Source organism: Streptomyces inhibens (assembly GCF_022221585.1).
Taxonomy (GTDB): Bacteria; Actinomycetota; Actinomycetes; order Streptomycetales; family Streptomycetaceae; genus Streptomyces; species Streptomyces inhibens.
This window is the reverse complement of the sequence record NZ_CP084681.1, coordinates 7,287,563-7,345,233: the sequence shown is the minus strand read 5'-3', so window position 1 is coordinate 7,345,233 and position 57,671 is coordinate 7,287,563. Positions and strand designations below refer to the sequence as shown.

Genomic DNA, 57,671 nt, shown 5'->3' with positions numbered 1-57,671 from the left:
GGGCGGATCGTGCCGCCGGGCTCGTATCTGTCGGCCATCGAGATTCTGCGCCGCCAGTACACCGCGCACCTCCTCGACCTCGCGGCGCGCGGCCGGCTGCTGCGCGAGGACGGCAGGCCGCTGGCCGCCCTGTCGCGCAGGGTCGACGAACTCTTCGGCCCCTCCGGCTACCTCGCCGACCTCACCGACGCCGCCCTCGCCCACGGCGAGGAACTCGTTGCGGGCTTCCTCGCGCTCTTCCCCACCGGCGTGAGCGACGCCGCCCGGGAAGAGCTGACGAAGTACGCGGTCCGCGGCATCCGCAGCGCCATCGAGAAGGCCGAGCGAGAGTGGGAGCGGGAGAACCAGAAGCTGCGCACCCGTATCCATACGATCCGCTCCGCGATCGACGAGCTCAAGGAAGGCGACGACGAACAGGCCCGTACGAAGGCCGAGCTGGAGGCCGAACTGGGCGCCGTCTCCAAGCAGGGCGCCACGCGCCAGCGCCGGCCCGCCCAGACCGTGCTGTGCGACCTCGGCCTACTGCCCAACTACGCCCTCATCGACGCCACGACCACCCTCGACGCCACAGTCTTCTGGCCGGAGGGCACCACGCCCGAGGGGCGGGTCCGTTACACGTCGAAGTCGTTCTCCTACGGGCGGCCACGCGGCTTCGCCCTGTCCGAACTCGCTCCCGGCAACACCTTCTACGCCGAGGGCTACAAGCACCGGATCACCGGCATCGACATCGTCACCGGCCGGGACCAGGACTGGCGCCAATGGCGCTTCTGCCCCTCGTGCGGTTACGTCCGCACCGAGAACGCCGAGACGGACGTCACGCCCTGCCCGCGGTGCGGGGATGCGGGGATCGCCGACTCCGGCAGTCTGCGGCAGATCGTCCAGCCCAGTGTCGTCACGGCCCGCGACAAGCGGGAGGATGCCAGGATCGGCGACGAGAGCGACGACCGCGACCGGCGCTTCTACACGGTCATCGACATGGTGGACATCGACCCCAAGGACTTCGCGGTGGGCAAGTCCTGGCGCCACACCAAGGAGATCTTCGGCGTCGACTACACCCGCCGCGCCGTCATCCGCCGCGTGAACGCCGGTCCGCTGAGCATCGGCGCCCAGGACAACGACCAGCTCGCCGGGAAGCCTGTACGCATCGCCCCTTTCCACGTGTGCACCGCGTGCGGAGCCGCGAGCGCCGACGGCCGGCCCGTCTTTGACGACGACCAGGACGCCGTCGACAACTCCGCCAACCGCCAGCGCGAACTCAAGCACCACACCCCCTGGTGCCCACTACGGCGTGGCAAGAAGGGTGTGGATCAGGAACCAGTCCTGCTCGCCCACGAATTGGAGACCGAAGCACTGCGGGTCCTGCTGCCCGCCGCGACCGTCCTCGTCGAAGAGAAGGTCCACTCCTTCCAGGCAGCGCTGCGCCTGGGCGTGGACGGCGCCTTCGGCGGCGACCCACACCACCTCGCCACCACCCTCGCCACCATGCCGGACCGCGACACCGCGGAGAAACGGCACTTCCTGGTCCTGTACGACCGCCTCCCGCACGGCACCGGCTACCTCGACCGCCTGACCGACCCCCTGAACTTCCGGCAGGTGCTGGAGGGTGCGCGCCGGCTGCTCGTGGGGTGCCCCTGCAACGGGGAGGGCCGACAGGCCTGCCACCGCTGTCTGTACCTGTACGCCGACGAACAGCACATCGAGCGCGTCTCCCGCCAGGCCGCCCTGGAGATCCTCGACGAACTCCTGGGTACCGACACCGACGCCTGGGACACCAAGGCGGTCGGTAACACCGACCAGATCGGTCTTGACGGACAGGTCGAGTCCGACCTGGAGGCACGCTTCCTCAAGACCCTGCGCGGGTGGGTCGGACAGCGCGCCGACGCCGTGTTGGAGGAGAGCGGCGACAACAGCGCCTATCTGCGGCTCGACGAGTTCGGCACCGTGCACGGCTGGCGACTGACCGCTCAGCGCAACGAGGGTTTCACCCGTACCGACTTCACCTTCGAGCGCATCGACGGCCCCAAGCGGAAGATCACCGTCTACCTCGACGGACACCGCTTCCACGCCACCCGCCGTCACAACCGGCTCGCTGGTGACGCCGACAAGCGCAACCGGCTCCGGGCCGAGGGCCGCGTCGTCTTCCAGCTCACCTGGGACGACCTCGACGCCTTCGAGCGGCAGACGAACACGGCGGAGTCCTCCGCGGGGCGGGAGGCATCCGAGCCGGTGTGGCCGCCGTATCCGCGCAGCGCCCAGGACGTCGCCAAGCGGCTCCACGCCGAACACGGTAGCGACGATCTCACCGACACCGCCTTCACCGACCCCATGACCATGCTCCTCGCGTACCTGCGCAGTCCGGACGACGCGGCCTGGGGACGACGGGCATCGGCGGTGGTCGGCGGACTCCTCGGGACCGGCAAGGAGATCCTCGTCGGCAACGGCGCCCCCGAGCAGACCCGCCAGACGCTCGACCGTCTCCTCGACGCCTGGGGCCGCACCGACGGCATGGACACGGCGCCCGTCCAGGGCACTGGCACGCTCAACCTGTTCCAGACATGCGACGAGTCCCATCTGCCCGTCGCCTTCCTCGTCGACGGGGCCACCGGCCGCTGGTCCGCCCTGACCTGCCTCGACGACACCGCACCCGACCAGCTCGGCACGCCCGAGCACAAGGCGCGCTGGCGCTCCTGGCTCCAGTGGTCCAACATTCTTCAGTTCCTCGCCCACGACGGCGGCGACGGTGTCCAACTGACGACCACCACCGCGAACCGCTTCGACACCGCGCTCCTCAAGGCCTTCGGCGGCCTCGGCGAACTCGAATCCCTCGTCGTGCGGTACGGCACCGGCGTAACCGCGACGCGACCCGAGCCCGCGGAGACGTCTGCCGAGACTCCTCTCGAAGCGGCGGTCCGGGATCTGCTGTGGGACCGGGAGATCCTCGAATACCTCGACGAGGACGAACCCGACGCCCCCCTCACCCGCCTCGCCCACATCCTGGCCGACGGCGGCAAGAAGGCCCCCGCCTACGGCTACGAGCTCGGCGAACGCGGCTGGCTCGCCGACTTCGCCTGGGACCACGGCGAACAGCGAATCGCCGTCATGGCCGAACCGCACGACCAGGCGAACGAGGAGAGCGACAAAACCTGGAGCGCCTACCGCGACGCCGGGTACACCATCCGCTCGGCCGACGACTGGCTCACCGGCCTCGACGCTCTGCTGACCATGCTCCCCGACGCCACCGCCCGTCCCGACTCCGAAGAACAGAGTGCCGCACGATGACCGCACGCCTGAGCCTCTACCAGAAGGCCGAGAACGAGCTCTACAAGATGGACTCGTCGGTCAAGACGAAGTTCTACGACTTCTGCCACCAGTTCCGTCTCGACCCGGATCACCCCAGCCTCGACCTCAAGCCTCTCAAGGGCGACGGCCGGATCTTCCGCGCCAAGATCGACCGTTCGTACCGGGCGCTCCTCGCCCGGGCGGGTGTCGGCGCCGATGGCATCCAGCAGTGGCTGATCGTCGCCGTCCGCCACCGCAAGGACGTCTACGACCAGCTCAGCATCGCCGTCAACCGGGTGACCGGCGAGATCGAGTTCGTCGACCTCGGCGTCGTCGGACAGAGTGTCCTTCAGCGCGCGGGACTCCAGCTCACTCCGGCCACGGACGATCACGACGCACCGGCCCCGGACGAGCAGACCGTACCGGCCGAACCCACGCCCGCGCCCGTCGTGACGGAGCAACCGGCCGCACCCGCCGAACCATTCCTCACCGGCTGCGCCCCCGAGGACCTGCGCCGTCTCGGTGTCGCCGATGCCCTGATCGACGTCGTCCTCACGGTCACGACCGAAGAGGAACTCGACCAGCTCATCGCCGGCGCCCCGCGGCTGACCGCCGAGGTCCTCACCGGCCTCGGCTCCGGCATGTCCGTCGACGAGGTCGAGCGCGAGATCACCCAGCCCGCCTCCGCCGAACTCGAACCGGGCTTCGAGGACGACATGGCGGCGGCCCTCACACGTACCACGGTCACCACAGTCGACGACGACATCCGCAACGTCCTGGCCGAGGGCGACTTCCGCGCCTGGAAGGTCTACCTCCACCCCACCCAGCGCAAGACCGTCGAACGGAACTACAGCGGCCCCGCCCGGGTCAGCGGCGGCCCCGGCACCGGCAAGACCATCGTCGCCCTGCACCGCGTCGCCCGCCTCGCCGCCGCCCTACCGCCCGGTCACGGCAAGCCGATCCTGCTGACCACGTACACCAAGAACCTCACCGCCGACCTGCGCTCCCGGCTCACCTCGCTCATGGATCCGGCGCTGCTCGGCCGCATCGACATCAAGCACATCGACCAGCTCGCCCAGAACGTCCTGAACGAGAACACCGCACCCGGCGCGCAGCGCGGCCTGATCACCGACGACCGGGCACTGGACGTGCTGCGCGAGGTCCTCTTCGAGCACGACGAGCAGCGCTGGGACGCCGAGTTCCTCTTCGACGAATGGGAGCAGATCGTCCTCGGACAGTCCCTCGCCACCCGCCAGGACTACTTCAAGGCCCGCCGTGCCGGTATGGGCCGTGCCCTCAACCGCCCCGAACGCGCCGCCGTCTGGAAACTGCTCGACCAGTTCACCCTGCGCCTGGGGGGCATGGGCCGTGAGACCTGGGCGCAGGCCGCCGAACGCGCGGCGCGCTACGAGATGGAGCGCGCGCGCAAGATCCATCATCGGGCCGGACACAAGGCCGAGATCGGCGGCGGCGACCTGGCCCACCTCGACGACAACAGCTCCGCGATGCGCTACCTGCGCCACCGCTACCGCCATATCGTCGTCGACGAGGCCCAGGACCTCAGTCCCGCCCACTGGAAGATGCTGCGCGCCATGGTCGCGTCCGGCCCGGACGACCTGTTCATCGCCAGTGACACCCACCAGCGGATCTACGACCGGCAGGTCACCCTCTCCACCGTCGGCGTCAACATCCGCGGGAGGTCCTCAAAGCTGACGCTCAGCTATCGCACCACACAGGAGATCCTCGACCAGGCCGCCAGGGTCGTCCGCGGGGCCACCTATGACGACCTCGACGACGGCACCGACACCCTCGACGGCTACCACTCCCTGCTGCATGGCCCGGCGCCGGAGTACGTCGCCTGTGCCGACTGGACCGACGAGATCACTCGGCTCGCCGAGGCCCTCAAGCAGTGGCGCGAGGACATCGCCCAGCCCGCCGAGGACGGCACCGTTCGCGACCCGAGCGGCACCATGGCCGTATGCGTCACCGACGGAGAGATGGCCGGCCGTGTCGCCACCGACCTGGAGATGAAACACGGCATCACCACGGCGACCCTCACCAAGGACGGCCCGCAGGGGGGCGGAGAGGTCCACATCGGCACGATGCACCGCTTCAAGGGCCTCGAATACCAGAAGCTTGCGGTCGTCGGCGCGAGCGACGGCGTCCTTCCACGCACCGCCCTCATCGAAAAATACGCGACGACCGACCCCAAGCGCTACGAACGCGAACTCAAGAAGAGCCGCAATCAGCTCTTTGTCGCCGCGACGCGAGCCCGCGACACGCTGCGATTTTCCTGGCACGGCAAGCCCAGCCCATTCCTGCCCCTGTAGTCCGGATCGATTCGCCAGAGAAGGGGGTCGCATAGCGCACCCGGTCTCATTCCTCCGCCCTGTCTTTGAGGGACAGGGCGGAGGGGGCACTTGTGTGGCGATGACGAGCCGAGCGTCAAGGCGCTTCCATGTGTCGAGGACAGCCTTGTGGGCACCCGGTTACAGGTGTGCATAGCGCTGAATGGTGTGGAAATTCTCGTGGCCGAGAGGTGCTGGACCTCGGAGAGCGAGACTCCCTTCTGGACGAGCCACGAGGCGCAGGTGTGGCGCATCGAGTGCGGTGGGTAGTGCGACGCCAGTTCCGGTTGTCGAGTCGTCGTCCGGCCCTTCCCATGGTGATCGTGTTCGTGGTGAACACCACTGCCTCCCGATCGAGCCGGTGGATGTCGGCTCAACTGCCTCCAGGACGTGGAAGGGAGCGGCACTTCCCTGTGACTCCAGTTCTCGCCGGAGGCCGCCCCTTCGGCTCGGCAACCAGGTCTTCTCCCCTTCCAGATAGCCGGGTTGTTACGGGTCGAGGACCATCGGACCATGGCGCAGTCCGAGGATGCGGCAGCGACCAGCACTCCCGTCGAGCGAAAGATGCATCGCGTTCGGGGCTCGCCTTCAACCTCGCCGTAGGCGCATAGACCTCGCGATCCACACGGACGACAACTGGACCGAATCACGTCGACCCCGATGGAGCCAATCCCGCTGATTGGCGCCGGATACCAGGCAACCACGGGCCCCTATTAGCTGAGCCACTTGGCCACGTCGAACCCCACCCGCCCAATGTGATGGGCCTTCAGAACCAGCGTCATGCGAGCGTCAAGAACATGACGAAGGTGCAGCCACGGCTTGTGCCACCGTCGTCGATCCCCGATGAATCCGCAGGTCAGGCGCGTATGGCCGACCAGCCCCGCGTTTCAGCTGTTGTACGGACGGAAACAGGTGAAGCGGACCAGGGACGCCACAAAACCGCAGGTCAGGCGCCCTTGTTCGCCTTCTCCAGCACCACCACGCACTCCACATGATGCGTCATAGGAATCATGTCGGCCGAGATGTAGCCGGGAAAGCTTGCAGTTCAGAAGGGTTTTCTTGACCCTATGACCGGCGCCGCGGGTGCCTGGAGCGTCACGCCCGACCAACCCTGATTCATATCAACCGAGCTGCTGCCTCCTCGACGGTCACATGGGGAACCCGTCAGTCACCTATGCGAAGGGGCATTGACGGGGCCAGGGCCTGAGGTCCTGGCCCCGCTGAGCAAGCAGGGACCAGCTTGAGAAAGCGACACGAAGGAAGCGGATGCGCACCGAACGCGCCAGCCATACTCACCGCCACCTCGGGGCCAGCGCTCAGCCGATACCCGCCGTTGATTCAGGAGGAAGGCGGCAGCCATCGTGCCGCCTGTTCGCGACTGACGCGATCGGAATCCACATACCACTGGCGTCGTTCTTTGTCCCAGCGTGCACCGAGCAACCGCTTCGCCTCGTCCTTCTCGGCGTACGGGACGTGCAAGTACAGTCTTGCTCCCGCTTGAGCTGCGACTCCGCGGGCCGAAGCCCGCGGAGTCCTCGGGTTCCACGCCGCCCGCTCTTTACGTGCCCGCTCGATCACACGGCCGACACGCTCACACGCGGCGGGGTCGGTGAGCCGCATCATCAGATCAGTCGGACCCAAGTTGGCCAGCAGATTGAGAGATCCGTGCCAGAGCACTGAGCCGTCGAGGACGAGGACCTTCTCGTGCATGCGCTCACGGAACTCAATCCGGCAGCCGCCCGCCCGCAGCTCTTCTACCAACCCTTGGACCGTTCGACCGCCGCGTCTGTGGTCTGCTCCTCCGGGGCACGTGTGCGGACGATGACGTTGACGCCGTCGGCTGTCCGCTTGGCAAGCTGCGCCGACCAGGTGCGTACGGGCCGCGGATCGAGAAACGGGCAGTAGATCTCGATGCTCCGGGTGGCGCGGTCGATGTCCCACTCCACCGCTCTGGCCACTTCGTCGGCCGGGAAGAAGGCCGGCCGCGACAGTTCCTCGTCCGTGAGCGAGGAGAGCTGGGCAGCTTCGCGGACGGGGATGAGCTGGTCGACGGATATGCATTGGGCGTACGCCTCAAGGTGGTCCAGCATGCGGCTCGCTTCGCTCCCTGCGGGCAGGTGCTCCCGTAGATGCTCAACATCGGCCACGACGACGAGGTGGTCCTGGGCACGGCTGAGAGCAACGTTGAGCAAGCGGCAGGTGTGTGAGGACAATCCGGTGCCCTGAAAGAAGAACCCCGGCTTCGCTCCGGCACCGGCTGTGGTGTCGAGGATGACGATGGGGCGCTGGCTTCCCTGGAAGCGGTGCACCGTGTCCACCAGTCCCTCGAACTGTTCACCGAAGCGGTAAGCGAGGCTGCCCTTCAACGCTTTCACCTGTGCCCGGTACGGAGCAATCACGGCGAGGCGGTCGGTGGCACGCTCCCCCGCAGACGCCTCCTCCCACTTCCAGCCGGGCAGCACACCTTCGTACTGCAGACCGCGGACCAGTTCATGTACGGCAACCTCGTGCACGGTGTTCGTGAGGTGATCCCGGCCGGAGATACGTTGATGTGAGGTGTCGACGAGGATCACCGGCGCATCGGCCAGAGCGTTGAAGGGGATACGGGACTCGTCTCCACGGCCGGTCCTCAGCGGCGCATCAGGATAGGCGACGGTGTTCACAAGATCGCAGATAGCACTGCGCATGCGGTACTGCGTGTCCAGCGCCACAAGCCGGGCGTTGCGGGCCACGGACCCGCCGGCAGTGACCAGCCCTGCCGTGTGGAACACGTCCTGCGCAGTCCACTGACGGGCGTGGTCGTGCTCCGCCGGGGTCGCCTTGCGATCACCGTCCCCCTTCGTGACGGCGGGCAGTTGCCGGAAATCGCCCGCCACCACGAGCCGCTTACCGGCCAGACCGGCCGCGTACCAAGCAGATGGCAGATCGACCATTCCTGCTTCGTCGATAACGACGACATCGACGCCGTCGAGCAGCTTCCGGGACTGCACGGCCTTGGCGACCGTCGCACCGAGCACTCGGCACTTCGAACGGACGGTCTCCTCGATCTGCCGGCGCTGCTCCTCCAGCGCGCTGATCTGCTGCTGAAGGTGCTCGGCCTGAGTGGCAAGGGCGTGGCGGCCGGGCAGTCCGGTGAGTTTCGGCAGCTCGGACGAGAGCGCGTCCCGGAGTCGCGTGATCTCGGCAGTGGCTCTGCGCAGATCACGGTCGGCTGCAGCCAGGTTCGTGGCCGCCTGCTGGATCTGGAACCTTGCCTGACGAACAGCCGCCTGCGCACTCTCGAGTTGGGCTTGTTTCCGGGCGGTGAACATGCCGCTCGGCATCCCGATCTTCGCGATCACTGCCTCTTGGACAAATATGGAGGAGCGTGCCGCGCTCTGCGCCTCGGCGTGTGCTGGCCGAGCCCCTTCCCGCATCAGCATGGTTCTGCTGCGCTGAGGCGAGGTCCGAGCGCAACCCCTCCACCTTGTCGTGTACGGCGATGCACACTCGCGCAGTGCGCAGTGCGCAGAGCAGCCGCGAGCGGCGCAAGGGAATCGTCAAGGCGAGCCGTCAGTCGCGCCGCGATCCGCTCCCTGTCGATCTGGTCTCCGTACTTCTCACGGAGCGAGGCCACAGTGATGTCCCCGGCGCGCTGCACGAGCCCGCCGTCGAAACCCTCTTCCTTCGCGAGCAGGTCACAGATTCGTTCGAGTGCCTGGTCCACAGCGACCTTGGTGGGCGCGAGGAAAAGCACCGAGAGGCCCTGGCGGTAGCTGCCTTCGATGATGTGACCCACGACGTCGGTCTTGCCCGTCCCCGGTGGCCCCCAGAGGAACAGCACCTCGCTGGTGAGTGCTTGCACAATGGCCTGGCGTTGACGCGAATTGAGCCGGAGGGATGCCCAGTTCGCCACCCATTGCTCAGAATTCGCCGAACTGCCGAGGCTCGGGGTACCTCGCCCGAGCGTCCATCCCGCGCTCTCCACGCGCACCGGGTGTTTCGGCTGTCCCACCGTCTCCAGCCGCTCCGCCAGGGCGCGCCAGGATGCGGCGTCGTCCTCCCGGATCTGGACATGAGGAGGGGCTCCGCCGAGGTCCGATGCGGTGACGACCCGTACCTTGTTGTCGGGCATCCGTGACACCTCGGCCTGGGCCCACTCACCGGTGGAGCGGGACGCACGGACCAGAGCGGGCTTGCCGTCCAGCGTCTCCAGCCATTTCCTGCAGTCGAACAGGTACTCATGTCTGTCCTCGGCGGCTGAGATCCTGCGCCCTGCGGACAGGGAGACCTTCGCGCCATCCTTGCCGTCGCTGCGCAGCTCCGCGGCAATTTCCAGACGCACCGCCGCGAGCAACTCCTCCACCGGATACGGCGGCGCCGTCCCCTCGGTCATTCCCGCCCCCTAAGGGGTGTCCCGTAATCAATCCTCAGGTATGCCGAGGCATGCCAGGCAGCCAGGGCGGCGGTCCGTCTACGCGGCCTGGAGGAGGTTGTGCAGGCGGGCGATGCCGAGCATGGCGTGGTGGACGCCGTCACCCTTGAGCCGGCAGTCGCGCAGGATCTTCCACGTCTTCATTCGCGCGAAGACGTGCTCGACCCGTGCTCGGACGCGCTTGTGGGAGCGGTTGTGCTCCTTCTTCCAATCACAAAGGTCACCTTCAGCGGAGCGTCGATGCGGGATCACGAGACCGGTGCCCGGGTAACCGCCATCGGCGATTGTTGTCGTCTTCCCGACAGCCGCCTTTGCTCCGGACTCGGCCCATGCCTTGCAGTCGTTCCGGTTGCCCGGCACCGGCCGTCCGATCGCGACGACCAGACGGGTGTCGGCGTCGATGACGACCTGGTGATTGGTGGAGTACCTGTAGTTCTTCGACTTCTCAGCGATGCTGTGGTCACGGGTAGGAACTAGGGTGCCGTCCACGATGAGCACCGTGTCCTTGCGGAACCGCTGCCGCTGCTTGAGTGCGAGCAGTGGGCCGGTGCGGGCAACGATCCGGTCGGCTGCGGACTTCGAGACGCCGAACAGCGGGGCGAGCTGCCGCAGTGTCAGGTTGGTTCGCCAGTAGGCGGCGACGAGCAACACCCGGTCCTCCAGCGGCAACGACCATGGGCGCCCCGGCCGCAGCACCTCGGCTCCTTCGCGGCGCAGCATCGTGATCAGCTTGCGGAAGGCGCGCGGGTCCAGCCCTGTAAACGGGGCTATCCAAGACAGCTCCGACGCCGTGATCACTGCTGTCACATCAAGATCGTCCCACCGCCCGGAGGCCAGACTCGCGAGGATCGTCACCTGCCAGGATTTTGCTGGGCGGTCTCGCCATCGGCCGGTACGGTGCGATGCAGGACAGAGATGGGGGTGGGCCGGTGCGCCCAGTGTTGATCGTGGATGTGGACGGACCGCTCAATCCGTTTGCCGCGAAGCCGCATCGGCGGCCCGAGGGTTACCAGACACACCAGCTTCTGACGCCCCGCTGGGAGGCCGCCGAGCGACGCCGGCTGGCTGAGTGGGGGCTGACGAACAAGCGGGTGAAACCACTGCGGGTGTGGCTCAATCCGACTCACGGACCGGCATTGGACGCGCTTCCCTTCGACCTGGTGTGGGCAACGACGTGGGAGGAAGAAGCCAACGCTTTCGTCGCACCGGTCCTGGGACTGCCCGAGCTACCCTTCATTTCCTGGCCCTCGCCGCGGACCGGGCCCGGAGGCGGTGTGTTCTGGAAGACGCCGGAGATCGTCTCGTGGGCGAAAGGCCAGGCGTTCGCCTGGATCGATGACGAGATCACCGAGGCGGATCGCGCCTGGGTGAAGGAGCATCACAGCGGTCCTGCTCTACTGCACCGGATCGACCCCCGATGCGGCCTTACCAGCGACGACTTCGCCGCGCTCACGGCATGGGCGACCGGCCTGTGCTGACCCACGACCAGTCGGCAGCCGCCTGCAACACCGTTCCGCACGATCATTGCGGGACAGCCCTTAGTTGTTCTGCAGCCACGGCACCCTGTGATGCTTGCGCCGAGTAGCGCGACTGTAAGCAAGGGGAACAGCAGGGCGAGGCTTTCCAGCCAGCGTGCTGGTGAGCATGGCCGGAAGCGCGAACGGCACAGGTCGTCGCACCGGACCTGGCCCCCGCACCAGATGTGTCGTCGAACGGCGGGGCGGCCCCGGAAGGCGTGCGCCCGGCAGGTGAGGTGGAGCTGGACTATGTCGGTTCCCTCGACAATGCCGCCAAGCTCATCGCCGCGCTGCACCGGGGTGAGAAGCGGCTGGTTTTCTGTGATTCCCGGCGGCAGGTCGAACAGCTGGGGGCGGCGCTGCGCGAGCGTGAGGTGACGGTGTTCCTGTCGCACGCATCGCTGTCGGCGGAGGAGAGAGCCAGGTCCGAGCAGGCTTTCGCCGAGGCTCGGGACTGCGTGATCGTGTCCACTTCCACCCTGGAACTGGGCATCGAAGTCGGTGACTTGGACCGCGTCATCCAGATCGACTCTCCCAGCACTGTCGCCTCGTTCCTGCAACGCATCGGGCGTACGGGGCGGCGCCCAGGGAGCACACGCAACTGTCTGTTCCTGGCGACCCGCAAAGACAGCCTCCTCCAGGCAGCGGCGATGCTCCTGCTCTGGGGAAGGGGCTGGGTCGAGCCGGTGACCGCACCGCCCGAGCCGCGCCACCTGGTGGCGCAACAGCTCCTGGCCGCCACCCTCCAGCAGCAGCGGATCGGTGACCAGCTGTGGCACCAACAGTGGAACGGGCTGGCTCCCTTCGACCGCTCGGCGGCACCTGTCGTGCGCCACCTGGTAGCGCAGGGTTTCCTCCACGAGGACGATGGCCCGCTCTTCATCGGTCCCGAAGCCGAACGACGCTTCGGTCGTCGGCACTTCATCGAGCTGACGGCGTCCTTCACTGCGCCCCCGCAGTTCACGGTCCTGTCCGGGCGCACCGAGATCGGGCAGATAGACCCCTCCGTACTCACGGAGGAACGTCCGGGTCCTCGTCGTCTCCTCCTCGGCGGGCGCAGCTGGCAGGTGACGTTCATCGACTGGGCTCGCAAACGGGCCTTCGTCGAGCCGGCCGACGGCGGTGGCGTCGCCAAGTGGACCAGTGGGTCGCTCGCCGGACTCTCCCACGCCCTCACGCGCGCGATGCGAGAAATCCTCCTGGGAGCCGAGCCCTCCGTGTCGCTCACACGGCGTGCTGAGGTATGCCTCGCCGCGTGGCGGGAGGAAGAAGCTCCTGACATCGTGCATACGGGTGGCATGCTGGTGGCACGGCAGGGCAGCGACGTGCGCTGGTGGACCTGGGCCGGTTACCGCGCGAATGCGACACTCGCGGCAACGCTGCAGTCGATCGCCGATCCCGTGCAGCGGCCGATGAGAGAAGTCCCGCTTCGGCACCCAGGCCGGTAGTCGCCGACGTTCCTCGAAGAGCTGCCGGAAGGTAGGCCATGCGCGCCAGCGACCGAGCGCGACGGGCCCGGAATCGGGCAGCGGAACCCATAAGCGGGAAGCAAGCAGCAAGTCGAGCAGAACCGGCGCGGGACCTCATCGAGTAATGTTCGGCGTCACCTACCGCAACTGTCTGATCCTGTGCGGGGTGTGGACAGTGGCCGCCGCCCTCGCGCCGGTCCTGAACACCCCCATTGGTCACCGAGTTCGCGATGTCGCAGTACGCGCCGTTTTTCATCGCGGGCATCGCCTTCTACCTGATGCGCCGCCACCGGCCCAACGCGATCCTGTGGGCGATCGTGATCCTGCAACTGCTGCTCGCCCAGCGCTACATCGACAATCGCCTGGCCACCAACCTCGGCAAGGCCGCCGTGGACGCCCTGCCCACTTGGCCCGCCCGCTTCATCATCATCGCCGCATTCGCCCTGATCGGCGCGCTCGCGCTCGGCGCCTGCGACCGGATCCAGTGGAAGTGGCTCACCACCACGGGAGCGCTCACCTACCCGCTCTACCTCATCCACCTGAACATCGGCATGCCCTCATCCACCACTACCGGGACCAGATCCCCACCCCGGTCCTGGTGGCCTCGGTGACCGCATGCTGGTCACCGCCTGGCTCATCCACCGCCTCATCGAACACCCCCTCGGAAAGTGGCTCCGCACCACCACGCGCCCAGGCATCGACGATGTCCGCCAGCACGTCACACCTCGCCGCAGACACGCCCGGCGCCCCGCACCACAACACCCACCGGGCCCCGCACGGCGGAAGACGACCGGACTACGGCGCACGCCCGCACATTCGAGTCGGTCTAGCTACTTTCCCCCTGAACAAGTCGGGGCTGCTGTGGGGTTGGCGTTTGGGAGAGCTGGTGTGGGCTGCCGGTGGCCTGGGCAGTTGCGATGAGTCGGCGGCGGCCAGGGGTGGTGGCAGAGTTGCGGGCCGCGGGGTCGGTGCGCTCACGCGGCCGGAACGTGTGACACCTCAAGGAGGCCGGCCAGGGCTTCTCCATCCCCGTACGGGACGGATGGAGGCCCAGGAAATTGTCCGGGGGTGAACTCGCCTACCTGGACCCGTCCGAGCGGGTGGGCCTGAGGGGCAATGTCGTCGAGTTCGCGTGGCCCGATCCTCTCCGCCTCTGGCATGAACCCAAAGACGCCCAGACACATCGGGACAATCGGGGCTATGGGCGGGTGAGGATGGACCCCACGAGTCCAGGGGACAGCCCGCGGGGTATGGGGAGTTCACATTCCGGTGATGTGCGGGACTACTGGGCAGCGAAGTTGGCCTTCGCCGGCGCCGACGGGACCGAGTACGTGGTCTACCTGTCCCCGCCGGACGCGCAATGGCACGAATACCGGCCGGTCTTCGACACCGCCGTCCACGGAATCCGCCTTCGCGAGTAACCTCCGGCACCCCGCTCAGGAGCAGTTGTGCCCTCCGCATGCCTCGTCTCGCGGATTTCTGTGGCAGGTCTCCAGCCCCCGGAAGCAAGCGTTTCACCAGATCAGAGGGAAGGTAAGCGCCAACAGCGCGCTGTGCGGAGGCCCCTGCTCCGGCTGCCGCGCCCGGGCTGCGGCCGCTCCATGTTCTCAGGCGGCGGTGGCCCCGCCCTTGGCCAGCCGCCCCGTCACTTCGGCCAGCGCGGCGGCCAGCCGAGCGCGCCCGGTCCGGGAGTCGCGGACACTGCGGCTGTTCTCAATGTGCAAGAAGGGGACGCCACTCGCCGCCGCCATGCCTGCCTGCACGTTGGTGGTGCCTTCCAGCCGACCGCAGTCCTGGTCCCACGCCCGGCACACCGTGAACCCGGCGGAGGACAGCGGGCGCGCCGCCTCGCGCACCCAGTGGCTCGCCTCGCCCGGCCCCGCTGACACCACCACGTCGTTGCCCGGCGAACTGTCGTCGGCGAAGCCGTGCACCTGAATACCGGGGATCCGACGGGCAGCCAGCGCCGCGCACACGGCGTTGAAGACCGAGTCCTGGCGGTGCGCCACATCTGCCGAGTTGCCGCGGCCCGAATCGCGGGTGGCGCCCGCCAGCACCAGGACCCCGCCGGGGGACCGGGAGAACAGCTCCGCGCCGAGCAGCTCGGTGTGCTGGTCCGAAACCGGGTGCGGCACCTGCGCACTCCATTGCACACGCCGGCTCAGATCGACGAATACCTCGCCCCAGCCGCGCGGTTGCGCTCGCTGCCCGGTGGCCTCGGCGACCTGGGCGACCATCCGGTGCGAGCCCGCCAGACGCACGGTGCGCACCGTGTAACCGACCTCGGACAGTGGTTCACGCGCCGCGTCGAGTCTGCCGTCGACGATGTCCGCGATCCCCTCGCTCACCCGCGCGCGTTCGGCGGCGTCGGGGATCCGGTACTCGTGATCGGAGGGGAAGTGCCGGATGTACCCACGGATGTGCTCCTCCAGGTCGACCGTCGGCGCGGCGGCCGGGGGCCCGTGCGTGGCTCGGAGCGCGAGGGTGATGAGCGTCGCCGTCACGCTGAGGACGAGTAGTGCGACGACCGCGAGGAAGCGCCGGCTCCGCAGCCTGCTCACGGCCCGCTTCACGGCAGTGACAAGGATCACCGTTTCACCTGTCCTCTGGTCTCAACACCCGGATAAATACCGCCATCTGTAAGGGAGTAAGGAACGCCTAGGAAGGTTGATCGCCTATGTCGGCAGCTTCAAGGGCTGCTCCGCATCCACCACATCGGGTGCGGCGAAAGCGCGCAGATATGCCCCTTCTCGGGGGCGTCCGACCACCCATAGCCGCAATATCGGCGCTGCTTCTCGCCGTTTCCGGGATCACCGCCATGACCGTGGGCCGCTCCAGCGACAGCGCGGTTTCGCAGGCCGTCGTCGAGTCCCAGCAGCTCATGGCCGCCGACGCCGCCGGATCGCTCAGCTCCTCGCTGGAGCAGAGCTCCCACGATCTGCGCAATGCCACCGACCTGCTCGGCCTCGGCGCTGCCAACTCCCCCGACACGGCGCTACGCAGGCTCTCCGGCTCCTACGGCAAGTGGCGCGGCCTCGCTGCCGTGGACCCCGCCAGCGGCAAGCTACTGGCCGCACGCGGGGAGAACGTACCGTTGGACCGGCTCTCCCAGCGGGGCGGCGCGGACGCTCTGCAGCCCCGCCTGGTCACCCTCGATTCGCTCCAGCCCCGGCTGCTGTCCTTCGCGCTGCTGGACACAGCGGGCGGGAAACGGCAGTTGCTGATCGCCTCCGGCTCCCTGCGCCTGCCGGAGCAGAAAGAGGGGCGCACCACCTTCGTCATGGACTCCGGCGGCCGGATCCTGGCCGCCGCCGGCGACCAGGCCGACGACTCGGCCCTTCGCAAGCTCGCCAGCCAGTCAGGGCAGGCCAGGAGCGGCGCCAACGGGAGCCGCACCGAGCGCCGCGACAACGCCCACCACGACGTCGTCGGCTACGCGCCGGTGCCCGCGGGCCCGGACGGCCAGAACTTCGGCCTGACCCTGGTCACCAGCATCCGCGTCCCTGAAGGCACCGCCGTCGCCGGCGACCGGTTCCTGGGCCTGTGTGCAGCGGCCGCGCTGCTCGCCATCTGCCTCGCCGTCACCTGGGTGCTGTGGCGCTGGATCCAACGCCCTCTGCTGCGACTGCACATGGCTGCCCGCCGCCTCGCCCACGGCGATCTGCAGCGCCCGGTGCCGGCGTACGGAACCGGCGAGGCGGCCCGTATCAGCCGTTCCCTGGAGTCCCTGAGGCTGCAGTTGACGGGCGCGATCGGGTGCGACGACGTGCCGAAGGCACCGGCCCGCCGCCGTACGATGCGCAACACGACCCTGTGCTGCGCCGCGCTCGTCACGGCGTGGTCGTGTGCGCTGCCGCTGATGACCCTGGGCGAAGGCCGGGTGCCGGTGCCCGCCCCCGTCGTACACGGCCAGCAGGAACGTACCGCCGCCGCCTCCGACCGCGTGCGGCGCATGCTCGGCGAGGGTGTCGCCGGCCTGTCCTCGGTGGCCCGCCTGACGGACGGTACGCCGGAGCAGATCGGCAAGGCCCTGGACACGGCGCTGACCCGGCACAACACATGGCGCTCCCTGTACCTCGTCGACCGTGACGGGCGCATTCCCGAGTACGCCGGCGACGCCCCGTACGGCATGGGCCACAAGCCCCTTCTGGCAAAGGTGAAGAACGGCACACCGGCGATCGTGCAGCTCAACCACGACGGCAAGGTCCCGTTGTCCGCGGCCGTGATCCCGGTGGGCGCGGGAGGCGGCGAGGCGCTGGTCGCCGAATTCCGCCCCGAGGCGCTGAGCGGCGCACTTACCCGCCCCGGCATTGGCAGCGCCTGGCTCGTCGACGCCGACAGCAAGATCATCGGATCCAACCAGAGCTTCTTCGCCTTCGACTCGCTGCCCAGCCAGGACTCCGGCGATGGACCGGCGCTCACCGCGGCGGCCGAGGTACGCGGAACCCACGCCGCCAAGGGCCTCGGATGGCGCGTCGTCACCCGCAAACCGATGTCCAGGCTGCCGCTCGCCTCCTACGAGACCCGGCGGCAGACAGAACTGGCCGCACTGCTCGCCTTCAGCGCGGCGGTGCTGTGCCTGGGCTGGCTGCACCTGACGGTACTGCGGCCGTTGCGCGCCCTGGAGCGCACGGCCGCGGCCCTCTCCGCCGGCGACACCTCCACCGTGCTCTACCCCCGCCACCACGACGAGGTCGGGTCAATCGTCCGCAGCCTGGAGCTGATCCGGCAGCGCGTGGCGGCAGCACAGGCGGACGCCGACGCACCGCGCGTCGCCGCGTCGCCGCGCTCCTGAACCCCGCCGGAACCCCCCACTCCGTCCCCCCACAACTGACAAGCGAAAGACATGCTCTTCCTCTACAGCGTCTTCCTCGTCTGCTCGCTCGGGCTGCTCGTCGCCGGGATCATCGAGCAACGCAGACACTTCGCGAACCTGACCCAGATACCCACCCGTGTGCTCGTCAACGGCATCCGTGGCAAAAGCTCCATCACCCGGCTGTGCGCCGGTGCACTCCGCGGCGGAGGGCTGGTCACGGTCGCCAAGACCACCGGCACCGCCGCCCGCTTCATCCACCCGGACGCCACCGAGGAGCCCGTCTACCGGAAGTTCGGCATCGCCAACGTTGTTGAACAGATCGGTATCGTGCGACGGGCCGCGGCCTACCGGCCGCAGGCCCTGGTAATGGAGTGCATGGCCGTGATGCCCGCCCTCCAGGAGGTCAACCAGACCAAGCTGATCCGCTCGACCATCGGCGTGCTGTGCAACGTCCGCGAGGACCACCTCGCCGAGATGGGCCCCACGCTCGACGACGTCGCCCGCTCGCTGTCCCGCTCGATGCCGGTCGGCGGAGTCTGCATCACCGCCGAACGGGACCGGTTGCCCATCCTGCGCGAGGAAGCCGCCGCCCGTGACTGCGAGTTGATCGCTGTCGACCCCGAATCCGTCACCGACGAGGAGCTGCGCGGCTTCAACTGGTTCACCTTCAAGGAGAACGTCGCCATCGCCCTCGCCGTGGCCGAGCTGCTCGGCGTGGACCGCCGGACCGCACTGCAGGGCATGTGGGACGCGCCGCCCGACCCCGGCGTGCTGTCGGTGCAGAAGTACCGCACACCACGAGGCGGGCAGCTGAACTTCGCCAACGTCTTCGCCGCCAACGACCCGGAGTCGACGCTGATGAACGTCGGCCAGCTGCTGAGCCTCGGGGCCATCAACCACCCTCTGCACGTCGTCATCAACTGCCGCCCCGACCGGGTCGAACGCAACGGCCAGATGGGCGCGATCGTGCCCAGCCTGGACCCGCAGACCGTCTTCCTGATCGGCCACCCCACCAAGAGCGCAAGCGAGGGCATACCCGGTCACTGGACGGGACGGGTCGTCGACCTCGGCGGCGACCACCGCGACCCCGACGAGCTGCTGGACGCCCTGCTCGACGCGATCGACGGTGACGCCTCGCTCGTCGCCATCGGCAACATCCACGGACAGGGCGAACACCTGCTGAAGCGGCTGGAGCGGCTCCCCGCCGCCGAGGCACTGCCGACCGAGACCGACCCCACTGGAGCCACCCTGTGACACCCGTCGCCCTCGCCCCGGAGATGGCCGCCGTCGGCATCGCCCTCGGCCTGCTGTTCTCCCTGATCTGCTATCTGACGACCAACCTCTCACCCGGCGGCATGATCACCCCGGGCTGGCTCGCCCTCACCCTCGTCGAGGACGTGCGGCTGGCCGGGATGGTCGCGTGCGTCACTCTGCTGACGTACCTGTGCACCAGGGTGATGCAGAACACGATGATCCTTTACGGCAAGCGGCTCTTCGCGGCGGTCGTGATGTGCGGCGTCCTGCTGCAGGCAACGCTGTACTTGGTGCTCCAGAACCAGTTCCCGACGCTGTTCGCCCACCAGACCCTGGGCTTCATCGTGCCCGGCCTCATCGCCTACCAGCTGGTCCGGCAGCCGCCGAAGGCCACGCTGATGTCCACCGCCACCGTCACCCTCGGCGCCTACGTGATCCTCGCCGCCGGGATGCTGCTCGGCGCCCTGCCCAGCACCTGACGAGAGAGAACGCCCGCACCCATGACCGTACGTTCCCCCCGGACCAAACATCTGTCCCTGGCCGCCCTGGCCGTCCTCACCCTCACCAGCACGGCGCTCACCTACCAGCTCCATCACACCGAGAAGGACGCCGACCCCACGGCGGTGTCCGCACCACTCCCGAGCCACCCCGGTCCCGGCGCCAGTTCCTACACCTACGACCGCCTGGCCGGCCCGGCCAGGACCGTGGTGCGCGACGCGAAGGGAGGTGTGGCCGCCACTTTGACCGACGGCGCGCGCACCGCCGTGCTGACCGGGCCCAGCCGCACCTTCACCGAGCCGCACACCACCAAGGCGAAAATCGTCACCGACAGCTGGGTGCGGCTGATGCCCAAACCCTGGAAAGCGGGCACGGAGAAACAGAAGTGGTTCACCGACTGGTTCGCCGCATTCCACCGCAGCGCACGGCCTGATCTGCTCGCCGTCTCCCAGCAGTACGTCAAAGGAGCGCCGCAGAAGAAGGACCGGCAGGGGCTGCGCTACGCCGGCCCCGCTACCGCTGGCCCACCCACTCCACCCGGCTCACCAGCAGGCGGCCCGCACCGCAGGCCGTCGGACTTCTACCACTACCTGGGCAAGCCCTGGACGTTCCCCGACCGCAAGAACGCCCTCCCCGACAAGTCCCGTTACGGCGCGGTGGATTCCTCCGGCTACGTACGGCTGGTCTACGGCTACCGCGGCGGCTATGCCCTCCTGGGCACCGACCGCAAGGGCCCCGGACTGCCGCGCACGACCAACGGGATCGCCTCGGTAGGCCCCGGCGTCCCGGTGATCCCCAACCGCGACGCACGCCCCTCGGAGCTGGACACCCTGCAACCCGGCGACCTCGTCTTCTTCGACACCGATCGGCGCAACGGGCCCCGCCTGGACCACATGGGCATCTACCTCGGGCTCGACACCGACGGCCACCCCCGGTTCATCTCCAGCCGGGAGAAGAACAACGGCCCCACGTTCGGCGACATCGGCGGCAGCGCGCGCATCGACGGCGCCGGCACCTATGCCGTCAGCCTGCGCGCGGCCCAACGCCTGTGACGACCGGTCGACTGAGACCACCAGGGGCCGGGCACACCCCGGCCCCTGGGTCGCCGCCGCGGGTCGCCGCCGCGGGTCGCCGTCCTGGTCTGCAACTCAACGGCCACACTTGCGGTCAGATGGCGGCGCTGCCCACTGACGGCGAACGGGAAGACCATCCTGACCGCCGACGGCAAGAAGCTCCTGGCGGTGCCCTCAGCGGGCAGGCACAATGGAAAACCCTGCGAACCCGGTGAGACCGCGCTGTTCGACCTGTACGCGCCAAGCAGACCACTCGCCCCTACGCGGCGGGCGGGCACCCGCGTGACACCCCTTCGTTCCCGCACCGCCACCGCCAACGGCATCACCGCTCCGCCCTATGGGCACCGCACATCGCAGCTGCTCCGTCACCACGATGGGCGCAGGACACCTCCGTGCCAGTTTCCTGCCAGATCCAGCGGTAAACCACGGTCAACAGGGGTGCCACGCCACCCAACCCACCTGCCACCCAGGTTCACGAATCAAGGCGATGCCTGCCTCGATCGCCGCGGGAAGCCACAGGCCCCTTCTGCGAGCTATCTGGGAGCCGGCCTACGCCCGAAAACCCTTCGACGCCACCCGAGACCAATCGGCACCACGCCTCTGACCTGGGCAAATATTATCCGTGCAGGCAAGATCAGTCTCCGGACCTCATTCGGGAGGAAGAGGTCGTGGGTTCACGGCTCCCGACTTCGGAAGCCCGGGTCAAGGGCCTGATCTGCATCGCCGCTCGGGCCCTTCCCACGATTCACGTGATCATTTGAGAGTCCCTTGGAGGGGCTTTCGGTCGAGGTTGGCAGGATCCCCCAGCCACAACCAGCTCCTGCTGCGCAGCGAGCTCGCCGAAAACGCTCCAAGAATCGACGTACCCTTCAAACCGGTCGAGGCGGTACGGACAGGGATGGTCTACGACGGCCTCGTCATCCGGTGCACCACAGCTGAGGAGCACGCCCGCATCCTCGCGGAGACCGGCAGGGTCGGCCGCAGCGACCGTGTCCACATCTTGGAGACCTCAGATGGCCGTGCCAACTACGTGGTCTCCGCTGCCGTGGGCTGGGCCTACGACGACGAAGACGTTCGTGCACCGAGCCGTCTCGCCTTCTTCCCACCGGCCAGCGCCCCGGTGCGGATCCTGCCTTTGGCAGCCAAGTCGTAACCGTCTTCCCTCGAAGGTTGCCGTGACGACTGGTCAGCTTCCCGCGTCCATGCAGCTCAGAGCCCTATTGCTACGGCTCCCACCAGGCGCCTTCTCAACACTTGGGCCCAACTTCGAATCCTGCCGGGACGCTCTTGCCGTACCGTGTCCAGCCCTCCCTCACCGAGGGCTTTTTGCAGGGCAGGGGGAATCGAGCAGGGCGGCGTAGCAGTGGCATAAGTAATGGAGCCGACTCTTAGCGGCGGGGCGGCCGCCACCCTGCGCGCTCAAGAGCCCTCTGTGCGCCCAGAACCCCTATCCGGCCCGTCTCCTCCGACGGCCTCGACGGATGAATCCGTAGAGCCGGCGCAGGGGACCGGCGCATGGAAGGGGGCGAACGGGCCCTGAACGCAGAAAAGCCCCGCACCATAAGGTGCGGGGCTTTCCCACAATGATTGTTCGGCGGCGTCCTACTCTCCCACAGGGTCCCCCCTGCAGTACCATCGGCGCTGAAAGGCTTAGCTTCCGGGTTCGGAATGTAACCGGGCGTTTCCCTAACGCTATGACCACCGAAACACTATGAAGTTAACCAACCCGGCAAAGACACAGGTCATTACTTCAGAACCTACACAGTGGACGCGAGCAACTGAGGACAAGCCCTCGGCCTATTAGTACCAGTCAACTCCACACCTTACGGCGCTTCCATATCTGGCCTATCAACCCAGTCGTCTACTGGGAGCCTTAACCCCTCAAGGGGGTGGGAGCCCTCATCTCGAAGCAGGCTTCCCGCTTAGATGCTTTCAGCGGTTATCCTTTCCGAACGTAGCCAACCAGCCATGCCCTTGGCAGGACAACTGGCACACCAGAGGTTCGTCCGTCCCGGTCCTCTCGTACTAGGGACAGCCCTTCTCAAGACTCCTACGCGCACAGCGGATAGGGACCGAACTGTCTCACGACGTTCTAAACCCAGCTCGCGTACCGCTTTAATGGGCGAACAGCCCAACCCTTGGGACCGACTCCAGCCCCAGGATGCGACGAGCCGACATCGAGGTGCCAAACCATCCCGTCGATATGGACTCTTGGGGAAGATCAGCCTGTTATCCCCGGGGTACCTTTTATCCGTTGAGCGACGGCGCTTCCACAAGCCACCGCCGGATCACTAGTCCCTACTTTCGTACCTGCTCGACCCGTCAGTCTCACAGTCAAGCTCCCTTGTGCACTTACACTCAACACCTGATTGCCAACCAGGCTGAGGGAACCTTTGGGCGCCTCCGTTACTCTTTAGGAGGCAACCGCCCCAGTTAAACTACCCACCAGACACTGTCCCTGATCCGGATCACGGACCCAGGTTAGACATCCAGCACGACCAGAGTGGTATTTCAACAATGACTCCCCCTGAACTGGCGTCCAGAGTTCACAGTCTCCCACCTATCCTACACAAGCCGAACCGAACACCAATATCAAGCTATAGTAAAGGTCCCGGGGTCTTTCCGTCCTGCTGCGCGAAACGAGCATCTTTACTCGTAATGCAATTTCACCGGGCCTATGGTTGAGACAGTCGAGAAGTCGTTACGCCATTCGTGCAGGTCGGAACTTACCCGACAAGGAATTTCGCTACCTTAGGATGGTTATAGTTACCACCGCCGTTTACTGGCGCTTAAGTTCTCAGCTTCGCCAACCCGAAGATTGACTAACCGGTCCCCTTAACGTTCCAGCACCGGGCAGGCGTCAGTCCGTATACATCGCCTTACGGCTTCGCACGGACCTGTGTTTTTAGTAAACAGTCGCTTCTCGCTGGTCTCTGCGGCCACCCCCAGCTCAGAGAGCAAGTCTCATCACCGGAAATGGCCCCCCTTCTCCCGAAGTTACGGGGGCATTTTGCCGAGTTCCTTAACCATAGTTCACCCGAACGCCTCGGTATTCTCTACCTGACCACCTGAGTCGGTTTAGGGTACGGGCCGCCATGAAACTCGCTAGAGGCTTTTCTCGACAGCATAGGATCATCCACTTCACCACAATCGGCTCGGCATCAGGTCTCACCCTTAACGAGAGACGGATTTGCCTATCTCTCGGGCTACACCCTTACCCCGGGACAACCACCGCCCGGGCTGGACTACCTTCCTGCGTCACCCCATCGCTTACCTACTACAGATCCGGGTCACCGGCTCCACCACGTCCCTTTGTCCGAAGACTCCAGGCCGGCTTCACGGGCTTAGCATCGTCTGATTCGATATTGGGCGTTTCAAAGCGGGTACCGGAATATCAACCGGTTGTCCATCGACTACGCCTGTCGGCCTCGCCTTAGGTCCCGACTTACCCTGGGCAGATCAGCTTGACCCAGGAACCCTTAGTCAATCGGCGCACACGTTTCCCACGTGTGTATCGCTACTCATGCCTGCATTCTCACTCGTGAACCGTCCACAACTCGTTTCCACGGCTGCTTCACCCGGCACACGACGCTCCCCTACCCATCACAGCCTCCGTTAGGAGTATTGCTGCAATGACACGACTTCGGCGGTGTGCTTGAGCCCCGCTACATTGTCGGCGCGGAATCACTTGACCAGTGAGCTATTACGCACTCTTTCAAGGGTGGCTGCTTCTAAGCCAACCTCCTGGTTGTCTCTGCGACTCCACATCCTTTCCCACTTAGCACACGCTTAGGGGCCTTAGTCGATGCTCTGGGCTGTTTCCCTCTCGACCATGGAGCTTATCCCCCACAGTCTCACTGCCGCGCTCTCACTTACCGGCATTCGGAGTTTGGCTAAGGTCAGTAACCCGGTAGGGCCCATCGCCTATCCAGTGCTCTACCTCCGGCAAGAAACACACGACGCTGCACCTAAATGCATTTCGGGGAGAACCAGCTATCACGGAGTTTGATTGGCCTTTCACCCCTAACCACAGGTCATCCCCCAGGTTTTCAACCCTGGTGGGTTCGGTCCTCCACGAAGTCTTACCTCCGCTTCAACCTGCCCATGGCTAGATCACTCCGCTTCGGGTCTTGGGCACGCTACTCAACGCCCTATTCGGACTCGCTTTCGCTACGGCTTCCCCACACGGGTTAACCTCGCAACATACCGCAAACTCGCAGGCTCATTCTTCAAAAGGCACGCAGTCACGACGCACCGAGTAAACTCGATGCGCGACGCTCCCACGGCTTGTAGGCACACGGTTTCAGGTACTATTTCACTCCGCTCCCGCGGTACTTTTCACCATTCCCTCACGGTACTATCCGCTATCGGTCACCAGGGAATATTTAGGCTTAACGGGTGGTCCCGCCAGATTCACACGGGATTTCTCGGGCCCCGTGCTACTTGGGTGATTCTCAAACGAGCCGTCAATGTTTCAGCTACGGGGGTCTTACCCTCTACGCCGGACCTTTCGCATGTCCTTCGCCTACATCAACGGTTTCTGACTCGTCTCATCGCCGGCAGACGATGAAAGAGAACTCCCACGACCCCGCACTGGCAACCCCTGCCGGGTATCACACCAATACGGTTTAGCCTCATCCGGTTTCGCTCGCCACTACTCCCGGAATCACGGTTGTTTTCTCTTCCTGCGGGTACTGAGATGTTTCACTTCCCCGCGTTCCCTCCACACTGCCTATGTGTTCAGCAGCGGGTGACAGCCCATGACGACTGCCGGGTTTCCCCATTCGGACACCCCCGGATCAAAGCTTGGTTGACAGCTCCCCGGGGCCTATCGTGGCCTCCCACGTCCTTCATCGGTTCCTGGTGCCAAGGCATCCACCGTGCGCCCTTAAAAACTTGGCCACAGATGCTCGCGTCCACTGTGCAGTTCTCAAGCAACGACCAGCCACCCGTCACAACCCACCGAAGCAGATTTTCACCGGGGCCGGCATCGCGAAGGTTCAGACTCGAAAGCCCGCACCCTCAGATACCCAACAGCGTGCCCGACCCACTCCATCAATCCCCACGTTCCACGCCGAAGCAGTACTAGTGACAACCAACCAAGTGCGCCGAATAGTCAACGTTCCACCCATGAGCTAACCACCGCAGAACATTCGCCTGCGTTATGGCTCTGGACAACCTTGCGGCTGCCTAGATGCTCCTTAGAAAGGAGGTGATCCAGCCGCACCTTCCGGTACGGCTACCTTGTTACGACTTCGTCCCAATCGCCAGTCCCACCTTCGACGATTCCCTCCCACAAGGGGTTGGGCCACCGGCTTCGGGTGTTACCGACTTTCGTGACGTGACGGGCGGTGTGTACAAGGCCCGGGAACGTATTCACCGCAGCAATGCTGATCTGCGATTACTAGCAACTCCGACTTCATGGGGTCGAGTTGCAGACCCCAATCCGAACTGAGACCGGCTTTTTGAGATTCGCTCCACCTCGCGGTATCGCAGCTCATTGTACCGGCCATTGTAGCACGTGTGCAGCCCAAGACATAAGGGGCATGATGACTTGACGTCGTCCCCACCTTCCTCCGAGTTGACCCCGGCAGTCTCCTGTGAGTCCCCATCACCCCGAAGGGCATGCTGGCAACACAGAACAAGGGTTGCGCTCGTTGCGGGACTTAACCCAACATCTCACGACACGAGCTGACGACAGCCATGCACCACCTGTACACCGACCACAAGGGGGACCCTGTCTCCAGGGTTTTCCGGTGTATGTCAAGCCTTGGTAAGGTTCTTCGCGTTGCGTCGAATTAAGCCACATGCTCCGCTGCTTGTGCGGGCCCCCGTCAATTCCTTTGAGTTTTAGCCTTGCGGCCGTACTCCCCAGGCGGGGAACTTAATGCGTTAGCTGCGGCACGGACGACGTGGAATGTCGCCCACACCTAGTTCCCAACGTTTACGGCGTGGACTACCAGGGTATCTAATCCTGTTCGCTCCCCACGCTTTCGCTCCTCAGCGTCAGTATCGGCCCAGAGATCCGCCTTCGCCACCGGTGTTCCTCCTGATATCTGCGCATTTCACCGCTACACCAGGAATTCCGATCTCCCCTACCGAACTCTAGCCTGCCCGTATCGAATGCAGACCCGGGGTTAAGCCCCGGGCTTTCACATCCGACGTGACAAGCCGCCTACGAGCTCTTTACGCCCAATAATTCCGGACAACGCTTGCGCCCTACGTATTACCGCGGCTGCTGGCACGTAGTTAGCCGGCGCTTCTTCTGCAGGTACCGTCACTCTCGCTTCTTCCCTGCTGAAAGAGGTTTACAACCCGAAGGCCGTCATCCCTCACGCGGCGTCGCTGCATCAGGCTTTCGCCCATTGTGCAATATTCCCCACTGCTGCCTCCCGTAGGAGTCTGGGCCGTGTCTCAGTCCCAGTGTGGCCGGTCGCCCTCTCAGGCCGGCTACCCGTCGTCGCCTTGGTAGGCCATCACCCCACCAACAAGCTGATAGGCCGCGGGCTCATCCTTCACCGCCGGAGCTTTCCACACACAGACCATGCGGTCGTGTGTCATATCCGGTATTAGACCCCGTTTCCAGGGCTTGTCCCAGAGTGAAGGGCAGATTGCCCACGTGTTACTCACCCGTTCGCCACTAATCCACCCCGAAAGGCTTCATCGTTCGACTTGCATGTGTTAAGCACGCCGCCAGCGTTCGTCCTGAGCCAGGATCAAACTCTCCGTGAATGTTTACCCGTAATCGGGTGACACTCGCGTTGAGCGGAACGAGTGGGCGGAATAAGCCCTCTCGTTCACAGCGTCCTCGCTGTGTGTTGCCTACCGGCACATAGTGTCGATAGGACTTTCAAAGGAACCTCATCCGCCGGATGCTTCCGGCTGGACGGGGTATCAACATATCTGGCGTTGACTTTTGGCACGCTGTTGAGTTCTCAAGGAACGGACGCTTCCTTTGTGCCTGTCTCACCAGGCTCTCCGGGCGCTTCCCTTCGGTCTTGCGTTTCCGACTCTATCAGATCCTTGCGGTTCCGATTTTCGCCGGTGCGATTCGGCCTTTCGGCTTCTTCGCGGTTCCAACCTTACCAGATCCGTTTCCGTCTCCGGCCCCCTGTTGGAGCGGGGTTGGCCGTTCGGCTTTCGCTTTTCGGCCTTTCCGACTGTATCAGATCCGATTTCGTTCCGTTGCCGGTCCGAATTCTTTTCCGATTCCCCTTCGGAGGGGGTTCCGCCGTGGTGCGGCAATTCAATCTGCCGCGCCTTTCGGCGTGATCACTACTTTAGCGGAATTCCTCGTTGACGCATAATCGCACCGCGGTCCGAATTCCGGCATGCCGAAATTGTTCCCGGTGAGGGGCCGTGCAGTAGTGGTGTGCCGCTGAAGCGGCGGGATGGCTGCCGTGGAACCTGTCGGCTCTGTGGCAACTCGAAGAACTTACACGATCCTATGGGTGCGGCACGACTTGGGGGGTACGTCCGCGGTGGTTCGAGCTGTCCCGGACCGCCAGGTCGCCGGACCACCTGGTCACCGGGGCACCCACAAGGCAGGCGTATCCGATGATCTGTCCCGGGTCAGCACAGTCGCAGTGGTAGGCCGCCTGCGAGGGGGACGTGATGGACCGCGTTGAGCGTTGCTGCTGCCCTCCCCCCCCCCACTCCGCTGACGGATTCGCCGCTGTCCAGGAGGTGCGCCGAGCGCCGCCGTTGCTCCGAGCGCCGCCGTTGCTCCGAGCGCCGCCGTTGCTCCGAGCGCCGCCGTTGCTCCGAGCGCCGCCGTTGCTCCGAGCGCCGCCGTTGCTCCGAGCGCCGCCGTTGCTCCGAGCGCCGCCGTTGCTCCGAGCGCCGCCGTCGCGGCGGCGCTCGGCGGCGGCCAACAGCGCCTCGACGGTCTCGGCGGCCCCGTCGGAAGAGCTGGAGCAGGCAGACGAGGGCACCGCCTGAGACGCCACAAGGGCCGTTCCTCATAGGACCAGAGGGCTCCCCAGCCCATGCACCACACCTCCAAAACCGGAGATGCAAGCGCCTGGTGCCTGGCACCGGAGTGCCAGGAGTCCAGGCGCCGAGGGTTGCTCCGTGCATCCAACCGACCGCGGAACTACGCCGAACGACGGCTTGCGGCGTGCTCACCACGGCGGCGGCTGCTGGCGGCGCTCTGCCGGGTCCGTGAAGCCAGACCCCGGGAACCGGACCATCCGCCGTGCGTGACCTGCACGAGCAGCGATGGGACGAACCATCGGGCCATCAGAACGAGCGTCAAATGAGCGTCGCGAGCGTCATTTCAGCGTCAGATATCGTCCGTAACGCCCACGCCGCACATAAGGTGCACGCTTAAAACCGCAGGTCAGGCGCTCTTGGTCGCCCGCTCCAGGATCACGACGCACTCCACATGATGCGTCATCGGAAACAGATCGAACGCCCGCATCCGGCGCGGCACATACCCCGCCTCCGCGAAGTACTTGAGGTCGCGGGCGAGGGCGGCCGGGTCGCAGGCGACGTAGGCGAGGCGGCGGGGGGTGAGGGCGGCGAGGTGTTCGACGGTCTTTTTGCCGGCGCCGGCTCGGGGCGGGTCGAGGACGATGAGGTCGACGTCGGTGATGCCGGTGCGGGGGAGGATCGCCTCGACCTTGCCGTGTTCGATGCGGACGCGGTCGAGGTCGGCGAGGTTGTGGCGGGCGTCCTCGACGGCGCGCTTGCCGGATTCGATGCCGAGGACCGCGCCCTTGTCGCCGACGCGTTCGGCGAGGGCGCCGGCGAACAGGCCGACGCCGCAGTAGAGGTCGAGGGCCATGTCGCCCTTCTTGGGCATCAGGCCCTGCATGACGGCCTCGACGAGGAGTTCGGCGGCCTTCGGGTGGATCTGCCAGAAGCCGCCGTTGCCGACCCGCCAGGTGCGGCCGACGGCGCGTTCGCGGACGAAGGGGCGGCCGTGGACGCGGTGGACCCCGCCGTCCTTCTCGTCGACGCGGAGTACGGAGACGGGCTTGTCGAGTTCGACGATGGGGAGGCGGCCGCCGGGGCGCGGGGTGAGGATGACCTGGCGGTCGTTGGAGCCGGTGGCGGCGATCGCCTCGACGGTGGCGATCTGCGGCCACTCGCGCTGCTCGATGCCCAGTTCGGAGACGCCGGGGGCGGCGATCATGCAGTGGTCGATCGGCTCGACGTCGTGGGAGCGGTGCTTGCGCAGGCCCGCGCGGCCGTCGGCGTCGACGGCGTACTGGACGCGGGTGCGCCAGGCCGGTACCTCGCCCTTGGCGACCTTGTCGCCGGGGGCGGGCTCGACGGTGCCGTCCCAGTGGGCGTCTTCGGGCGACAGCCCGGCCAGCCGCTCCAGCTGCTCGGCGATGACCGAGGCCTTCAGGCGGCGCTGGGCGCCGGGGGCGGCGTGCTGCCAGTCGCAGCCGCCGCAGCGGCCGGGGCCGGAGAAGGGGCAGGGGGCCTCGACGCGGTCCTTGGAGGCGGTGAGGATCTCCACGGCGTCGGTGCGCAGGAAGCGGGCGCCCTCCTCACCGTCGGTGACGCGGGCGATCACGCGCTCGCCGGGCAGGGCATGGCGTACGAAGAGGACCTGGCCCTCGTCGGTGCGGGCGATGCAGTGACCGCCGTGCGCGACCGGGCCGACCTCGACCTCGTACTCCTCGCCGACCAGCGACTTCTTGGGTTCTGCCTGCATGGCGGGAGGGCTCCTGAGGTGGGGTGGTGCCGGGGCGGTACGGCGGGACGCCAGCCGTCCATTCTACGTCGCGCCGTGTCGTGCCCCGGCCCTGTACCCCGTACCCGTACCCGTACCCGTACCCGTATCCATACGTAGTGCCTGGCGGCCGTCCGGCCTCCGGGCCGTCCCGCCCCGCGGCGGCCGCCGCTACTCCCCGGCGGCCCCGCTTCTCAGCGCCCCTACTTCTTGGTCGCCGCCTTCTCCTTCTTCGGCTGGGCGACCGGCCCGCGGCGCACCGCACCCGGGGCGTTCCACTCGGCGCGCTTGCGGGCGCGGAGCTTGGCGGCCTCGGAGGAGTCCAGCTGCCAGGGCACGGAGGTGACCATGACGCCGGGGGTGAAGAGGAGGCGTCCCTTGAGGCGCAGCGCGGACTGGTTGTGGAGCAGGTGCTCGTACCAGTGGCCGACGACGTATTCGGGGATGTAGACGGAGACGGCGGCGCGCGGGCTCTCCCGGCGCAGCGACTTGACGTAGTCGATGATCGGCCGGGTGATCTCGCGGTAGGGAGAGGCCAGGACCTTGAGCGGCACCTCTATGCCGCGGCGCTCCCACTCCTCCTTCAGGGCCTTGGTGTCGGCCTGGTCCACATCCACGCTGACCGCTTCCAGGGTGTCGGAGCGCATCAGCTTGGCGTAGTTGAGGGCCCGCAGGGTGGGCTTGTGCACCTTGGAGACCAGGACCAGGGAGTGCACCCGGGAGGGGCGTACGACGTCGTCGTCGGGGGTGTCCTCGGCGGCGATCTCGTCGGCGACCCGGTCGTAGTGGCGGCGGATCGCGGACATCGTCACGAAGAAGATGACCATGCCGAGGAGAGCCACCCAGGCGCCGTGGGTGAACTTGGTGAGGAGGACGACGACGAGGACGAGGCCGGTGAAGAAGGCACCGAAGGCGTTGATGGCACGCGAGCGGTGCATCCGGTTGCGCTTGGCCGGGTCCTTCTCGGTCAGCAGATGGCGGTTCCAGTGGCGGACCATGCCGGTCTGGCTGAGCGTGAAGGAGACGAAGACGCCGACGATGTAGAGCTGGATGAGCCGGGTGGAGTCCGCGCCGTAGAGGTAGACGAGGATCGCGGCGGCGCCGGCTAGCAGGACGATGCCGTTGGAGAACGCGAGCCGGTCGCCGCGGGTGTGCAGCTGGCGCGGCAGGTAGCGGTCCTGGGCGAGGATCGAGCCGAGCAGCGGGAAGCCGTTGTAGGCGGTGTTGGCGGCGAGGAAGAGGACCAGGGCGGTGGCGGCGGCGAGGACCACGAACAGGAACGAGCCGTTGCCGAAGACCGCGGAGGCGACCTGCGAGATGACGGGGTCCTGGGTGTAGCCGGAGCCGAGCGGCTTGCCGTGGTCGAGCAGGTCCTTGGCGGGGGTCTCCGCCATCCTGACGTGGGTGGCCATGGCCAGGCCGATGATGCCGCAGAACATGGTGACGGCCAGACCGCCCATGAGGGCGAGGGTGGTCGCCGCGTTCTTGGACTTCGGCTTGCGGAAGGCGGGCACACCGTTGGAGATCGCCTCGACGCCGGTGAGCGCCGCACAGCCGGAGGAGAAGGCGCGCAGCAGCAGGAAGATCAGCGCGAAGCCTGCCAGGCCGCCCTGTTCGGCGTGGATGGTGTAGTCGGCGGTGGGGGCCTTCATCGTGTCGCCCATGACCACGGCGCGGATGATGCCCCAGATGATCATGATGAAGACGCCGGCCACGAAGACATAGGTCGGGATCGCGAAGAGCTTGCCCGACTCCTTGACCCCGCGCAGATTCATCAGGGTCAGGAGAACAATGACGACGACCGCGCAAAGCGTCTTGTGTTCGACGACGAACGGGATCGCGGAGCCCAGGTTCTCGATTCCGGAGGAGATCGAGACCGCGACGGTCAGTACATAGTCGACGAGCAGGGCGCTCGCGACGGTGAGACCGGCCTTGGGACCGAGGTTGGTGGTCGCGACCTCGTAGTCGCCGCCGCCGCTCGGGTAGGCGTGCACGTTCTGCCGGTACGACGCGACGACGGTGAACATCAGCACCACGACCGCGACCGCGATCCACGGGCTGAAGTGGTACGCCGACACACCCGCGACGGACAGGACGAGCAGCACCTCGCCCGGCGCATAGGCCACGGAGGAGAGCGGGTCGGAGGCGAAGACGGGGAGTGCGATGCGCTTGGGAAGGAGGGTCTCCCCCAGCTTGTCGCTGCGCAGTGCGCGCCCGATCAAGATCCGTTTGGGCACGTCGGTCAGTTTGGACACGCAGAGGATGCTAAGCCTTCGTCAAGGTCCGCGCCCACCCGCCACCCGCGCGGGTGGACGCGGCCGAAGCGCACCTGTCCTGCTCGGAGGCGCTTCGGGCCCCGGCACCTCCACAGGATCCGCACGTCGCGCGCACGCCACGGCCGCCGCGGGCGCGCTTCGTGGTGTTCGTCACGGGACGACCGGGTGTGTGCCGTGCGCGCGGGCGTACGTCACAGAGCGCGACGAATGCGTCACAGGGAGGCGATCAGTCCCGCCGGACCGCGGCCCCGGCGGCGGCCCGCGCACGCCGGGAGTGCAGATCGCCCAGCCCCTGCCGCGTCGCGACCAGCAGCACCCGGTCCTGTGGTCGCAGGACGTAGTCGTCGCCCAACTCGTGCACCAGGTGCGCCGGCGCGCGCTCCGCATCCGCCGGCGCCGGGGCGGCCGCGGCATCCGGCTCGGGGGCGTCGGGCGCGGAGGTGTCGACCGCCAGCACCCGCAGCCGTCCCGGGCGCAGCACCTCGGCGACCGTACGGCCCTCCAGCGCGGCATGGCCGCGTGCCTCGACCCTGGCGACCAGCAGCACCCGGCGCTCGACCGGAATGGCCCCCAGGATCTGGCGCCCCATCATCGCGCCGGCGAAGGCGGGCGCGGACAGGAAGGAGGTGCTGCGACTGCGGGTGAGCGCCCCGGGATGCGCGGCGCGCAGGGTGCGGTAGACGGCGGTGGCGAACCGGTCGTCGAACAGCCGCAGGGTCACCCGCAGCCGCGGGGTGACCGAGCGGGCGTAGAGGGCGGCCTCCAGATTCGTGGTGTCCTCGCTGGTCAGAGCGAGCAGCGCGGCCGCCCGCTCGATCATCGCGGCTTCCAGGACACCTTCTTGTGTGACGTCCCCCAGGACGGTCGGCACCCGCAGTCGGCGGGCCAGCGCGATCCCCCGCGCCTCGGGGTCCCCCTCGATACACACCACGGGGATGCCCATCTCGTGCAGCCGGGCCAGGACCCGGGTGCCGACCTTGCCGAGGCCGAGCAGCACCACATGCCCCGACAGCCCGCGCGGCGGACGCCGTAGCGCGGAGGCGCTGCGGAACGTACCGAGCCCCTCGAACGCCGCCGCGACCAGCACCGGCAGCAGCAACAGACCGGTCAGCCCGGACAGCAGCTGCAAGATCTTGCGGGGCAGCGGCGCGCCGATCGCCGGATCGTTGATCGCGAAGAGGTCCAGCAGCGAGAGATACGCGGCGTGCAACGGCTTCTCACCGGTGGTGAGCCAGGAGGCGACGGCCAGCGCCAGCACCGCGCCGACGACACCGGCCAGCGACCAGCGCAGCCTGCGGGAGAACAGCGAGGTGAGCGGTGCGCCCCGGCCGCGCAGCCCGCGGGGGCGCGCCGTCCGCCCCGTATAGGAGACGGTCTCCAGGACGACGGTGCCGCAGCCGATGGCGGCCTCGACAGCGGCATCGTCCGGCAGCAGTACCGGCCCCTCGTCACCGGCTCCCGAACTCGACGCGTCCGCAGGGTCGTTGACGGAGGCGGAGAACAGCGCGAGGGTGCACAGCCCGGGGTCGCCCGGCCGGCCGGGTGGCACCGGCGCACGCTCCACGGCCCGCAGCAGCAGCCCGTCCGCCTCGATGACCTTGCTGGTGCCGGCGACCGCGGTGGCCGCGAGCGCGGGGGCCACGGTGTCGGCGTCGGACAGCACGGTCGTGGAGGCGTCGTCGCTCACCGCGTCCGCGTCTCCGGCCGGCTCGGCGCCCCGGCCGGCGACCGCCGCGGCCTGGTCGAGCAACTCCTCCAGATGCTGACCGAGTTTGCGGTTGTAGAGCCGGATCACCAGGCGCAGCCGGGGGTTGAGGCGGCGGGCGCGCAGTGCGGCGTGGATGTTGAGCTCGTCGTCGTCATGGACCAGCGCCAGCGCGCCCGCCTCGGCGATGCCCGCCTCGATCAGTGCCGCATCGTCCGGCTGCGCCGCCTCCAGGATCCGAAGGGTCGCCTCCGGTGGCCCCTCGCCGTCACCGGGCGCCTCCGGCGGCAGCGGCGAGGTCCGCGCCATCGCCGCCGACATCCGGCCCAGCAGCGCGGTGGCCCGGCCCAGCGCACGGGCCGGCGGCGGAATACGGGGGCGATGCGGCTCTAAGGCGGAGGGGACGATGAGCGTCACCCGTTCGCCGTAGACGTCCCGGAGCTCGGCGGCGAGCCGGTGCGCGAGCGCATCGTCGCCGGCAACCACCATGTGCGGGGTGAGAGAGCCCTGTTGGGGCTGGAGAGGCAGGTTGGGCACACCTCGTAGCGTGCCTTACGGGCGCGGCGGGGCGCAGCCCGGTGCGAGATGATGCCGCGCCGCCGGACCGGTCCGCTTCCGACCGCGTCCCACCGCGCCCCTTACCAGGAGCGGCATTACGGCTACGGTTGTACCGGACCACGGTGCGCCCAGCACTCCCGTTGACGCACCCGGTCCGTATCGCGAGCCGTAGCTTCGTGTCGCCGGTACTTGGAGAAGGAAGTAGTGAGCAGGGTGTTTGTGCAGGTCAGCGCGCTAGTACAGGGCACGGGGTAATCAGCATGCACATCGTCATCATGGGGTGCGGGCGCGTGGGCTCCGCACTTGCGCAGACCCTGGAGAGCCAGGGGCACACCATCGCGGTGGTCGACCAGGACCCGACCGCGTTCCGTCGCCTGGGCTCGACCTTCGGCGGCCGTCGGGTGACCGGCGTCGGCTTCGACCAGGACACCCTGCGCGAGGCCGGCATCGAGGAGGCGGGCGCCTTCGCGGCCGTCTCCAGCGGTGACAACTCCAACATCATCGCCGCCCGGGTGGCCCGCGAGATGTTCGGTGTCGAGAATGTCGCCGCCCGTATCTACGACCCGCGCCGTGCCGAGGTCTACCAGCGCCTGGGCATCCCCACCGTCGCCACCGTCCGCTGGACGGCCGACCAGATGCTGCGCCGGCTGCTGCCGTCGGGCTCCGAGCCGCTGTGGCGGGACCCGAGCGGCGCCGTCCAGCTCGCCGAGGTGCACACCGCCCCTTCCTGGGTCGGCCACAAGATCAGCACGCTTCAGGAGGAGACCGGCGTACGCGTCGCCTTCCTCACCCGGCTGGGCGAGGCGATGCTGCCCACCTCGCAGACGGTGCTGCAGGAAGGCGATCTGGTGCATGTGATGATGCGCGCCGACGAGGTCGAGAAGGTCGAAGCGGCATTCGCCACGGGTCCTGAGGGGGCGCACGCATGAGGGTCGCTATCGCAGGCGCGGGCGCGGTGGGCCGTTCCATCGCGGGCGAGCTCCTGGAAAATGGTCACGAGATCCTGCTCATCGACAAGGCGCCGACCGCCATCTCGGTCGAGCGGGTGCCGCTGGCGGAGTGGCTGCTGGCCGACGCCTGCGAGATCACCTCGCTCGACGAGGCGGCACTGCAGCGCTGCAACGTCGTCATCGCGGCGACCGGCGACGACAAGGTCAACCTCGTCGTCTCGCTGCTCGCCAAGACCGAGTACGGCGTGCCGCGGGTGGTCGCCCGGGTCAACAACCCGAAGAACGAGTGGCTCTTCAACGAGGCCTGGGGCGTCGATGTCGCGGTCTCCACACCGCGTCTGATGTCGGCCCTGGTCGAGGAGGCGGTGAGCGTCGGCGATCTGGTCCGGCTGCTGCGCTTCAGCCACGGCGACGCCAACCTCGTCGAGCTGACGCTGCCGCCCGAGGCCGCGCTGGCCGGCACCCGGGTCGGCGATGTGGACTGGCCCGAGGACACCTCCCTGGTCACGATCATCCGCGGTACGCGGGTGCTCACGCCCAACAAGGAGGACGCGCTGGAAGCGGGCGACGAGCTGCTGTTCGTCGCGGCCCAGTCGCGTGAGGAGCAGCTGGAGGACCTGCTGTCGGTGCGGCGCGAGGAGGCCTAGCCGCCGTCGGCGCCGCAACCGCTCGTACCGCGCATACGCCGGGGCCCGGGAACCGCTTGGTTCCCGGGCCCCGACGTATGCGGACGGATGCCGCCCGAAGAGTGGCGTGCCGCCCTGTATCGGTCAGCGGCGGTGGCGCGCCCCCCGTGGGCGCTCGGGGGCGGACGCCTCCGTGGCGGCCTGCGTCGCGATCTCCCCGTACACATCGTCGGCGACCCGGTCCAGGACCTCGCGCTCGCCGCGGCGCCGCTCCTCGGCCTCCTGTTCGGCCTTCTCCTTCGCCTCCATCTCCGCGAAGACATCGATCGGCGCCGGCGCCTTCGCCAGGAAGACCCAGGTGAGATAGACGGCCAGCAGGAACGGCGGGATCTTCAGCGCGATCAGCACCCAGCCGAGCTGAGTGGTGTCCGCCCACCAGTACAGCGGGAAGAGGATCGCGCACTTGGCGAGCAGGATCAGCCCCCAGGCCCAGCTGGCCTTGGCGTACGCCTTCTTCCGTCCCGGGTTGCGGGTGCGCCAGGAGAGGTTCTCCTTGAACACCGGGCCCAGGATCAGCCCGATCAACGGGACGCCCGCGAGCGTGGTGACGATGTAGGCGACGGCCAGCCCGAGGGTGTAGAGCATGCCCGGCAGGTAGAAGTCCTTGGCGTTGCCGGTCATCATCGCGAAGACCACGCCGAAGGCCACCCCGAAGACGCCGCTGAAGGCGTGCTTGACGGTGTCCTTGCGGACCAGGCGGACGGCCGCCAGCACCAGCGACACGGCCAGCGCCGCGATCGCCGAGATGTGCAGATCCTTGTTGATCGTGAAGATCGTGACGAACAGCAGGCCGGGGAGAACGGTCTCCACCATGCCGCGTACGCCGCCGAACGCCTCGAACAGCGCCGCCTCGGTCACCTGTCTGCCGTCGGCGCCCCCGTCCGTGCCGGGGCCGGGCGAGGGGGGTGCGGAAGCGTCGGCATCCGCGTCAGTGGTCGGTCGGTCGTGAGACGTCACCGGCTACTCCTGTCCGAGCGGTCGGAGTTCGTACTTCGGATTGAAGAGCACCCGGCGTCCATGGCTCAAGGAGACCCGGCCCGAGGCGATGAGCTTACGGCCCGGCTCTATCCCGACGATGGAGCGGCGGCCGAGCCACACCACGTCGAGCGCCGCGGAGCCGTCGAACAGCTCCGCCTCGAGCGCGGGCACACCGGCGCGCGGCCGCAGCGTGACATGCCGCAGGGTGCCGGTGACCTTGACTATCTGGCGGTCGTCGCAGTCGCAGATACGGGTGCACCCCGCGTCCTGCGCATCCTGCTGCAGCTCGGCGGACTGCAATTCCTCCTCGGAGGAGGACAGCCTGTCGAGCATCCGGCGGAAGCGACCGGCCGGCTTCTCGGATCGGGTCCCAGCACTCATAACCCCAGCGTACCGGTGGCCGGGTCCCGGAATCACGGCCCGCACACGGACTGTGTACGCGGCGCTCGCCATGTCCCCCGGGGGCCGGCCCCTCGGAACCCCGACCGCCCCCACCACCTCACTGCTCGAACCGGTACCCCATCCCCGGCTCGGTGATGAAGTGCTTCGGGTGCGAAGGATCGCTCTCCAGCTTGCGGCGGAGCTGGGCCATGTACACCCGCAGATAGTTGGTCTCGGTGCCGTACGAGGGCCCCCAGACCTCTTGGAGCAGCTGCTTCTGGCTGACCAGCCGGCCCGCGTTGCGGACCAGGACCTCCAGCAGATGCCATTCGGTGGGGGTCAGCCGGATGTCCCGGCCGCCGCGGTTCACCTTCTTCGCGGCGAGGTCGACGGTGAAGCCCTCGGTCTCCACGATCACCTCGTCGTCGGCCGGCCCGGTCGGCTCGGCCCTGCGCACCGCCGCCCGCAACCGGGCCAGCAGCTCGTCCATGCCGAACGGCTTGGTGACGTAGTCGTCCGCGCCCGCGTCCAGCGCCTCCACCTTCTCGTCGGAGGTCTGACGCGCGGAGAGCACCAGGATCGGCACCCGCGTCCAGCCCCGCAGCCCCTTGATCACCTCGACGCCGTCCATATCGGGCAGCCCGAGATCAAGCACGATCACGTCGGGGTGGCGGGCGGCGGCGAGTTTGAGGGCGGTGGCCCCGTCGGGGGCGGCATCGACCTCGTACTTGCGCGCCTTCAGGTTGATCACGAGGGCGCGGACGATCTGCGGCTCGTCATCGACCACAAGCACCCGGTTCACTGGCGTTCTCCCCTTTGGTCAAGGTCTGTCGTGTCCCGGCGGGCCGGGCCCGCGGGGCGTGTGGTGAGTGTGCTCCGTGCGGCCCGGATCATGTCGTGGCCTGGGCGGGAAGGTCGGGCCTGACCGGCGGCCGGCCGGGCGCGGCCCGGAGGGTGAGGACCATCGTCATCCCGCCTCCAGGGGTGTCCTCGGCGGCGAGCGTGCCGCCCATCGCCTCCGCGAAACCGCGCGCCACCGCCAGGCCCAGGCCCACACCGGCGCCGCGCGGAGCGTCACCGTAACGCTGGAAGGGCTCGAAGATACGGTCCTTGGCGCTGTCCGGCACGCCCGGGCCGCGGTCGGCGATCCGCAGCTCCACCCGGTCGCCCAGCGCGCTGGCGGCGACCAGCACCGACTCACCGTCGGGGCTGTACTTCACGGCGTTCTCGACGAGATTGGCGACGGAACGTTCCAGCAGCCCCGGGTCGACGGCGACGATCGGCAGCTCTTCGGGGATGTCGAGTGTGACACTGCCCTCCGGCACTCCGCCCAGCGCCATCGGCACCACCTCGTCGAGATCGATCTCGCGGATCAGCGGCGTGACCGTGCCGGTCTGCAGCCGGGACATGTCCAGGAGATTGCCGACCAGGTGGTCCAGCCGGTCCGCGCCCGCCTCGATACCGGCCAGCAGCTCCGCCTCGTCCTCCTCGGACCAGGCGACGTCGTCGGAACGCAGCGAGGTGACCGAGGCCTTGATGCTCGCCAGCGGGGTCCGCAGGTCGTGGCTGACCGCGGCCAGCAGCGCCGTCCTGATGCGGTTGCCCTCGGCCAGCTCCCGGGCCCGCTCCGCCTCGCCCACCAGCCGCTGCCGGTCCAGTACGACGGCGGCCTGGGCGGCGAACGCGGCCAGCACCCGGCGGTCCTCCGCGGGCAGCACCCGGCCGGTCAGCGCCAGCGCCATGTGGTCACCCACCGGCATGTCGACATCCGCGTCCTCGGGCCGCAGCAGCGGCTTGCCGGCCTCGGTGCCGCCCGCACGGCCCGCGCAGGTCCACGGATCGACGTCGCTGGTGCGCTCCAGCAGCGCCACCGTGTCCATGCCGAAGGTCTCCCGCACCCGCTCCAGCAGGGCGTTCAGGGTCGTCTCGCCGCGCAGCACGCTGCCCGCCAGGAAGGACAGGATCTCCGACTCTGCGCGCAGTCTGGCGGCCTGTTGGGTGCGGCGGGCGGCGAGGTCCACCACCGAGGCGACCGCCACGGCCACCGCGAAGAAGATCACGATGGCGACGATGTTCTTGGGGTCGCTGACCGTGAGGGTGTGGGTGGGCGGCGTGAAGTAGAAGTTCAGCAGCAGCGAGCCGACGGCGGCCGAGGCCAGTGCCGGCAGCTGCCCGCCGAGCAGCGCGGCGGCGACGGTCAGGAAGAGGAAGAGCAGCACGTCGTTGGCCAGGCCGGGCCCGTTGGCGATGCTGGTCAGCAGCAGGGACAGCAGCGCGGGGCCGACGACGCCGACGAGCCAGCCGGCGATGATCCGGGCCCGTCCCAGCCGCGCACCGCGCGCCACCGGCAGCCCCCGGCCCTTGGCGACCTCTTCGTGGGTGACGATGTGCACATCGAGATCGGGCCCGGAATCGCGGGCCACGGTCGCGCCCACACCCGGCCCGAAGATGTACTGCCAGGCCTTGCGGCGACTGGAGCCCAGCACGATCTGGGTGGCGTTCACACCACGCGCGAACTCCAGCAACGCACTCGGTATGTCATCGCCGATGACGTGATGGAACGTACCGCCCAGGTCCTCCACCAGCGTCCGCTGGACGGCGAGTTCCTTGGGCGAGGCCGAGGTCAGCCCGTCGCTGCGGGCTATGTAGACGGCGAGCACCTCGCTGCCCGACCCCTTGGCCGCCATCCGGGCCGCGCGGCGGATCAGCGTACGCCCCTCCGGCCCGCCGGTCAGTCCGACGACGATGCGCTCTCGGGCCTGCCAGGTGGAGCGGATCGAATGCTCCGCCCGGTACTCCTGCAGATACTCGTCCACCCGGTCGGCGACCCAGAGCAGCGCCAGCTCGCGCAGCGCCGTGAGGTTGCCCGGGCGGAAGTAGTTGGACAGGGCGGCGTCCACCTTGTCCGGCTGGTAGATGTTCCCGTGCGCCATGCGCCGACGGATCGCCTGTGGCGACATGTCGACGAGCTCGATCTGATCGGCACGCCGGACGATCTCGTCGGGCACCGTCTCGCGCTGCCGCACACCCGTTATCGAGTCGACGACATCACCGAGCGACTCCAGATGCTGGATGTTCACCGTCGAGATCACATCGACCCCGGCTTCCAGCAGCTCCTCGATGTCCTGCCAGCGCTTGCCGTTGCGCGAACCGGGCACGTTGGTGTGCGCCAGCTCGTCGACCAGCGCCACGGCCGGCTTGCGTTCCAGGACCGCGTCCACGTCCATTTCGGTGAAAACCGTGCCGCGGTACTCCAGCTCCCGGCGCTGAATCTGCTCCAGGCCGTGCAGCATGACCTCGGTGCGGGGCCTGCCGTGGTGCTCGACGAACGCCACCACGGCGTCCGTACCCCGCTCCACGCGCCGGTGCGCCTCGGACAGCATCGAGTACGTCTTACCGACGCCCGGTGCCGCGCCGAGATAGATCCGTAGCTTGCCGCGTGCCATGGCCCCATTGTCTTACGTGAAGGCCGCCCCCACCGGGCTGAACCTGGTGCGACCCTACCGACCTGACAAGTGGACAAAAGACGCAGTTGGCGACTTCGGGCCCGGTCTTGACGCGACTCTGATACGGGGCACGGGAGCGGCGGGGCGGCGGGGGCTGCGGGGTTCACGGACCGGGTGCGGGCTCTTGGGTGACGTGAACCGGGTGCGAGCCACGTGGCGCTGAGCGGGGTGAGAGCCGTCGGGCGGAGTGGTCGCCCCGGACGCCACCCGTACGGGTGGATGGGGGTCCGGGTGCGGATCCGGGTGCGGATCCGGGCAGCCAGGGATCCCGGTGATACGGATTCGGGTGATACCGATCCAGGTAATACGGATCCGCGTGATACGGATCCGCGTGATACGGATCCGCGTGATACGGATCCGCGTGATACGGATCCGCGTGATACGGATCCGCGTGATACGGATCCGCGTGATACGGATCTGGATACATGCGGGCGGGCGCCGCGCGAAGAGGTACGCGGCGCCCGCCGTGGCAGCCGGCTGACCGGCCGGCCCGGCCGGACGGCGCACACCACGCGCCGCCGTGTGGCGGCCGGGGTCGGCGGCGCGAATCGCCCGGTCATGCCTCCATCACACCGGGCGGACCCCTGGCACACCAGCCCAACCCGCCGTCACTGACGCATCGCTGACGCATCGCTGACGGCGCCTTGATCAGTGCGCGTCATGGCCGGAAAAATGCCCTCGCCCGGCCACGAGCCGACTGCGACGATGCCCCCATGACCGAGGCACCTCTGACGACGCCCCGCACGACCGGTGTACGGATCGCCCACACCGCCGACCTGGACACCGCCACCCTCAAGGCGGCCCGCACCCTCCTCTACGACGTCTTCGACGACATGACCGCGGAGGACTGGGAGCACGCCCTCGGCGGCCTGCACGCCCTGGTCCACGAGGACGGCGAACTGATCGGACATGCCTCCGTGGTCCAGCGCCGCCTGCTCCAGGGCAGCCGGGCACTGCGCTGCGGATACGTGGAGGGCGTCGGGGTCCGCGCGGACCGGCGCGGCCGCGGCCATGGCGCGGCCCTGATGGCCGCCCTGGAGCGGGTGGTGCACAGCGCCTACGACCTCGGCGCGCTCGGCGCCGCCGACGAGGCCGCGGCCTTCTACGCGGCCCGCGGCTGGCAGCTGTGGCGCGGCCGCTCCTGGACCCTCACCCCGGACGGCATCCGGCGCACCCCCGACGAGGACGGCTGCATCTACGTCCTCCCGACCCCGTCCATCCCCCTCGACCTCGACACCGACCTCACCTGCGACTGGCGCGACGGCGACGTGTGGTGACGTGAGGTGACGTGCGGCGCCGCGCCGACGACCGAGCCGGCCGCACCTCAGGACCCGTACGACATGCGGATGGCGGGCCCCTCCCCCTCCCCCGCCCCACCCCCGAAACAAGAGCAGCCGCCCCCGGAACAGGCAGCCCTACTGGCCGTCACCCAGGCTGGCCGTCACCCAGGCTGGCGGCGACGGCGGCCAGTCGGCCCATCGTGTGGGCGACGCGGACGCCGTCCATGTAGTCGCGGGCATGCACGATCACCCGTTCCGCACCCGGAGCACCAGGAGGCCGGGGAAGCTGAACGACTCACCGGTCGTCGTCACCACTCCACACACCGTCTGCTCCACAGTGATCACTTCGGGGTCGACGCTCTCGTGGACGACTACCTCACATATCTCCTGCGGCTCCGCCCGACTCGCGCCCCAGGCCGCCCTGTACCCCGCACGGACTTCTTCGCGTCCCTCGTAGCGCTCCGGCATACCGGGGAAGAGGAACGGGAACTCGTGCACCGCGTCAGGCGCGTACAGATCTGCCAGATCATCCGCGGACTTGTCGAGCATCGCGCGGTGAAAACGGTCCAATATCTCGCGGGCGCTGAGAGCGGCCGAGGTGGTGCGGGACATAGCGGCGAGACTCCGTTCAGAGGGTTGCTGGATGCATTGCTCTCGGCGTCAACAGGGCTTTGTGGACATGGACTTGGCAGACACAAACCTGACAGGCTCAGACCTCTCCCCTCAGCTCTCACCCTCCTCCGTGATCACCCCGTCGTTCAGCTCCAGGACACGGTCGGCCAGGCCAAGGAGGTTGGTGTCATGGGTGGCGACCAGGGCCGTGACACCCTCGCTGCGGACGACGGCGCGCAGCAGTTCCATCACCTCCATGCCGGTCTCGGCGTCCAGTTGCCCGGTCGGCTCGTCGGCGATGAGCAACGCGGGCCGGTTGGCGAGTGCGCGGGCGATGGCGACGCGCTGCTGCTGGCCGCCGGAGAGTTCGCCGGGCCGCTGCTCGACATGGTCGGCGAGGCCCACCAGGGACAGCAGGAGTGCGACACGCTCCTCGCGCTCGCGCGGTGGGACCTTGCGCAGCCGCAGCGGGACACCGACGTTCTCGGCGGCGCTGAGTATCGGTATCAGCCCGAACGACTGGAAGACGAAACCTATGCTGTCGCGGCGCATCTCCAGCAGCCCACTCTCGCCGAGGTCGGCCAGCGGCGTCCCGTCGACGGTGATCCGCCCGGAGTCGGGGACGTCCAGGCCACCGATGAGATTGAGAAGAGTCGTCTTGCCGGATCCGGAACGCCCACGGAGGGCGACGAGTTCGCCCCGCGGAACGCTGCACGACACCCCGCGCAGCGCGTGTACGGCGCCGGCACCGGTGCCGTAACTGCGGTGCAGGTCCTCGACGACAACCATCGCGCCGACCTGCGTCGCATCAGCGACCGCCGTCCCCGCGTACACCCCGTTGCCTGTTGTGCTTCCCCCGCCATTCATGGTCCGCTCCCCCACTTCGTCCACGCGCCAACTGCACCGACTGCACGCCGAGTTGTCGCGTTGTCGTGTTGACGGCTTGGTCCGCCGTACCGCCCGCGTTGCCTGCCGGTTGCGTCAGTATGCGTACCGCGCACTTCGGCAGGCAACGCCTGTGGATAACTCTCGGATCGGCCCCGGATCGACCCAGACACATCCCGGGATCACTTCCGGATCAGTTCGGGATCAGCCCAGCATCAGCTGGGGTTTTCCGCATGCGTCAAGGTCTCCCAGCCGACGAAAAGGTTGTTGGAGCCGGCCGGTCGCTGCCGCTCGGTCAGCTTCTGGGTGTTGGCCATGGCGTAATGCATCCGGTTGTGCAGTGCGTTGTAGCCGACCTCGGTGATGGGGCCCAGGCCGCGCTTGACGCTGCCGCCGCACAGCCATGACGGCGGGGCGGTGCCCAGTTCGTAGGTGGCCTGGAAGCCGAGTGCGTGGCGCAGCCGGTCGGCGACCTCGGGGTAGAGGTCCTGGCCCTGGAGGCGGCTGGCCTCGGCGATGTGCGAGATGGCCGACAGGCCGTATCCGGTGTGGGTGAAGTCGCGGCAGGTTTCCTGGGTGAGGCCGTCGACGAAGGTGGACTGGCCCTGCCAGTACTTGATGATCTTGTCGCGGGTGTTCAGGCCGCTGCCCGGAGCGGTCTTGGGCAGGTCGCCGTCGGACTTCAGATAGATGTACGCGGGCACCCGGGCGCGGAACGCGGCGATGGCCTTGTCGTAGGAGGCCTTGTCCTCGATGAAGACGGAGATGCCGACGGCCGCCTCCATCATGCTCAGCTCCCAGTTCCCGTTGCTGTGCGAGCCGTTGATCACCTTGGGGAGGTAGACGGTGCGCAGCATGCCCGCGAAGCGGTCGATGCGGTCCTTGGACCAGCCGTTGTAGGTGTAGCGGATGATTTCGGCGGCGCGTGGCCAGGTGGAGCCGGCCCAGCCGGTCTGCAGTGGGGCGTTGCTGTTGGTGTGGTCCTTGATGGTGCCGGACCAGGCGTCCATGATCTGGATCGCCTTGTTCGCGTACTTGCTGTCGCGGGTGATGTACCAGGCCAGCGAGAGGGTGTAGGCGGCGAGGGCGTCCTCGCGTTCGTCGGTGCAGCCGTAGTTGGGGTCGGAGTACGAGCCGCATTCGACGATGGCGCGCGGCTTGGGGGTGCGCGACAGCGAGGCGTATGCGCTCGCCATCATGGTGTCGAAGGCGCTCTTCCAGGGCTGGGCGCCGGAGTTGACCTTGCTGCGGGTGAGGTCGAGTTGGGCGGTGCCGACGAGGACGCCGGGGTGGGTGAAGGCGGCCGGCGCCGCGGTGGACGGGGCGCCTGTGAGCAGGCCTGCCGTCAGGGCGCCGAGCAGCGCGCCGAGACGAGGGTGAGCTTTCTGCGCATGGGGGGTGGGTGCCTTCCTGCCGAGATGCTCGATGGACGGGAGCTGTTCTCGTACATGAACGGCAGGCGTTGACATGAACACCTGCGATGGCTGGGGAACGTAAGGGCAAGCCATCGCGGCGTCAAGACTCGGCGTCGAGAGGTGGCGTCAACAACTGACGCCGAAGAGTGGGGTAATCAACCGCCTTGTCCCGATGGGCGGTTCGGATTCCGAAAGCGGGTGAGGCGCAGGACGACGCACAAGACCGGGCGGCCTTCGAGGATCTCTCCCCGAAGGCCGCCCGGTATGTGGTGGGTCAGCCCCTGCCCTGGCTCTGCACCAGGTCCTTGAGAGCGACGTTCAGCTCCAGGACGTTCACCCGCGGTTCCCCCATGAAGCCGAGGAGGCGTCCGTTGGTGTGGTTCTTGACCAGCTTCTCCACCGTGTTCGCGGGGAGGTGGTTCTCCTTGGCAACCCGGTCGGTCTGCAACTGGGCGTAGTCCGGGGAGATATCCGGGTCGAGGCCGGAGCCGGAGGATGTCACCGCGTCCGCCGGAACCTTCGACTCCGGGACGCCGTACGTCTCGGAGACCCACTTCTTGCGTTCCTGCACCGCCTTGATGAGGTCGGTGTTGGTGGCGCCCAGGTTGGAGGCTCCGGAGACCTGGAGGTCGTACTGGGTGTTGACGCCGTTGGTCTTGTTGCTGCCCAGTCCCGCCGAGGGGCGCGGCTGGAAGAACTTCAGGTCCGGGATCGGATTGCCGTGCTTGTCCTTGCCCTTGTCGTAGCGCTGGCCGAGCAGTGACGAGCCGACGACCTTGCCGTGGGAGCTCACCTCGGACCCGTTGGCCTTGCCGGGGAAGGCCGCCTGCGCCACTCCGGTGACCACCAGCGGGTAGACGACCCCGCAGACCACGGTCAGTACGAGCAGGGCACGTAGCCCCGCCGCGATCAACCGGGCAGTGTTGCGTACGGAGTTGTTCATGACGGTCACCCGATTCCGGGGATGAGGGAGATGAGCAGGTCGATGAGCTTGATGCCGATGAACGGGGCGATCAGGCCGCCGAGCCCGTAGACGGCGAGGTTGCGCCGCAGCATCTTGTCGGCGCTGACCGGCCGGTACTGCACGCCCTTGAGGGCGAGCGGCACCAGCGCGACGATGATCAGCGCGTTGAAGATGATCGCCGAGAGGATCGCGGAGTTGGGGCTGGACAGCCGCATGATGTTGAGGGTGTCCAGGCCCGGGTAGGCCACCGCGAACATCGCCGGGATGATCGCGAAGTACTTGGCGACGTCGTTGGCGATCGAGAACGTCGTCAGCGCGCCCCGGGTGATCAGGAGTTGCTTGCCGATCTCGACGATCTCGATGAGCTTGGTCGGGTTGGAGTCCAGGTCCACCATGTTCCCGGCCTCCTTGGCGGCCGAGGTTCCGGTGTTCATGGCCACGCCGACATCGGCCTGCGCGAGCGCCGGGGCGTCGTTCGTACCGTCACCGGTCATGGCGACGAGCTTGCCGCCGGCCTGCTCGCGCTTGATGAGCGCCATCTTGTCCTCGGGCGTGGCCTCCGCGAGGAAGTCGTCCACGCCCGCCTCGTCGGCGATGGCCTTGGCCGTCAGCGGGTTGTCACCCGTGATCATGATGGTCTTGATGCCCATCTTGCGCAGTTCGACGAAGCGTTCGCGCATGCCGTCCTTGACGACGTCCTTGAGGTGGATGACACCCAGGACGCGCGGACCGCCCTCGTCCTCCAGGGCGACCAGCAGCGGGGTGCCGCCGGCCTGCGAGATCGTGTCGGTGAGCTGCTGGGCGTCGGCGGCGACCGTGCCGCCGCGCTCCTTGACCCAGGCGATGACCGAACCGGACGCGCCCTTGCGGACCTTGCGCCCGTCGACGTCCACACCCGACATCCGGGTCTGGGCGGTGAACGGCACCCACTCGGCGTGCTCCAGCTCGCCCTGATGGCGCTCGCGCAGGCCGTACTTCTCCTTGGCGAGGACGACGATGGAGCGGCCCTCGGGGGTCTCGTCGGCCAGCGAGGACAGCTGGGCGGCGTCGGCGACCTCGGCCTCGGTGGTGCCGCGTACGGGCACGAACTCGGCGGCCTGGCGGTTGCCGAGGGTGATGGTGCCGGTCTTGTCGAGCAGCAATGTCGATACATCGCCTGCGGCTTCGACGGCGCGTCCGGACATGGCCAGGACGTTGCGCTGGACGAGCCGGTCCATGCCGGCGATGCCGATGGCCGAGAGCAGTGCGCCGATCGTCGTGGGGATCAGACAGACCAGCAGCGCCAGGAGCACGATCATGGGCTGTTCGGCGCCGGCGTAGATCGCGAACGGCTGGAGGGTGACGACCGCCAGCAGGAAGACGATGGTGAGCGAGGCGAGCAGGATGTTCAGCGCGATCTCGTTGGGGGTCTTCTGCCGTGCGGCGCCCTCGACGAGGTTGATCATCCGGTCGATGAAGGTCTCACCGGGCTTCGTCGTGATCTTGATGACGATGCGGTCGGAGAGCACCTTCGTGCCGCCGGTCACCGCGGAGCGGTCACCACCGGACTCGCGGATGACCGGAGCCGACTCACCCGTGATCGCGGACTCGTCGACGGAGGCGACACCTTCGACGACATCGCCGTCACCGGGGATGATGTCGCCGGCCTCGCAGACGACCAGGTCGCCGATGCGCAGCTCGGTACCGGGTACCTGCTCCTCCACCGCGCCGTTCAGCCGGCGCGCCACGGTGTCGGTCTTCGCCTTGCGCAGGGTGTCGGCCTGCGCCTTGCCGCGGCCCTCGGCGACCGCCTCCGCCAGGTTGGCGAAGATGACGGTCAGCCACAGCCAGGCGGCGATCGCCCACCCGAACCCGTCCGAGGGGGACTTGAGGGCGAAGATCGTGGTCAGGACGGAGCCGACCTCGACCACGAACATCACGGGGGACTTGACCATCACCCGCGGGTCGAGCTTGCGTATCGCGTCCGGGAAGGACTTGATCAGCTGCTTGGGGTCGAAGAGACCGCCGCCCACGCGGCCGTCGCCGGGCTTGTGCCCGCTGGGGACGTCCTGGTGCGGAGCGCGAGTCGGAGTGGCGGTGGACATGGAGCCGGGCTCCTCTGGTTTCACGGGAGCGGTCATGACAGCCCCTCCGCCAGCGGCCCGAGGGCCAGCGCCGGGAAGTAGGTCAGACCGGTGATGATCAGGATCGTGCCGACGAGCAGCCCGGCGAAGAGCGGCTTTTCGGTACGCAGGGTGCCCGCGGTCTCCGGGATCGGCTTCTGCTCGGCGAGCGAGCCGGCCAGTGCGAGCACGAACACCATCGGCAGGAAGCGGCCGAGCAGCATGGCCAGACCGATCGTGGTGTTGTACCAGGGCGTGTTGGCGTTCAGGCCGCCGAAGGCGGAGCCGTTGTTGTTGGCACCGGAGGTGAACGCGTAGAGCACCTCGGAGAAGCCGTGCGAACCGGCGCCCAGCGCCTTGGTGTTGAGCATCGAGCCCAGCGCGTCCGGCAGCACCATCGAGGCGGCGGTGAAGCCGAGGACCAGCGTCGGGGTGATGAGGATGTAGCAGGCGGCGAGCTTGATCTCGCGGGTGCCGATCTTCTTGCCGAGGTACTCGGGCGTACGGCCCACCATCAGCCCGGCGAGGAACACCGCGATGATCGCCATCACGAGCATGCCGTAGAGGCCTGAGCCCACACCACCGGGTGCGATCTCACCGAGCATCATGCCGAGCAGCTGGATGCCGCCGCCGAATGCGGTGAACGAGGAGTGGAAGGAGTCCACCGCGCCGGTGGAGGTGAGGGTGGTGGCCACCGAGAAGATCGCGGAGGATCCGACGCCGAAGCGGGTCTCCTTGCCTTCCATGGCGGCGCCCGCGGCCTGCAGGGCCGGGCCGCCGTGCGCGAACTCGGTCCACATCATCAGGGCGGTGAAGCCGAGCCAGATGATGCCCATCGTGGCGAGGATGGCGTACCCCTGCTTCACGTTCCCGACGAGCTTGCCGAAGGTGCGGGTCAGCGCGAACGGGATGACCAGGATCAGGAAGATCTCGAAGAGGTTGGTGAAGGCGTTGGGGTTCTCGAAGGGGTGGGCGGAGTTGGCGTTGAAGTAGCCGCCTCCGTTGGTGCCCAGCTCCTTGATGACCTCCTGGGAGGCCACCGCGCCGCCATTGGTCTGCTGGGAGCCGCCCATGAACTGGCCGACCCCGTGGATGCCGGAGAAGTTCTGGATGGCGCCGCAGGCGACCAGGATGATGGCGCCGATGACGGCGATCGGGACGAGCACCCGCACGGTGCCGCGGACCAGGTCGGCCCAGAAGTTGCCGAGGTCGCCGGTGCGGGAGCGGGCGAAGCCGCGGACCAGGGCGATGGCGACGGCCATGCCGGTGGCGGCGGAGACGAAGTTCTGCACCGCGAGGCCGGCGGTCTGCACGACGTGGCCCATGGCCTGTTCGCCGCTGTAGGACTGCCAGTTGGTGTTGGCGACAAATGACGCCGCGGTGTTGAACGCCTGGTCCGGGCTGATCGAGGCGAAGCCGAGGGACAGCGGCATGCTGCCCTGGACGCGCTGCAGCAGGTAGAGGAAGAGCACACCCACCACGGAGAACGCCAGGACGCCGCGCAGATACGCAGGCCAGCGCATCTGGGTGTCGGCGTTGGCGCCGATGCAGCGGTAGATGACCTTCTCGATGCGGAGGTGCTTGGGGGAGCTGTAGACGGCGGCCATGTAGTCGCCGAGGGGACGGTAGGCCAGGGCCAGTGCGGCGGTCAGCGCTATCAGCTGGAGCACGCCTGCGAGAACGGGGCTCATATGGCTCTCAGAACCTCTCCGGGAAGACGAGAGCGAGGACCAGGTATCCCAGCAGGGCGACGGCAACGATCAGGCCGACGATGTTTTCGATGGTCACAGCTTCGTCACCCCCTTGGCGACGAGAGCCACCAGCGCGAAGACCGCGATCGTGACAACGACGAAGGCCACGTCGGCCATCGTGTGCTCCTAGATGATGGGGATTAGGACCCCCAAAGCAAAGCGTCCTTCCGACGCGGCTTGAACACTGTTGACGCCTCCCTTACGGCCATTAGCGCTCCGTTGACGAACTTCATACGCATCTCGATCTGACCTGCACAAACGACAAGGGCCCGGGCCCCCTCAAGGGGGCACGGGCCCTTGCGACCGTCGTTATCAGGCCGCGATGCGGACGACTTCGCGCCGCTTCGCAGCGCGATGTACTCAGCGGATCTCGGTGATCTCCGGTCCGCGCTCCAGGTGCTCCACGCCACCGCCGAAGCGCGACTGCTCGACCGACTCCTGCTGCACACCGTCCGGCACCATCTGGGCGTCGTCCGGCAGCTTCAGGACGATCGGGTCACGCGGCGCCATCGGGCCATCGCCACGGACGACGACCGTGTCCCGGAAGATGTGTTCCAGCACGCCGGCGGCCTGCGGCTGCACCGCGCCCTGGCCGGAGATCACACCGCGCAGGAACCACCTGGGGCCGTCGACACCGACGAAGCGCACGACCTGCACACCGTTGGTGCCGTCCGGCAGCTGTACGGGTACCTGGGCGCGCAGTTCCCAGCCCAGCGGGCCCTCGACCTCGTCGATGACACCGCCCTGCTGGGTGATGCCCGAGGCGATCTCCTCGCGGACCTCGCCCCAGATGCCCTCGTTCCTGGGGGCGGCGAAAGCCTGCAGCTGTACGGCGCTGTCCTGCAGCACCACCGTCGCGGCGACGATCGCGTCCCCGGCGACCTCCACCCGCAGCTCCATGCCCTCGACCCCGGGCACGAACAGCCCGCCGAGGTCCACCCGACCCTCGGCGGGCTGGGAGACCTCCGACGCGTCCCAGGGGCCGTCGGGGCGCGGCGCGGGCGGAAGATTGAGCCGCTGCTGCGTCGCCTCGTCCTCGTCGGCGTCGCTCACCGCTTGCTCGTCGTCGAGCAGGGTGTCCTTGGCCGACTCTTCAGGAGCCTCGTTCTTCTTGCGACGTCCGAACACGTCACTGTCCTTCCCGGTCGGCACCGACCGATGCGTATTCATTCCCGCCCGTGGAGCCGCCCACCGCCGCATGACCGCCGGTGGAACCGAATCCCCCCTCGGCCCGCGCCGAGCCGGGAAGTTCCGCCACCTCGTGGAAGCGCACCTTCTCGACCTGCTGGACGACCAATTGGGCGATCCGGTCGAATCGTTCGAACCGCACACTCTCGCGCGGGTCCAGATTGACCACGATCACCTTGATCTCTCCACGGTACCCGGCATCCACCGTCCCGGGAGCATTCACCAGCGCCAGCCCGCAGCGCGCGGCCAGCCCCGACCGCGGGTGCACAAAAGCGGCGTACCCGTCGGGCAGCGCGATCGACACCCCCGTGGGCAGCACGGCGCGCTCCCCCGGCGCCAGCTCGGCGGCCTCGGTGGTCACCAGATCCACGCCCGCGTCGCCGGGATGCCCGTACGACGGAACGGGCACGTCCGGGTCCAGCCGCCGCAGCAGCACATCCACCGGATTCCGTACCTGACTCACGGGTTCACCTCGAAGGCACGCGCTCGCTTGACCTGGTCCGGGTCGGCCATCGCCGCCTGGATCTCCTCGGTCCTACCGTTGTCGATGAAGTGGTCGACCTTCACCTCGATGAAGACGGCCTCGGCGCGCACCGCGACCTCGCCGTCCGGCCCGCCTATCCGCCCGACGGCCGTCGAGTAGATCTTGCGCCCGTGCACCGCGGTGACCCGCGCGTCCAGATGAAGCACCGTGCCCAGCGGCACCGGCCGTACGAAGTCGGTCTCCAGCCGGCCGGTCACCGCGATCACCCGCAGCAGCCAGTTCAACGAGCCGAGCGTCTCGTCCAGCGCGGTGGCCAGCACTCCGCCGTGCGCCAGACCCGGCGCACCCTGGTGGGCCTCCTTGACGGTGAACTCCGCCTGTACGCTCACGCCCTCGCCGGCCCGCGCCTCCAGGTGCAGCCCGTGCGGCTGTCCCGTGCCGCAGCCGAAGCAGCGGTCGTAGTGCGCGCCGAGGAGATCTCCGGGCGCCGGCGCGTCGGCATGCCGGACCGGAGCGACGGCGTCCGTCGGTGGCGTCAGCCGCGCCCTGGGTTCGTCAGTTCCACTCACGAGTGCAGACCCTACCCGCGCACGTAAGGGGCCTGCGCCGCCGTGCCAAGCTGGAGCCATGCAGTCGTACGAAGAACGTCTCACCGCGCCCCGCTCCTGGTGGGTGATCGCCGCACTGGTCGGCGTCTCCTGCGCCCTGATGCTGCTCCCGGTGGGGACGCTCCCGATGCTCGGCGGGCTGATCGGTGGCGCCGCGCTGTCCGCGGTGGCGGTGAGCACGTACGGCTCGGCGCGGATCCGGGTGGTGGGCGGTGCGCTGATCGCCGGCGACGCGAAGATCCCGGCGACGGCGCTGGGCGAGGCCCGGGCGCTGGACGCGGCGGAGGCGCTGGCCTGGCGTACGCACAAGGCCGACGCCCGTGCGTTCATGCTGCTGCGCAGCTACATCCGCACCGCGGTGCGGGTGGAGATCACGGACCCCGAGGACCCGACGCCGTACGCGTATCTCTCGACGCGGGAGCCGGAGCGGCTGGTGGCGGCGCTGGCGGCCGTACGCGGCTGACCAGCGGCGCGTGGGGGGCCTGGGGAGCCCACTTAGTCGCCCGGCGGGGACGGGGCCTTCCTGGCCCGCCTGCCGTCTTTCAGGGCGGCCGGCGCGGAGTCGGGGAGCGCGTCCCAGGGGACCTGTCCGGCGCGGAGGTCCTTGCGGATTTTTTCCGCGAGTTTTCTGGTGTCGCGGCGGTTCATGAACGCGCCGACGGCAGCGCCGACCAGGAACGGCGTGAGGTTGGGAAGGTTGCGCAGCGTGCGCTTCATGATCTGCTGGCGCAGTTCGCGCTTCATCTGCCCGCCGAGGGCGAAGTTCAGCGAGGCCGGATTGGCGATGTCGATGCCCCGCTCCTCCGTCCAGGACGCCAGATAGGCCATCGCGCGCTGCCGGAAGTTCCCCGCGGGCCGCAGCCCGTAGACCTCGTGCAGCTCGGCGATGAGTTTGATCTCGACCGAGGCCACGCCGGTGACCTCGGCGGCCAGCTCGGCCGGCATGGCGGGCGGTACGGGCAGCATCGCTGCCGCGCCCACGCCCGCTCCGACGGTCGCGGTGCCCGCACAGGCGCCCGCGATGAGCTTGTCGGCCAGGTCCTCGGGGGTCAGACCGGGGAACTGGGCGCGCAGCGCGGCGAGGTCGCGGACCGGGATCCGCGGGGCGGTGTCGATGATGTGGTCGGCGATCGCTGCCCGCACCCTGCCGCCCTTCCCGGCACCGCGGCCGACCGTGGCCGCGAGCGAGGCCCTGCGGCCTCGCCCCTGCGGTGCACCGGGCATCCGTTCCGCAGGAAGGGCGGTCGGGTCGGCGGGCACGGGCGCGGTTTCCTCGCGTGATCGTGCGCCGGCCGCCGGGCCTTTGGCGCCCTTGGGGCCCTTACGGAACGGGTTCACGCCTGCCACGGCGTAGACCGGTCAGGCCGCGCAGTCGCGGCAGATCGGCTGCCCGTTCTTGTCCTCCGCGGCCAGCTGGCTGCGGTGGTGGACCAGGAAGCAGCTCATGCACGTGAATTCGTCCTGCTGCTTGGGCAGCACGCGCACGGCGAGCTCTTCGTTGGACAGGTCGGCGCCGGGCAGCTCCAGGCCTTCGGCCTGCTCGAACTCGTCGACGTCGACGGCCGACGCGGACTTGTCGTTCCGCCTCGACTTCAGCTCTTCGATGCTGTCCTCGTTGAGGTCATCATCGGTCTTGCGTGGGGTGTCGTAATCCGTAGCCATATTCGCTCTCCCCCTCTGGGTGTCTGCGGTGTCTCAGCGCTCGTAACGCATGAGAGGCCGGACTTGTGCCCGACCTGAGGCGGAGATTTTGCCTCACATCAAGGTCTGTTACTCAATCGACACCCAACCGCACCCCTGAAGAGGTGATCGGTTTGGATGGCGATCAGGACCGTACACGGTCCGAATGTCGCACCTCGCGCAGCCCATCACCTGTACTTCCCGTGATCTGACCCTCCGGAAACCCGGACTTCCCCGGCATTCCACCGGGTATTTTGATCACGGAGCGTAGATGGCTGGAAATTCGCGTCTGTGAGCGATCACACATGCGAAGACCGGCGTGCGGACCGGTTCAATTCCGCGCAAAGCGAACTCGGCGAAGGATCCACGCCCACCCCCCTTCTCGTCAAACCGGCAGGCGAGACGGTGTACGGCCGTGAGACGGGCGATCGTACGCACAGATGTCCGACGACCGCCCGGCGGGGCGCACAGCGGCCCCAGCGGCCGTACAACCGCCCTGCGGCCTGCCTCAGAGCGGCAGGACCACCCGCACCACGAGTCCGCCGCCCTCACGGGGCTCGGCCGTGATCGTGCCGTCGTGTGCGCGCACCACGGAGCGCACGATGGACAGGCCCAGGCCGACACCCTTGTCGCTGCCGGTGCGTTCGGTGCGCAGTCGTCGGAACGGCTCGAAGAGGTTCTCCACCTCGTAGGCGGGGACCACCGGTCCGGTGTTGGTGACCACCAGGACCGCGCAGCCGGGCTGCGGCTCGGTGGTGACCTCGACCCATCCGTCCTCGGGAATGTTGTAGCGCACCGCGTTCTGGACGAGATTGAGCGCGATCCGCTCCAGGAGGACACCGTTGCCCTGGACGAAGACCTGCTGGCGGACCCCGCGCAGCTCCAGACCCTTGGTCTGCGCCTCCTCGCGAGCCTGATCGACGGCCTGCGAGGCGACCTCGGACAGATCGACCGGTTTCTTGTCCACCACCTTGTTCTCGCTACGGGCGAGCAGCAGCAGACCCTCCACGAGCTGCTCACTGCGCTCGTTCGTGGCCAGCAGCGTCTTGCCCAGCTGCGCGAGCTCGGGTGACGCGTCCGGGTCGGCGAGCTGGACCTCCAGCAGCGTCCGGTTGATCGCCAGTGGGGTACGCAACTCGTGCGAGGCATTGGCGACAAAGCGACGCTGCGACTCGAAGGCCCGGTCCAGACGGTCCAGCATCTCGTCGAAGGTGTCGGCGAGCTCCTTCAGCTCGTCGTCGGGCCCGCCCAGCTCGATCCGGCGATGCAGATCGGAGCCCGCCACCCGCTGCGCGGTGCGCGTGATGCGGCCCAGCGGGGAGAGCACCCGGCCGGCCATCGCGTAACCGAAGGCGAAGGCCACGATCGTCAGGCCGAGCAGGGCCAGCAGGGAGCGGTTCAGGAGGCTGTTGAGGGCCACCGCACGCTGGTGCTGGAGGCACTGGTTGACGGCTTCCTGGAGCAGCTGCCCTGAGGTCTCGGTGGGCAGGTCGCAGATGTCACTGGTCGACTGGAACTTGCCTCCGAGGATCTTCAGCGGCAGCGCACTGCCGTCGTGCAGCGCGTCCGCGGCCAGCATGTAGATGATCGTCAGCAGCACGATGCCGGCCATCAGGAACATGCCGCCGTACAGCAGCGTCAGCCGTATCCGGATCGTGGGGCGCAGCCATGGGAACGGCCGGACATTGACCGGCCGGGGATCCCAGGTGGGCTTGGGCGGCATGGGCGGCGGCGGAGTGGCCGCCTTGGAGAACGAGGGCAGGGAAGGCATCGCCGGTCAGATCCGGTATCCCGAGCCGGGGACGGTCACGATCACCGCGGGCTCGCCGAGCTTGCGGCGCAGCGTCATGACCGTGACCCGTACGACGTTGGTGAACGGGTCGGTGTTCTCGTCCCAGGCCTTCTCCAGGAGCTGCTCGGCCGAGACGACCGTGCCCTCGCTGCGCATCAGAACCTCCAGCACCGCGAACTCCTTCGGTGCGAGCTGGACCTCCTTGCCGTCGCGGAAGACCTCGCGGCGATTGGGGTCGAGCTTGATGCCGGCCCGCTCCAGGACGGGCGGCAGGGCGACGGTCGTACGGCGCCCCAGGGCGCGCACCCGGGCGGTCAGCTCGGTGAAGGCGAACGGCTTGGGGAGGTAGTCGTCCGCGCCGATCTCCAGGCCCTCGACGCGGTCACTGACGTCGCCGGAGGCGGTGAGCATCAGCACGCGGGTGGGCATCCCCAGCTCGACGATCTTGCGGCAGACATCGTCACCGTGGACGACCGGAAGGTCACGGTCCAGCACGACCACGTCGTAGTCGTTGACCGCGATCCGTTCCAGGGCGGCAGCGCCGTCGTAGACCACGTCGACGGCCATGGCCTCCCGGCGTAGTCCGGTGGCCACAGCATCGGCGAGCAGCTGCTCGTCCTCGACGACGAGAACACGCACGTCGCTAGTCCTTCCTCAGAGCCCTTTCGGGCAGGCACAACAATGTCTCAGAGCCCTTCCATCCTGCCCCGAAGAGCCATAAACCGGCGGTAAGAGGGGTGCCGCGGGGGTGGAGGGCAGGGCCGTGGCGCCCTATGGGCGGGATTCCTGGGCGGGTTGAGGTTTCCCTGAGGGTGCGTGTGGGGAGGACGACTGCACACCCGCGATCACGCCCTGTTTAGTTGGCAACTTGCCATGAACTGAACCATCGCAGGGGCTACGCCGTGATCGACCCACCCGTCGGCACACCCCCGTGCCACCGACCCACGACGAGGGGGCGCACATGGACGCGTTCACCGCAGGCATTTTGCAGCGCATAGAGAACACTGAAGCCGATCTGGACCGGGCCCGCGCTGCGGGCGATGACTTCCTCGCCGAGGTCGAGCAGGCCGAGCTCGAAGACCTGCAGCGCCTGGCGACCGAGCACGGCGTGCGTTACAGGGCGGTCAGCACCGCCTGACCGTTCGCCGACGTACGACGACAGCGCCCCGGCATCCAGGGGATGGTGCCGGGGCGCTGTCGCGCCCGGATACGGGGCGGATCAGTCGTGCCAGGCACCGAGCTCGTCCAGGAGCGGCTGGAGCCGCTCGAAGAGGGCCGGGGAAGCGGCGAGGGTCAGCTCGTGGGAGGCCGCCTGTCCGGGCCGGCCGCCAGTGAGCGCGCCGGCCTCGCGGGCGATCAACGCGCCCGCCGCCAGGTCCCAGGGGTTCAGGCCGCGCTCGTAGTAGGCGTCGAGCCGGCCGCAGGCCACATCGCACAGGTCGATCGCGGCCGAGCCGCCCCGTCGGATGTCGCGGACCTGCGGCAGGAGGGTGCGCAGCACCTCGGCCTGGGCG

42 protein-coding genes, 3 rRNA genes and 1 pseudogene (2 of these 46 running past the window's edge) are annotated in these 57,671 nt (G+C 67.9%); 16 read left to right on the top strand and 30 right to left on the bottom strand.

The genetic code is table 11. The features are described 5' to 3' along the window. A protein-coding gene (locus tag KI385_RS33130) for a DEAD/DEAH box helicase (RefSeq protein WP_238575730.1) crosses the window boundary here: on the top strand, positions 1–3,279 show its 3' portion. It extends 3,435 nt beyond the left edge of the window; 3,279 of the gene's 6,714 nt are visible here — the last part of the coding sequence; the start codon falls outside the window, past its left edge; it ends in the stop codon at positions 3,277–3,279. Further along, a complete protein-coding gene (locus tag KI385_RS33125) occupies positions 3,276–5,609 on the top strand; it encodes a UvrD-helicase domain-containing protein (protein WP_238575729.1) in 2,334 nt (777 codons plus the stop codon). The genes KI385_RS33130 and KI385_RS33125 overlap by 4 nt, the downstream gene beginning before the upstream one ends. Positions 5,610–6,965: 1,356 nt before the next feature. On the opposite strand, the gene KI385_RS33120 is transcribed toward KI385_RS33125, so the two are convergent. The 4 genes from KI385_RS33120 to KI385_RS33105 all read right to left on the bottom strand — a co-directional run bounded on the left by KI385_RS33120 (position 6,966) and on the right by KI385_RS33105 (position 10,848). Beyond that, the gene (locus tag KI385_RS33120; RefSeq protein WP_238575728.1) at positions 6,966–7,337 is read right to left on the bottom strand and encodes a DUF5710 domain-containing protein; all 372 of its coding nucleotides are present in this window, start codon (positions 7,335–7,337) and stop codon (positions 6,966–6,968) included. Positions 7,338–7,381: 44 nt separating this feature from the next. Beyond that, complete coding sequence (locus tag KI385_RS33115; protein ID WP_342593485.1) at positions 7,382–9,043, bottom strand: AAA domain-containing protein; 1,662 nt, start codon at positions 9,041–9,043, stop codon at positions 7,382–7,384. Beyond that, a complete protein-coding gene (locus tag KI385_RS33110; protein ID WP_238575726.1) occupies positions 9,043–10,002 on the bottom strand; it encodes an AAA domain-containing protein in 960 nt (319 codons plus the stop codon). The genes KI385_RS33115 and KI385_RS33110 overlap by 1 nt, the downstream gene beginning before the upstream one ends. Before the next feature lie 78 nt (positions 10,003–10,080). Then, complete coding sequence (locus tag KI385_RS33105; RefSeq protein WP_238577962.1) at positions 10,081–10,848, bottom strand: transposase; 768 nt, start codon at positions 10,846–10,848, stop codon at positions 10,081–10,083. 95 nt (positions 10,849–10,943) lie between these two features. Between KI385_RS33105 and KI385_RS33100 the strand changes: the two genes are divergently transcribed. From KI385_RS33100 to KI385_RS33085, 4 genes and pseudogenes are all read left to right on the top strand, one after another. Then, entirely contained in the window at positions 10,944–11,519 is a 576-nt protein-coding gene (locus KI385_RS33100) for an HAD domain-containing protein (RefSeq protein ID WP_342593484.1), read from the top strand. Between the two features lie 176 nt (positions 11,520–11,695). Further along, positions 11,696–12,970: pseudogene (locus KI385_RS33095) on the top strand (helicase-related protein); the annotation flags it as partial. Between the two features lie 287 nt (positions 12,971–13,257). Then, the gene (locus tag KI385_RS33090) at positions 13,258–13,638 is read left to right on the top strand and encodes an acyltransferase family protein (RefSeq protein WP_238575724.1); all 381 of its coding nucleotides are present in this window, start codon (positions 13,258–13,260) and stop codon (positions 13,636–13,638) included. Between the two features lie 639 nt (positions 13,639–14,277). Beyond that, a complete protein-coding gene (locus KI385_RS33085; RefSeq protein WP_238575723.1) occupies positions 14,278–14,448 on the top strand; it encodes a hypothetical protein in 171 nt (56 codons plus the stop codon). Between the two features lie 186 nt (positions 14,449–14,634). On the opposite strand, the gene KI385_RS33080 is transcribed toward KI385_RS33085, so the two are convergent. Next, a complete protein-coding gene (locus KI385_RS33080; RefSeq protein WP_238575722.1) occupies positions 14,635–15,618 on the bottom strand; it encodes a hypothetical protein in 984 nt (327 codons plus the stop codon). Positions 15,619–15,845: 227 nt separating this feature from the next. On the opposite strand from KI385_RS33080, the gene KI385_RS33075 reads away from it, so the two are divergent. The 5 genes from KI385_RS33075 to KI385_RS33055 all read left to right on the top strand — a co-directional run bounded on the left by KI385_RS33075 (position 15,846) and on the right by KI385_RS33055 (position 21,821). Next, positions 15,846–17,822, top strand: coding sequence for a HAMP domain-containing protein (locus tag KI385_RS33075; RefSeq protein WP_238575721.1), 1,977 nt, complete (start codon positions 15,846–15,848; stop codon positions 17,820–17,822). A gap of 51 nt (positions 17,823–17,873) precedes the next feature. After that, on the top strand, positions 17,874–19,097 hold the full coding sequence (pgsB, locus tag KI385_RS33070) for a poly-gamma-glutamate synthase PgsB (RefSeq protein ID WP_238575720.1): 1,224 nt from the start codon (positions 17,874–17,876) through the stop codon (positions 19,095–19,097). After that, positions 19,094–19,576, top strand: a complete 483-nt coding sequence (locus KI385_RS33065; protein ID WP_238575719.1) for a poly-gamma-glutamate biosynthesis protein PgsC/CapC — start codon at positions 19,094–19,096, stop codon at positions 19,574–19,576. The genes pgsB and KI385_RS33065 overlap by 4 nt, the downstream gene beginning before the upstream one ends. A gap of 21 nt (positions 19,577–19,597) precedes the next feature. Further along, positions 19,598–20,647: an NlpC/P60 family protein gene (locus KI385_RS33060; protein WP_238575718.1), complete on the top strand. Its 1,050-nt coding sequence runs from the start codon at positions 19,598–19,600 to the stop codon at positions 20,645–20,647. An 811-nt stretch (positions 20,648–21,458) separates the two neighbouring features. Then, positions 21,459–21,821 carry a hypothetical protein gene (locus KI385_RS33055; protein ID WP_238575717.1) on the top strand — a complete coding sequence of 121 codons (363 nt, stop codon included), beginning with the start codon at positions 21,459–21,461 and terminating at the stop codon, positions 21,819–21,821. Positions 21,822–22,257: 436 nt separating this feature from the next. On the opposite strand, the gene rrf is transcribed toward KI385_RS33055, so the two are convergent. From rrf to KI385_RS33025, 6 genes are all read right to left on the bottom strand, one after another. Further along, positions 22,258–22,374, bottom strand: a 5S ribosomal RNA gene (gene rrf / locus KI385_RS33050). Between the two features lie 74 nt (positions 22,375–22,448). Next, positions 22,449–25,570, bottom strand: a 23S ribosomal RNA gene (locus tag KI385_RS33045). A gap of 303 nt (positions 25,571–25,873) precedes the next feature. Then, a 16S ribosomal RNA gene (locus KI385_RS33040) occupies positions 25,874–27,400 on the bottom strand. Together the 16S, 23S and 5S rRNA genes form the textbook arrangement of a ribosomal RNA operon. Before the next feature lie 1,609 nt (positions 27,401–29,009). Further along, complete coding sequence (locus KI385_RS33035) at positions 29,010–30,338, bottom strand: class I SAM-dependent RNA methyltransferase (RefSeq protein ID WP_238575716.1); 1,329 nt, start codon at positions 30,336–30,338, stop codon at positions 29,010–29,012. A 221-nt stretch (positions 30,339–30,559) separates the two neighbouring features. After that, complete coding sequence (locus KI385_RS33030; protein WP_238575715.1) at positions 30,560–32,611, bottom strand: APC family permease; 2,052 nt, start codon at positions 32,609–32,611, stop codon at positions 30,560–30,562. A gap of 247 nt (positions 32,612–32,858) precedes the next feature. Continuing rightward, positions 32,859–34,826: an NAD-binding protein gene (locus KI385_RS33025; RefSeq protein WP_238577961.1), complete on the bottom strand. Its 1,968-nt coding sequence runs from the start codon at positions 34,824–34,826 to the stop codon at positions 32,859–32,861. 329 nt (positions 34,827–35,155) lie between these two features. Here KI385_RS33025 and KI385_RS33020 point away from each other — a divergent pair, with 329 nt between their 5' ends. Both KI385_RS33020 and KI385_RS33015 read left to right on the top strand, forming a co-directional pair. Next, on the top strand, positions 35,156–35,824 hold the full coding sequence (locus tag KI385_RS33020; RefSeq protein WP_238575714.1) for a potassium channel family protein: 669 nt from the start codon (positions 35,156–35,158) through the stop codon (positions 35,822–35,824). Continuing rightward, positions 35,821–36,492, top strand: coding sequence for a potassium channel family protein (locus KI385_RS33015; RefSeq protein WP_238575713.1), 672 nt, complete (start codon positions 35,821–35,823; stop codon positions 36,490–36,492). The genes KI385_RS33020 and KI385_RS33015 overlap by 4 nt, the downstream gene beginning before the upstream one ends. A 123-nt stretch (positions 36,493–36,615) precedes the next feature. Here KI385_RS33015 and KI385_RS33010 read toward each other — a convergent pair whose 3' ends face one another. The 4 genes from KI385_RS33010 to KI385_RS32995 form a co-directional block, all read right to left on the bottom strand. Next, entirely contained in the window at positions 36,616–37,488 is an 873-nt protein-coding gene (locus tag KI385_RS33010) for a DUF3159 domain-containing protein (RefSeq protein WP_238575712.1), read from the bottom strand. A gap of 3 nt (positions 37,489–37,491) precedes the next feature. Further along, the gene (locus KI385_RS33005; protein WP_128502473.1) at positions 37,492–37,890 is read right to left on the bottom strand and encodes an OB-fold nucleic acid binding domain-containing protein; all 399 of its coding nucleotides are present in this window, start codon (positions 37,888–37,890) and stop codon (positions 37,492–37,494) included. A 118-nt stretch (positions 37,891–38,008) separates the two neighbouring features. Continuing rightward, positions 38,009–38,692, bottom strand: coding sequence for a response regulator (locus KI385_RS33000; protein WP_006602617.1), 684 nt, complete (start codon positions 38,690–38,692; stop codon positions 38,009–38,011). Between the two features lie 88 nt (positions 38,693–38,780). Beyond that, positions 38,781–41,336, bottom strand: a complete 2,556-nt coding sequence (locus KI385_RS32995) for a sensor histidine kinase (RefSeq protein WP_238575711.1) — start codon at positions 41,334–41,336, stop codon at positions 38,781–38,783. Positions 41,337–42,109: 773 nt separating this feature from the next. On the opposite strand from KI385_RS32995, the gene KI385_RS32990 reads away from it, so the two are divergent. Continuing rightward, on the top strand, positions 42,110–42,673 hold the full coding sequence (locus KI385_RS32990) for a GNAT family N-acetyltransferase (protein ID WP_238575710.1): 564 nt from the start codon (positions 42,110–42,112) through the stop codon (positions 42,671–42,673). A gap of 249 nt (positions 42,674–42,922) precedes the next feature. Here KI385_RS32990 and KI385_RS32985 read toward each other — a convergent pair whose 3' ends face one another. The 10 genes from KI385_RS32985 to KI385_RS32940 all read right to left on the bottom strand — a co-directional run bounded on the left by KI385_RS32985 (position 42,923) and on the right by KI385_RS32940 (position 52,646). Further along, positions 42,923–43,288, bottom strand: coding sequence for a nuclear transport factor 2 family protein (locus tag KI385_RS32985; RefSeq protein WP_238575709.1), 366 nt, complete (start codon positions 43,286–43,288; stop codon positions 42,923–42,925). 111 nt (positions 43,289–43,399) lie between these two features. Beyond that, positions 43,400–44,077, bottom strand: a complete 678-nt coding sequence (locus KI385_RS32980) for an ABC transporter ATP-binding protein (protein WP_425357111.1) — start codon at positions 44,075–44,077, stop codon at positions 43,400–43,402. Positions 44,078–44,388: 311 nt separating this feature from the next. After that, positions 44,389–45,642 (bottom strand): alginate lyase family protein, encoded by a 1,254-nt coding sequence (locus KI385_RS32975; RefSeq protein WP_238575707.1) that lies wholly within the window; start codon positions 45,640–45,642, stop codon positions 44,389–44,391. Between the two features lie 220 nt (positions 45,643–45,862). Beyond that, positions 45,863–46,531: a potassium-transporting ATPase subunit KdpC gene (gene kdpC, locus KI385_RS32970; protein WP_238575706.1), complete on the bottom strand. Its 669-nt coding sequence runs from the start codon at positions 46,529–46,531 to the stop codon at positions 45,863–45,865. Positions 46,532–46,536: 5 nt separating this feature from the next. Next, positions 46,537–48,636, bottom strand: coding sequence for a potassium-transporting ATPase subunit KdpB (gene kdpB / locus KI385_RS32965; protein ID WP_238575705.1), 2,100 nt, complete (start codon positions 48,634–48,636; stop codon positions 46,537–46,539). Positions 48,637–48,668: 32 nt separating this feature from the next. After that, positions 48,669–50,345, bottom strand: coding sequence for a potassium-transporting ATPase subunit KdpA (gene kdpA, locus KI385_RS32960; RefSeq protein ID WP_238575704.1), 1,677 nt, complete (start codon positions 50,343–50,345; stop codon positions 48,669–48,671). A gap of 7 nt (positions 50,346–50,352) precedes the next feature. Then, complete coding sequence (kdpF, locus tag KI385_RS32955; RefSeq protein WP_016575741.1) at positions 50,353–50,442, bottom strand: K(+)-transporting ATPase subunit F; 90 nt, start codon at positions 50,440–50,442, stop codon at positions 50,353–50,355. A 323-nt stretch (positions 50,443–50,765) separates the two neighbouring features. Then, on the bottom strand, positions 50,766–51,533 hold the full coding sequence (locus KI385_RS32950; RefSeq protein ID WP_238575703.1) for a DUF3710 domain-containing protein: 768 nt from the start codon (positions 51,531–51,533) through the stop codon (positions 50,766–50,768). A 1-nt stretch (position 51,534) separates the two neighbouring features. Continuing rightward, the gene (gene dut / locus KI385_RS32945) at positions 51,535–52,056 is read right to left on the bottom strand and encodes a dUTP diphosphatase (RefSeq protein WP_128506666.1); all 522 of its coding nucleotides are present in this window, start codon (positions 52,054–52,056) and stop codon (positions 51,535–51,537) included. Next, the gene (locus tag KI385_RS32940; RefSeq protein WP_238575702.1) at positions 52,053–52,646 is read right to left on the bottom strand and encodes a PaaI family thioesterase; all 594 of its coding nucleotides are present in this window, start codon (positions 52,644–52,646) and stop codon (positions 52,053–52,055) included. Before KI385_RS32940 ends, dut begins: the two co-directional genes overlap by 4 nt. 58 nt (positions 52,647–52,704) lie before the next feature. Here KI385_RS32940 and KI385_RS32935 point away from each other — a divergent pair, with 58 nt between their 5' ends. Continuing rightward, positions 52,705–53,148 carry a DUF3093 domain-containing protein gene (locus tag KI385_RS32935; protein WP_238575701.1) on the top strand — a complete coding sequence of 148 codons (444 nt, stop codon included), beginning with the start codon at positions 52,705–52,707 and terminating at the stop codon, positions 53,146–53,148. Between the two features lie 32 nt (positions 53,149–53,180). Here the strand turns inward: KI385_RS32935 and KI385_RS32930 are convergent, their stop codons facing one another. From KI385_RS32930 to KI385_RS32915, 4 genes are all read right to left on the bottom strand, one after another. Next, positions 53,181–54,032, bottom strand: coding sequence for a hypothetical protein (locus KI385_RS32930; RefSeq protein ID WP_425357003.1), 852 nt, complete (start codon positions 54,030–54,032; stop codon positions 53,181–53,183). Positions 54,033–54,044: 12 nt separating this feature from the next. Next, the gene (locus KI385_RS32925) at positions 54,045–54,347 is read right to left on the bottom strand and encodes a DUF4193 domain-containing protein (RefSeq protein WP_003982531.1); all 303 of its coding nucleotides are present in this window, start codon (positions 54,345–54,347) and stop codon (positions 54,045–54,047) included. A 526-nt stretch (positions 54,348–54,873) separates the two neighbouring features. Continuing rightward, on the bottom strand, positions 54,874–56,136 hold the full coding sequence (locus KI385_RS32920) for a sensor histidine kinase (protein WP_238575700.1): 1,263 nt from the start codon (positions 56,134–56,136) through the stop codon (positions 54,874–54,876). A 6-nt stretch (positions 56,137–56,142) separates the two neighbouring features. After that, positions 56,143–56,796, bottom strand: a complete 654-nt coding sequence (locus tag KI385_RS32915; protein ID WP_006602630.1) for a response regulator transcription factor — start codon at positions 56,794–56,796, stop codon at positions 56,143–56,145. Between the two features lie 322 nt (positions 56,797–57,118). On the opposite strand from KI385_RS32915, the gene KI385_RS32910 reads away from it, so the two are divergent. Further along, the gene (locus KI385_RS32910; protein WP_238575699.1) at positions 57,119–57,295 is read left to right on the top strand and encodes a hypothetical protein; all 177 of its coding nucleotides are present in this window, start codon (positions 57,119–57,121) and stop codon (positions 57,293–57,295) included. 81 nt (positions 57,296–57,376) lie between these two features. Here KI385_RS32910 and KI385_RS32905 read toward each other — a convergent pair whose 3' ends face one another. Next, positions 57,377–57,671, bottom strand: partial view of an inositol monophosphatase family protein gene (locus KI385_RS32905; protein ID WP_238575698.1) — the end only. Its footprint extends 551 nt past the window's final position; 295 of the gene's 846 nt are visible here — the last part of the coding sequence; its start codon lies beyond the right edge, outside the window; its stop codon occupies positions 57,377–57,379.

What these genes read in the sequence shown, in the direction of transcription:
- kdpA (WP_238575704.1), bottom strand. Translation starts at nt 50,345, where the DNA reads ATGAGCCCCGTTCTCGCAGGCGTGCTCCAGCTGATAGCGCTGACCGCC.
- KI385_RS33120 (WP_238575728.1), bottom strand. Translation starts at nt 7,337, where the DNA reads ATGCACGAGAAGGTCCTCGTCCTCGACGGCTCAGTGCTCTGGCACGGA.
- KI385_RS33100 (WP_342593484.1), top strand. Translation starts at nt 10,944, where the DNA reads ATGCAGGACAGAGATGGGGGTGGGCCGGTGCGCCCAGTGTTGATCGTG.
- KI385_RS33115 (WP_342593485.1), bottom strand. Translation starts at nt 9,043, where the DNA reads ATGCGGGAAGGGGCTCGGCCAGCACACGCCGAGGCGCAGAGCGCGGCA.
- kdpB (WP_238575705.1), bottom strand. Translation starts at nt 48,636, where the DNA reads ATGTCCACCGCCACTCCGACTCGCGCTCCGCACCAGGACGTCCCCAGC.
- KI385_RS33015 (WP_238575713.1), top strand. Translation starts at nt 35,821, where the DNA reads ATGAGGGTCGCTATCGCAGGCGCGGGCGCGGTGGGCCGTTCCATCGCG.
- KI385_RS33060 (WP_238575718.1), top strand. Translation starts at nt 19,598, where the DNA reads ATGACCGTACGTTCCCCCCGGACCAAACATCTGTCCCTGGCCGCCCTG.
- KI385_RS32995 (WP_238575711.1), bottom strand. Translation starts at nt 41,336, where the DNA reads ATGGCACGCGGCAAGCTACGGATCTATCTCGGCGCGGCACCGGGCGTC.
- KI385_RS33035 (WP_238575716.1), bottom strand. Translation starts at nt 30,338, where the DNA reads ATGCAGGCAGAACCCAAGAAGTCGCTGGTCGGCGAGGAGTACGAGGTC.
- KI385_RS32975 (WP_238575707.1), bottom strand. Translation starts at nt 45,642, where the DNA reads ATGTCAACGCCTGCCGTTCATGTACGAGAACAGCTCCCGTCCATCGAG.
- KI385_RS32985 (WP_238575709.1), bottom strand. Translation starts at nt 43,288, where the DNA reads ATGTCCCGCACCACCTCGGCCGCTCTCAGCGCCCGCGAGATATTGGAC.
- KI385_RS33075 (WP_238575721.1), top strand. Translation starts at nt 15,846, where the DNA reads ATGACCGTGGGCCGCTCCAGCGACAGCGCGGTTTCGCAGGCCGTCGTC.
- kdpC (WP_238575706.1), bottom strand. Translation starts at nt 46,531, where the DNA reads ATGAACAACTCCGTACGCAACACTGCCCGGTTGATCGCGGCGGGGCTA.
- KI385_RS32925 (WP_003982531.1), bottom strand. Translation starts at nt 54,347, where the DNA reads ATGGCTACGGATTACGACACCCCACGCAAGACCGATGATGACCTCAAC.
- KI385_RS32935 (WP_238575701.1), top strand. Translation starts at nt 52,705, where the DNA reads ATGCAGTCGTACGAAGAACGTCTCACCGCGCCCCGCTCCTGGTGGGTG.
- KI385_RS33025 (WP_238577961.1), bottom strand. Translation starts at nt 34,826, where the DNA reads ATGGTGGTTGCCGGCGACGATGCGCTCGCGCACCGGCTCGCCGCCGAG.
- KI385_RS32920 (WP_238575700.1), bottom strand. Translation starts at nt 56,136, where the DNA reads ATGCCTTCCCTGCCCTCGTTCTCCAAGGCGGCCACTCCGCCGCCGCCC.
- KI385_RS33020 (WP_238575714.1), top strand. Translation starts at nt 35,156, where the DNA reads ATGCACATCGTCATCATGGGGTGCGGGCGCGTGGGCTCCGCACTTGCG.
- KI385_RS33005 (WP_128502473.1), bottom strand. Translation starts at nt 37,890, where the DNA reads ATGAGTGCTGGGACCCGATCCGAGAAGCCGGCCGGTCGCTTCCGCCGG.
- KI385_RS33090 (WP_238575724.1), top strand. Translation starts at nt 13,258, where the DNA reads ATGTCGCAGTACGCGCCGTTTTTCATCGCGGGCATCGCCTTCTACCTG.
- KI385_RS32990 (WP_238575710.1), top strand. Translation starts at nt 42,110, where the DNA reads ATGACCGAGGCACCTCTGACGACGCCCCGCACGACCGGTGTACGGATC.
- KI385_RS32980 (WP_425357111.1), bottom strand. Translation starts at nt 44,077, where the DNA reads ATGGTTGTCGTCGAGGACCTGCACCGCAGTTACGGCACCGGTGCCGGC.
- KI385_RS33085 (WP_238575723.1), top strand. Translation starts at nt 14,278, where the DNA reads ATGGGGAGTTCACATTCCGGTGATGTGCGGGACTACTGGGCAGCGAAG.
- KI385_RS33125 (WP_238575729.1), top strand. Translation starts at nt 3,276, where the DNA reads ATGACCGCACGCCTGAGCCTCTACCAGAAGGCCGAGAACGAGCTCTAC.
- pgsB (WP_238575720.1), top strand. Translation starts at nt 17,874, where the DNA reads ATGCTCTTCCTCTACAGCGTCTTCCTCGTCTGCTCGCTCGGGCTGCTC.
- KI385_RS33110 (WP_238575726.1), bottom strand. Translation starts at nt 10,002, where the DNA reads ATGACCGAGGGGACGGCGCCGCCGTATCCGGTGGAGGAGTTGCTCGCG.
- KI385_RS32910 (WP_238575699.1), top strand. Translation starts at nt 57,119, where the DNA reads ATGGACGCGTTCACCGCAGGCATTTTGCAGCGCATAGAGAACACTGAA.